Raw genomic sequence first — 57,671 nt, 5'->3', positions numbered from 1 at the left:
CAACCCAACCCTTTATGGTTAAAGCTGCGCCTTTGGTTATTTTACCCTGGCCATTGTTGCCGCTATTATCCGGCAGCGCGGCTGCGGCTTCTGCCAGTTCTGTTTGAAGAAAAGTAAAAGTTTCATCAAAAGTTGCCCGTGGGTGAAAGATGGCATCTCCATCCGTGTTTTTATTATCGGGCTTTGTGATAATGGGAACACCGCCATATAAAGTCCACAACTGCTGGTAGAAAAAGGCACGCAAAGTTCTTGCTTCAGCAATTTTTCTGCCTTTGTAAGTATCGGGCAGGGCAGAGTTTTCCACGCCCTGTATAAATACGTTGCACTTCCGCACTTTTTTGTACAACGTACCCCATTCCAGCCACATAGAGGCGCCGGACCAGGTATACCAAAGTTCTGAATTAGAGTTGATATTGGCCTTGCTCCTGGCTACCTGGGAGCTGATGTTCCAGTTAAAACCAGTCATCAGATCGTCCGTCCAGCTATCGAAAGGTTCGAAGATAAAGTTGTTGAGGTCTGGCAGGTTGCTGTACACATCGTTTAGCACAAGGTCTGCCGCGGCCTCGGTGGCAAATGCAGTTTCGCTGCTTACTGCGCCGGTATTGGGCACTTCCAGGAAATCGTCTTTTTTACAGCCCGCCAGTAAAAACACACATACCACGGCCTGTATTAAAAGCCTTCTGTTATTTATTATAGATTTCATACAGATAACAATTGAAGTTTAAGATTAGAATTGAACCCTTAAGCCAGCGGTAACCGCCTTTTGCGTGGGAAAATACCAGCCCCTGCCGTTGCTTATTTCAGGGTCAAAGTTTTCGATGGGTGTCCACGTTACCAGGTTTTGGCCTGACAAATACACTGATACCATGCTCATGCCCAGTTTGCTGGTTACACGGCCTGGCAAAGTATAACTTAACATACCCGTTCTTAACCTTAGATAAGAAACACTTCTTTGCCAGAAAGTGGACGCCTGCGTATTATTAGGCGTTGGCGTGGTAGTCATCCTGGGGTAAGAAGCATTGGGGTTTTCCGGCGTCCAGTAATCAAGCGTGGTAATGGGCGCATTTTTGTTGTTATCGAATGCCCATGCGGCGGAATTGGCTATTTGTATTTCTCTTTGGCCAACGCCCTGGAATAACAACGACAATTCAAATCCCTTATAGCTGATGCTGGGTGTAAAACCGTAAACAATAGCTGGATAGCCGGGGTACTTCATGGCTATCTGGTCGTTAAAGTCAATCAATCCGTCGGGCTTACCATCAGGCCCGCTCAGGTCGGCATAACGGATGTCTCCAGGAAACAGCTTATCGTTCCATGTTTGCCGGGCGATGCCCTCCTTAAGGTCGCCTGTACTGGTAAAATCATCCTGGGTAAAATAACCAAGTGCTTGGTAACCAAAACCAATATCCAGCGGCCGGCCTGTTTTCCTTAGGTTGGGGTTATTATAAGTGGCCGGGTTTTCGAATATTTCCACCATCCTGTTTTTGGCGTAGGTAAAGTTTCCGCTAAACCCAATCTTCAGGTCTTTACTGATATTGTAGTCGCTGGAAATGGTGAATTCAAACCCGCGGTTTACCATAACACCGGCATTTACCTGTGAAAGGTCAACGCCGTATTCAATAGGCACCGTTACGCTTGGGGCCAGCAACATATTGTCCCTTTTCTCGTGAAAATAATCCGCTTCAATATTCAGGAGCCCTTTAAACAGCCTGGCTTCAATACCAATGTCTGTTTTAATTGCTTTTTCCCAGGTAATGTTGGGGTTTGCCTCGGCACGTTCGTATAATCCCTGTGTTTGCGTTCCGTTAAGAATAGCTGAGTTGCCGTAGAGCTGGAACCCTGTCTGGTACTGGTAAGGGCTACCCGCAAGATTGGCTGACTGGCCCCATGAGCCCCTGAATTTTAATTCATCTATCCATTTAACATTCTGCATAAACTTTTCCTGTGAAATACGCCATGCGGCAGAGAAGGCGGGGAAAAAACCGAACCTGCGGCCGGGTGCGAAATAGTAATGCCCGTCATAACGGCCCGAGGCCTCCAGCAAATACTTGTTGGCGTAGCCATACGTAACCCTGTACACCAGTGAACGTTGTTTAGTGCCGCCAGAGTTACCATCATTGGTGATGTCTGATTCACCACCACCACCGGCAAACAGTTCCGGTATAGGCAGGTTGTAATTGTTTCTGCCTGCACCGAACCTCATTGACTTTGTATTCCTTGATTCCAGTACCAAAAGACCAGTTACTGCGCTATTGCCAAAATTGCCGGCATAGTTAATATAGCCCTGGTAAGTAAATGCCTGTGTTTGGTGATACTCCTCGCTAAACGAAGGAAGTGTAGCGGGCGGTATCATAGGATAAGTGTAGGGATTGGTGGTTGTGTCTATCGTATAGTACGGGAAAGACTGATACCACCTGCGGGTTACGCTTGCTATGCCAGAGTTATCGGTGTTGTAAGGATCGAAAGGATTAAAATCATACGAGCCCACAAATTTTACACTCAAGCCCTTTACAGGCAGCTTCTGCTCAATAGAAAACTGGCTGAGCAGGGTGTTACCTGTAATATCCTGGTAGCTGGGATTATCATAAAAGTTTGCATAGAGATAAGGGTGAAGGCCGTTACTATATACCAGTGGCGTACTGTTGGCAACAGTATTGATCAGGTTTTCAAAAATACTCTGGTTATTGTAGCCTGCGCCGGAAAGGTTCCTCTTTTCTACACGCCCATTAAAAGATATGCTTACCAGTGTACTCTTGGTGGCCTGTGCCTGTAAACCGGCAGATACATTGTATCGCTGGAATTTGATGCCGGGGAACATGCCTTCCTGGGTTAAATAACCCAGCCCCATGTTATACTTTATGGTTTCGTTGCCGCCGGTGAGCGACAAGCTGTGACTGGAGATAATGGTATTCCGTTGAATCATATCATCAATCGGGTTGATGTTGGGATACTTATCGGGATCGGAACCATCGCGGTATTTCTGAAGAACCTCGTCGCTAAACGGCATTACCGTAGAACCTGCATTACGTGCCCCCTCGTTTTTCATCAGGCCAAACTGGTAAGAGTCTACAAATTTGGTAATAACGGTAGGGTTCTGCAGCCCTATATAACCATCATAACTAAGTGTTGGCCTGCCGGTTTTACCCTTTTTGGTAGTAACCAGGATAACACCGTTGGCCCCGCCAAGACCATAGGGTGCAACGGCAGCAGCATCTTTTAACACGCTGATGGTTTCAACATCGGCGGGATTTAGCTGGCTGAAATTCCTCGGCACGCCATCAACTATCAGCAAAGGCGCGGAATTACCGTTGGTGCCAATGCCACGGATCATGATGCGGGAAGCATCGTTGCCCGCCTGGCCGCTTGCCTGGGTAAACAGTACGCCGGATGCCCGGCCGCCAAGTGCGTTGGTGAGGTCGCCCACCGGTTGGCGCTGCACATCGCTGCCTTTTACTGTGGCAACGGAAGCGGTAAGGGATGTTTTCTTTTGGGTGCCATAACCTACTACAACTACTTCCTCCAGCTTGTCTTCGCTGGTTTCCAGTTCAAAATTCAGTGTACCTGCGCCGTTAACTACCTTTTCCAGGGTAGCCATGCCGGTATAAGTAACAACCAGCACGCTCCCGCTTTGAGGAACGGAAATCCTGAAATTTCCATCCATACCGGTAATGGTGGTGGTATTACTTCCTTTAATACTGATGGTGGCGCCTGGTAACGCCTCTCCGGTAGATCTACTGGTTACCTTGCCTGTAACCTGCAGCGCCTGGGAAAAAACCTGGGAATAAAAGCCCGGCACGAGAATGACTGTGCTGAGCAATAGTGCACTTTTCATTTTCATAAGCAATCTTTAAATAAACAGTTTTGAGAATTGGTGTTTAGTTGGGGAGCGTAAAACTATTTGGAAAAACGGCAAAAAGGATTGTTTTGCACTACATCAAAACTACATCAAGCCTCTTCAGTCGCCTAAAATCGGTACTACATTCACACAACTTACCCCTTTTACCCTACATTTGTCAGCGGTTAACCATATGAAGAAATTGATTTTTTTTATCGCCCTGCTACTCCCTGCTTTACAGGCATTCTGCCAGAATACCATTGGGTTACCGGAAATTGTTAACTATCCAAAACAGGTTTTTAAGGCCGGAACCCAGAACTGGGATGCCTGCCAGGATGCCAACGGCCTGCTTTATTTTGCCAACAACGAAGGGTTATTAAGCTTTGATGGTACCCACTGGCGTTTATACCCCCTGCCTAATAAAACCATTGTGCGTTCCCTGGCACTGGGGCAGGATAACAGGATTTATGTGGGCGGGCAGGATGAACTGGGCTATTTTTTACCCGATAACAACGGCCAACTGGCTTATCACTCCCTCACCGCTTTAATACCGGATAACTACCGTTCTTTTTCTGACGTATGGGACATTGTGAGCAGCGGTAAACAGCTATTCTTTCGTTCTAATCAAAAAATATTTGTTTACAGCAATGGAAAAATAACGGTATTCCCCACCCGGGGCGAATGGCTTTTTATGGGGCTGAGCCACCAGGGCGTAGTAGCAGAAGACGAACATTTTAACCTGCTGCTGTTTGAAAAGGGAACCTGGCGTCCTTTGTTGCAAAATCCGTTTCCCCAAAATTGTATTATTACTTCGGCTGTAGTAACGGGCAGGGATTCCACCATGATCACAACCCTTAAAAATGGCATTTACCTGCTAAACGGAAGCAACTGCACAAGAATGTCTTCCCCGGCACTGGAAAATATCTCGTCCGGTATTATTTATTCCGCCACGCTTGCTGATGATAACCACATAGCCCTGGCTACCACCACAAAGGGTTGCTTTATTATAGACAAAAAAGGCAGCCTTGTACAGCATTTTTCCCGCCAGGAGGGGCTGCAGGACAACAATATCCTTAGCGTATTTGCAGACCATTACAACAATTTATGGCTGGGTCTTAATGCCGGAATAGATTATGTAGCTTACAACAGCCCAATAAAGAACATCCGTCCAGACAGCCAGAATGAGGGCTCCGGTTACTCCTGCATCATACATAACAACAGGCTTTATATTGCTACATCCAGCGGCCTTTACTCAGCTTCGCTTGCTGAAGAAGGCGACAAGGACCTAAGCTTTGTAAAGGCCGGCTTTACCGCGGTAAACAGCAGTGCCGGGCAGGTGTGGAATATCTCCGTGGTAAACAACCAGCTATTAATGGGGCATCACGAAGGCGCTTATCTTGTTGAAAACAATAATGCCACCCCCCTTGACAAGTCAAGCGGGTTTTGGACTTTTTTGCCTTTGTCTTCCGTATTGCCTTCCCCAACCATTATTGCGGGCACTTACAAAGGCATTAGCTTTTATAACTATCAAAAGGGCAGCTTTATTCATAATGCGCTGGATGTGCCTTTTGAATCCGCACGTTTTGTTACCATAGATGATGGTACTATCTGGGTATCCCATCCCTACAAAGGTGTTTTTAAAGTATCCCTTTCCGCAAACGATAAACCTTCCGTTCAACTGTATGCGGAAAAACATGGGCTTTCCACCCAAAACAATTACATCTTTAAAATAAAAGACCGGGTTGTTGCCGCCACAGACAAAGGCATTTATGAGTATAATTCCCGCACAGACAAGTTTGAGCCTTCCGCTTTTTTCAAGGATATTTTTGGCAAAACCATTATCCGTTATTTAAAGGAGGATAATTCCGGAAATGTATGGTTTGTGTTCGATAAAAACCTGGGCGTAGTTGATTTTTCAACAGGCAAACCTCAAACAACTTATATAAGCGAGCTGAACAACAAACTTGTAAGCGGCTTTGAGCATGTTTATCCTGTAAACGACAACAATGTTTTTGTGGGTGCGGAAAAAGGCTACTTTCATATCAATTATGCCAAATACAAGCAACACCATTCCGCTGTTAAAGCGCATATACGGGAAGTAAAAATAGCCGGCAAAAAAGACAGTATATTGTATTATGGCTATGCACCAGGCAAAACAGACAGCCAGCCGCAAATACCTGCAGTAACCTACCAATGGAACTCTTTTCATTTTGAATTCTCCTCGCCTGTTTATGAATACCAGGCTAATATTGAATATAGCTGCTACCTGGAGGGGCACGACAGGCGCTGGTCTGACTGGAATTACAAGACGGAAAAAGAATACACTTACCTGCCGGCTGGCACTTATCGTTTTTTTGTAAAGGCAAGAAATAACCTGGGTGTTGAGTCTGTTGCCAGCGGCTATTCTTTTGTCATTCTGCCGCCCTGGTATCAAAGCTGGTGGGCCTATGCCATCTACTTATGCCTGGGCATAACAGCAGCCTGGGTTGCGTACAGGTGGCAAAGAAAAAAGTTCGTACTTCAGCAGATGCAGTATGAGGAAAAACAAAAGCGGCTGAGGGATGTACACCAGTTAGAGCTTGAAAAAAACGAAAAAGAAATAGTAAAACTGCGCAATGAAAAACTGGAAGCAGAGATAAACCATAAAAACAAAGAAATGGCATCTGCAACCATGCACCTGGTAAAAAAAGGAGAGTTGATTACCAACATGAAAGATGAATTGCAAAGGCTTACCAAAAACACTGAAGACCAGGGTACGCTGGACGCGATAAAAAAAATGATAAAAACACTTGACCAGGATGAAAATATGGATGCTGACTGGGAGCATTTTGCCGTACACTTCGATAAAGTGCACAACGATTTTTTCATTGCCCTTAAAAAGCAACACCCCAACCTAACACCCAACGAGCTAAAGCTATGCGCCTACCTGCGCATGAACCTTAGTACAAAGGAAATGGCCAGGCTGATGAACATTTCAGTAAGAGGGGTTGAAATAAGCCGTTACCGCCTGCGCAAAAAATTACAAGTTGCCACCGAAACCAACCTGTTTACCTACCTGCTGGACATACAGGATAAAGGGCAACGTATTTAAACAACCTGCAACGGTAAACATGAATATTTTCCAATAGGATTTTAGGGGGTGCCCCCAAGCTATCGCAAGGGGTCGGGCTTTCCGCTATTACTCCGCCACAAAGCCGGGCTGCGAAGGCTTCAGCGGGGTAGCCGCTTCAATCCCTCACCCGAAAGCCGGTTGCCAGTCTTATCGTAATCGTCTCCCAATAAAAACAACCCAAAAGCCCCGCAAATGCAGGGCTTTGTTTGGTAAAACTGGCTAAGTGTCTCGCTGTATATTATGCTACTGTGCGTAAACATTTTTTGAAGAAACAAATGGAACACGGATGACACGGATAGAATGGATTTTCACTGTTTGTTTTCGCATTTGCGAAAACATCCATTAAAAAATCAAGCCTACCCACCAAAACAAGTATGGATTTGCACGGCTAATGCTGCAAAGCAGCATTAAAAATCCTACGTATCCGTTTTATCCTTGTCATCCGTGTTCTATTTAATATATCTGTACACAAAGCAGGTATATTATGCCGGTAGTGCCGGCTTTCCTTCTTTACAAATTGCGGTAAGGTATGCGCACCCCTGTCACTGCCCTGGCTGCTGCCAGGTAAATCTGCCGGAAACTCTTGGCCTGGTTTTTAAGAAGTTGGTAATATCCGCTTGGCCAACAGCTTCTCCCGGGCTGATTTGCAGTGACGGGGGCACATCCTTTTGTTTGCAACCGGTACTCCAAATAACTGGTATTGGTACGGTTTATTAAACGGGCTTCCTTTATATGCGATAAAAAAGGCGGATACACTGGCATATTATCAATGCATCCCGGAGGCCGGTTGCGTATTGGCAACTCCATTTGCGGCGCACCCATACAACAGTGGGCAACAGCAAATGAAGCGTTTAATTCATGGTTCTGTTGCTATCTGCATACTGCGATAGCATTGATGGTAAAATTTGTTATCGGGGGTATGCCGCCGTAACCTGCCCTTGTAGCCTTTAAAAGGCTTTGTGGCTTATTGTTTTTGATTGGCGCGGAAAATTGACTTGTGTATCCGGTTGGAATTTTGTTGTTGTAAGTATCCTTTTTGCTGTACCGGATTGTTGGAATTGCTTTCTGTTTCACAGGGCGAAAATGCAACTAATTCCAGAAGATTTTTCAGGTGTGTAAAAAGTACATATTACCGCAAACGTTTGATACTGCCATGCAAACGCTTGCGCCAGTTTTTGAAATATTATAAAAAAATACAATGCATACGTTTGCTGCAAACCATGCAAACAGTAAGGATTTTGCGGTTTTACTACCGCCAACGAAAATTTACGAAGGCTTACGCCTTATTTTGCTGCCAGCCAAAAGGCCTGCAGGAAAATGAGTTTGTGGTTATGTGGACAAGCGGAAGCCTGCTCCAATTTTCCCCGGCAGCACTTTGCTGAATGATAGCGTACACAAGGCCAGCATATACAGGCTTGGTGCGACTATATGGAACAGCGCCCTTTGCTGCCAAACCGCAAACTACGTGTAAAGCATTAACATGCTGTACCCGGCTTAATACGCTAAGTTGCAACATAATTGATATCAGCAAAAACAGTTGAGGATCTACACTGGTTACGCAAACGTTTGATAAGCTGTATCAAACGTTTGCGTAAATTTTTGATTAGTGGTGAGAATGGTGAAAGTACAGGTACAAACCTACCCTGCAGGAAAAGCTGAGTAGCGGACCCAAACGTACAAGAATGCGACGCAACGGAAGCCTCATGCTTGCACCTCTGCCCGGCCCATAATAAAAAAGCAGGCTTTGCCTGCTTCAAACACCAATAAGCAACAAACTCAGGTTAGCCGTTCCATCATACGCTTTACCATGTTGAATGTGGCTGGACAGTATTCAATATTTTGCTGGTGTACGTGAATGTATTCCACCATCTTCTTTTTACGCAGGTGTGGAAAGCCGGCACAGTCATCGGGCCTCACTTCGTAAATGGAACACATATTCGTATTCAGGTCAAGAAACTGGCAAGGTTCGGTTTTATTTACCCAGTCTTTGTCTTTATCCTGCTTCAGCCACTTATCTGTAAACGCCGGCTTGGTCATGCCCAGGTGGGCAGCTATGCGTTTTATATCCTTATTGGTAAAAGTAGGCGTCATGTTTTTGCAGCAGTTGGCGCAGGTAAGGCAATCCGTTTCGCCCCATACTTCCTTATCAACTTCAACAGCAAGCTTATCAAGGTTGCGTGGCGGGTTCTTTTCCAGCTTGCCTAAAAAACGCTTGAAATTCTTTTTATGGTAGCGCACTTTTTGTTTAAAGGAGCGCATGTTAACAGGCTGCATGCAATGGGTAAATTATATGTTTATTTGCATTCAAAGGAATTTCAATTAACCGCAACAGCCAAATAATGTAATCCACAAAAATTACCGGCTTTGTTATTTTGCAAAACAGCATGCACCATGTGGAACGCTTACAAGAAAGGCTTTAAAGCTTACCTGCAACTGGAAAAATCGTTAAGCGATAACTCCGTAGAAGCATACCTGCATGATGTTGACAAGCTTACAGAATACCTGCTGGCAACAGGTAATGCCAAAGCGCCGGATGAAATAGAGTTGAAAGACCTGCAACATTTTGTACAGTGGGTGGCAGAGCTTGGCATGACGCCTGCATCGCAGGCACGCATTATCTCCGGCATACGTGGGTTTTACAAGTATTGCCTTAGCGAAGACATTACCAAGGTAGACCCTTCTACCCTGTTGGAAGCGCCGAGGCTTAAACGGGCCCTGCCGGATGTGCTGAGCTTTGAAGAAATTGAAAACATGATTGCCGAAATTGACCTTAGCAAACCCGATGGCGGCCGCAACAAAGCCATACTGGAAACCATGTACAGTTGTGGTTTGCGGGTTAGCGAAGTTGTGAACCTGCAAATAAGCAGCCTTTACCTGGATGTTGGCTTTGTACGGGTTATTGGCAAAGGCGATAAGGAAAGGCTGGTACCTATCGGCCGGGATGCGGTTAAATACATACGCCTTTACAAAGACCATATACGCATTCATCAACCGGTAAAAAAGGGTTTTGAAGATCATTTATTCCTTAGTAAACATGGCGCTGCGCTAAGCCGTGTTATGATATTTTACATTATTAAAGACCTGGCAAAAAAGGCAGGAATTACCAAAAACATTTCACCACACACACTGCGCCATTCTTTTGCCACACACCTTGTGGAAGGCGGGGCCGACCTGCGTGCCGTACAGGAAATGCTGGGCCACGAAAGCATTACCACAACCGAAATATACACTCACCTCGACAGGGATTACCTGCGTGCCACTTTGCAGGAATACCACCCTGCGTACAAAAATAAAGCCCCCGGAAAGTAATGCTCCCCGGAAGCTTTGGCTAAGAAGACTTAGGATTGACACGGCTGTAAGCCGACAGTTTGAGTTATAGGATAATAAGAAAATATTTTATGGCGCCCCCGCCAAAATACAGGGCGGGCCGGGCTTTCCATTACTACTCCGCCACATAGCCATGCTGCGATGGCTTCAGCGGGGTATCCATTTCAATCCCTGGCGCAAAGTGTAACAGCAAACGTGCTTCGTAAAACTTATCACCGGCAAGTACCTACTCTGCCTGGGCCGTTTCTTTATTGCCCTGCAATAAAGCAGCATTCTCTACCATTTGTAAAAATTCACGACGGTAACCTTGCGCATCGTCACCTATCGCATTTTTAGCCAGCGAGGTTACCAGTTTAAAACTGCCGTCGCCTTTGTATTTAGAGTTGCGTAACAGCATACCAAATTCAGCAACCGCTGCCGCAAACCTAAAGTTGCTGGTGGTGCTCATAAAATCCTGCAGGTTATCCATCAACGGGTGCTCAAGAAGTTTGCTTACCTCCCCATCCGGTTTTTTGTAGCGCAGTTTTATATTCATTATTTCGTTGCCATAATTGGCAGCAACCTGCTTACTGGGTGTTTTTTGATAACGCAATGCATCCACACTGTCCAGCGCTTCATCCTTTACGCCTACCGGTATTACTTCGTACAATGCTGTTACCGTGTGGCCGCTGCCCATATCGCCTGCATCTTTTTTATCATTGTTAAAATCTTCTTTGGCCAGCATCCTGTTTTCGTAACCTATTAAACGATAAGCCTGCACTTTTGTGGGGTTGAATTCTACCTGCAGTTTTACATCTTTGGCTATAGTGAATAGTGTACCGCCAAACTCATTCACCAATACTTTTTTTGCTTCATTCAAACCGTCAATATAAGCATGGTTGCCATTGCCTTTATCGGCCAGCTTCTGCATTTTGCTATCCTGGTAATTACCCATACCATAGCCGAGTACCGTTAAAAAAATACCGCTTTTACGCTCTTCTTCTATCAGCCTTTCCAAAGCGTCGTCGCTGCTAATGCCCACGTTAAAATCGCCGTCTGTACAAAGTATTACGCGGTTGTTGCCGCCTTTGGCAAAGTTTTGCTTAGCTACTTTGTAAGCCAGTTTAATACCTTCCCCGCCTGCTGTAGAGCCACCTGCTTCTAATTTATCAACCGCGTCTTTAATAGCAGTTTTATTGGCGCCGCTGGTAGCCGGTAATACCAACCCGGCGTTGCCTGCATAAACAACAATTGATACTTTATCCTGTGGCCTAAGCTGATCTGCCAGAAGCTTTAAAGAAGCCTGCACCAACGGCAACTTGCGGTCGTCCTGCATACTGCCGCTCACATCCACTAAAAACACCAGGTTGGATGCAGGCAAGTTATCATAAGGAATCTTTTTGCCCTGTAACCCGATTAACACCAGCTTGTGTTTGGCATTCCAGGGTGCAGTAGATATTTCTGTATTTACACTAAAGGGTTCTTCATCTTTGGGCTGAGGATACTCGTAGGAGAAATAATTGATCATTTCTTCTATACGCACAGCACCGGCAGGTGGTAACTGGCCCTCATTAATGAACCGGCGCACATTGCTGTAAGAGGCGGCATCCACGTCAATAGAAAAAGTGGACAGCGGGTTATCGTTTACTTTCAGGTATGGGTTCTCGGTAATATGGTCGTAAGATTCTGTATTGAAGTTGTTGCTGTAGCGCCAGGAGACATCTTCATCGTATGCTCCATCATAATCTTTTTTCTCTACTGGAGCATACTGCCCCTTTCGTTTTGCAAACGTTGTTCTAGCGCCTCTTATCGTAACGCCTGCTACTTTACCTTGTAAACTTTGTGAATAACCAGTTATCACAACTTCCTCCAGCAGTGCTGTAGCCGGCTGCATAACAGCAGTAATGTTTGTTTTGCCTGCAATTGCTATTTCCTGTACATTGAAAGAAAGCGCACTAATAATAAGAATTGCATTTTCATCAGGCACTGTAATACTAAAAAAGCCGGCTGTATCTGTAATTGTTCCATTACGGGTACCTTTTATTTGTATAGATGCCCCGGTAACAGGCTTACCAAAAGCATCTGTCACTATACCGTTTATGGTTCTTGGTTCTTTATAAATAACCGTAAAAGCAAGTAAACAAAGTGAAAGGCTTAAAAACAAAAGGCGTTTCATAACACAAGTTTTATGTTAGATGATAGGACGAAATTAATTACACAATTATTGAATCATTATTTTTTCAGTATAGTGTTTGATTTGTTTTTTATCCACTACACGCAGGTAATAAATACCGGCTGACGCAGATGAAGGAATCGCAAGGAAAGAAGTTGAAGCCCCTTTAATAATGCTAACGTCTTTTACCGTTAACAACGATCCATTGTTTGCAATCAATTGAATAGAGTAGTCACCTTCTTTCTTAAAATTCAGGTTTATAACGGAACCCCTTACAGCAGGATTAGGATAAAAATCAAATGCCCGTTTTCCTTTTATTTTTCTCCATGAGGTATCCATCTTATCCTGCCGTGTCACTGTTATTATGGAAACAAGACCAGTAATCCTCCCACAAGAGTTTAAACCTCCAGATGATACAATTACTGGTTCTAATTCCTTTACTTCTTTCCTCAGGATAAAAGTCTCAGAGGTATCTGTATTTTGGACAGTACATACTTTTCTTTGATACCCAATAAAGGAAATCTCAAGTTCTAACCTGCCTATGTATTTTTGAACAACCAAATTAAAGTTGCCATACATATCAGTAACAGTTAATTGCCCAGTGCCTGTGTGACATATATTGGCTGATGATAGCGGCAGTCCTTCTTCATCAGTGACCTTGCCGTTAACTACCACAGGGACAGCCACACTATCTATCTTTTGGACATCACCTATCATCGCTGTTTCCGTTAAAGCTTTTATTTTACCCTGCATTTGCCTTTTCTGGGCACCGGCTTTTTCAAACAGCAATAAAACAGGCATCATCAATGCTATCCACCAGCTTTTTTTGCTTTCAATGGCTGTTGGCTGCAGGGGCCGCTGCAACTGGTCGGTCATAAAACGGCCGCAGGTATTGCCGGTGTTATTCTTAAAGTAATTAAGTACTTGCTGGTCGGTCATCAGGCTAAAATCAACTACCTGTTTAGCGCAACTACTGCAGAACCGGCCCTGTTGGGTGGGTGTCATACTATCCCAGTTTTCGTGGCATGGGGTAGGTATATATAGAGAGATTTTTTCGCTCATGGCAAGATGCTTTAAGGATGAGAGGGTATTATTCAATAATTATTTTATCTGAGTAGCGCTTCTTTTTCTTTTCATCTGTTACAAGAATATGATACATGCCGCTTGTTAACTGCGCCGGAATAGTAACCGGAACAACTGTAGCCCCTTTTACAACAGTTATCTTTTTTACTAAATGCGGTACCCCCTTGTTATCATTTAACTGGATGGTATAATCGCCTTCTTTTTTCAGGTCAATATTTATGTTTGTGCCCGTTATTGCCGGGTTTGGATAAACCCTGAACGCGGTATTCCTGAACCACTCTTTAAAAGGTAGCAGCTTTGGAAAAATACTTGCTATACCCTGGCGTTTTTTAGTAAACCCACCTACCACTACAACCTCGCCAGACAAAGCTTCGTCGCATTGCATTGGCGCAACTTCTAAACTTATTGTGTCGCTTTTTGCAAATGTTGCAGCGTTTACTTCAACCGGCCATTCACGAACCTGAAAACCTATACTTGAAACCACTAATACCAAAGTACCAGGCTTTTCAACCGGTACACCCAGCTTGAAATTTCCATCCATGCCTGCAGCAGTACCGATTTTTGTGCCTTTTACTACTATGCTTGTACCGGGAATTGGATCCATCTTCCTATCCACAACAATGCCACTTAGAGTAAGTATTTTAGAACCTTCAATCAATGTATCCCTGAGCGTAGATAAATCCCGTTTAAGGCTTTGCTCCAGCTTACTGCTAACCATACCTGTAAAAAGTATTTCTTCTTCGAGAACAGTGCGGGTGGGTATTTTGGTGGGAGGCAGGACATCCTTATCCGGAGGATTATTTTTTAAAGCAGCAATATTCAACAAAGGTTGCTTCTTGTTTTTCTGCGCATCCGCCTTATCAAACAGCAGCAAAACAGGCATCATCAAGGCTATCCACCAGCTTTTTTTGCTTTCAATGGCTGTTGGCTGCAGGGGCCGCTGCAACTGGCTGCCCATAAATCGGCCGCAGGTATTGCCGGTATTACTCCTAAAATAATTAAGTACTTGCTGGTCGGTCATCAGGCTAAAATCAACTACCTGTTTAGCGCAACTACCACAAAAGCGGCCTTGTTGGGTGGGTGTCATCTTATTCCAGTCTTCGTGGCAGGGGGTAGGTACGTGCAGGCTGATTTTTTCTTTCATGGCAGTTGATTTGTTAGACGGATGCAGCAGTGTTGCGGATTGCATAAAGCTTAATGAAAAAATTCGCTAACTTGTATATTTGGGCCGGGGCGGTAATAATACCATGCGGGAAAAGCCGCCATGAAATGCAGGACGTACCCCGCAATCCTGCGGGATACTGTATTTTTTGTTCAATAAAGATATAGAGTACAAGTGAGTGACACAACGAAGTCGCCATGAAATACTTCAGTCCGGACAATAATTTCCAAACAACCCAAAAAATGCCCATGAAAAAAAGGTAACGCTTATATTGCTCAATAAATAATTACAACTACTGGTACCGGTAAGACAAATAGAGAAAATACCACAAACCGATGAGGAGCTGCTGTTGGCTTACACAGAAAGCCGGGAACAGGATGTATTGGCCCGCCTTTACCTGCGCTATACCGACCTTGTGTATGGTACCTGCCTGAAATACCTGAAAGATGCCGAGGCCGCCAAAGACGCGGTGATGAATATTTACCAGGAACTGGTGGCTAAATTGCATGCGCATAAAGTGGATAATTTTAAAAGCTGGCTGTACGTAGTAGCTAAAAATCACTGCCTGATGCAGTTGCGCAGCGCCAAAAAAATGGTTACAGTAGAGTTTCAGCCGGGCGTTATGCAATCGGAAGACTATTCGCATCTGGATACTGTACTGGAAAAAGAGCAGGACTTCAGGAAACTGGAAGAGTGCCTGAAACATTTACCGGCAGAACAAAAACAAAGCATTGAATTGTTTTACCTTCAAAATAAATGTTACAACGAAATTGTTGAGCAAACAGGGCTCGACTGGAACAAAGTGAGGAGCCTGATACAAAATGGCAGGCGCAACCTTAAAATTTGCATGGAAAAAAATGGCTGAGCATAACGCACATATCAACTATACACTGGCGGATATTGAACGATACCTGCAGGGTCGCATGAATGCACGGGAAATGCATGACATGGAAAAAGCCGCCCTGCAAGACCCGTTTCTGGCGGATGCCATTGAAGGCTACAGCGATGCGGACAATGCTGTTTCTGAACAGCACCTGAACGAAATAACCGCATTGCTGCAACAGCCCAAAAAAAACGCCAAAGTGGTAACGATGGCAGGCCGCAGGTTTCAATGGTTAAGGGCAGCAGCGGTTGTAGTGGTGATACTGGGGGCCGCGTTTATAAGTTACTCTATTTTGAACAACAATAACGCTTCAGATGAAAATGCAAACCTTGCACAAGAGAAAGTAAAACTTCCGCTTGAAGCTGATACTATTAGTGCCGAGGACGATGCAAAGAAAAAGGCAACAACAACTTTACTAAATGATTCTCTAAAGGAAAAAGCAATGCCACTTGCAAAGGATTACAGAGCATCAGACAAAAGTTCTCCGAAAAAACAAAAAACAGAAACGCTGAGTACACAGCAGTTAGAATATTCCCCTGCCTTACCAGAAAAAAATCAAGAGCCAATTGCAAAAGCCGAATTAAATAATGGGTATGTAGCAAAAAAACAGGCAGACGATAGCTTCCTGGCAACCACAAAAAGTTTAAAAGATAGTTTATCAGTTCCAGCATCGCCCGTTGCCGGTACGTTAGATGAGATGAAAGTTAAAAAGCAACCTGTTGAACAACAGTTACAGGGCAGAGTTGCAGGAGTACAGGTGAATAAATCTAACAGAACTAATCAAGGCTTTGCCAACGTACAGTCAAACCAATCACAACTCACCAACACGTTTCAAGGCAAAATTTTAGACAACAACAACCTGCCCGTAGCAAACGCTTTTGTAAGAATCAACAACAGCAACAGCAATATCGGCACTGTAACAGACCAGAAAGGCAATTTTAAAATAAGCTTTGCTGACAGCGTATTAAATATTACGGTTTCCGCACTTAATTATCAGCCGGAAACCACCACGCTTAAAAACAACGCCTCAGCAAGTATTGTGTTGAATGAAGTTGACAATTCTTTGTCTGAAGTTGTGGTAACAGGTTTCGGTACTAAAAGAAAGGACAGTAATACCCATTCTGATACCCTTGCTACCCCTGCCAATGGCTGGGACTCTTTTGAAGAATATGTTTATAAAAAGCTGGATAAAAGCTACGATTCCACCGCCAACTACGCCGACTTGAAAGGGGATGTGGAACTTGAATTTTTAGTTGACAGGCAAGGCAAACCCTACAACTTTAAGGTACTTCAGTCTTTAAACGATTCTGCCGACAACAAGGCCATCGAAATTGTAAAAGAAGGCCCTAAATGGATTTCCGGTAAAAAGAAAAAGAAGGGAAAAGTGCTTATCCACTTTTAACCAGCGGGCTATTCGAAATCGCACACCATACCAAGTGTATTAGCCTTTTCGCAAACCCCAGCCCCATTTTAAAAATGAAGGAAAAGCCCTGGCCCAGGTAGGCACATCGTGGCGGCCATCCTTTAATTCCAGGTAACGTATATGCTCATCTGTGTAGCCCTTTGCTTTTAGCTCAATCACCAGGTCAAGCGCATCATCAATGGAGTCTATAACACCGTTGTTGTTACGGTCGTCTGTTTCATCCAGGGCGCCGCATTCAATAAAAAATTTAAGCCAGGGGTTAAAAGCTCCTTTGCGCACCTGCAGATGCATCAGGCGGTCCTGTTCATCGTTATAACCGTCCTCATAAGCCTTCCGCCGCCACCATAAAGAGCCGCTGAAAATACCCACTTTCGTAAACTCGCTGGCGTGGTTCCAAACGGTATCAAGGGCGCTAAGGCCACCCAGCGAAAAACCGGCAAACGATTTTTCCTTAAAAGAAGGCGCATTGTATGTTTTACGGATGAATGGCAGCAACTCATCAAAAATAAACTTGTTGTATAAACCCGCTTTTGAGCCACGGCCATTGTAATCGGCGCTGTAGGCTGTACCATATTCCAGTTTTCTGTCGGCGCCGCAATGTATGCCCACGCAAACCAAAGGTTCTATAATTTCCTCTGAAATCAGGCGGTCAAGAATGTCTTCGAAAGGCATGTGGGGCAGGTCCTGTCCGTCGTTTATTAACAACAGGCTTAAATTTTCGGGGTGTTCAATACCATCCGGCAGGTAAGCGTCTATTACCACTTCCCTTTCCAGGTAATTTGATTGAACTGTTGTTTGCTCTACCAGCAGGCTGTTTAGGGTATTGATTTTCTCGATTGCCATATCGTTCAAAAATACGGAAAGAAGCTGAATGCCGTAACAGCCACGGGTTGTATGCGTATCCGCAATGGCTTGCGAACTTCATAAACAAAGCTTTTAAAAATCGTTGAAGAAATTTTTCAGGGGGTGTCCCTCGTACCTCGGGCCGGGCTTTCCGCTACTACTCCGGCACAAAAGCCCTGCTGCTATGGCTTCACCGGGGTATCCGCTTCAATCCCTCACCCTAAGGTGTAACAGGCTGCCTCTTTTGCAGGCAGGTCTAATTCTTAAGGCGGCAGGTAATTAATATTCGCTTAAATATCATTTCTAAGTAAGTAACAATGGCCGGAAATGTAAAACCGGTAATTAAAAGGAATTTGCAACTACATGTTTATGTAGTTCATCAGCAGGTTATAGTTCTCTTTCAGTTCATTCTCATACTGCTCTTCGCCAAAGTAGTATTTTATGCTGTAGTCGTAACGTTGAAAGGTGGCAACTATGTCAGATATCTCGTATTTGTTTACCTTAATACTAACGGTAAAAAGCCCTGTATCAGGGTCTGTATAACTGTTTAGCTGGGTTATGTGTGCATCATTGGTTTCTACCAGGCGGTTTATTTCGCCAAAAGCGTAGCTGCGTTTTTCCATCTCCAGTACAATAAGGCCGCCTATTTCATCAACGCTGTTGTAAAGTGCTGTAGCTTTAAGCAGGTCATGCTGCGTTAAAAGCCCTTCCAGTTGCTGTTGCTCGTTAATAACCGGCATAACAGAAAGGCTGTTCTCGCTGCAAAGCTGAAGCGCCCTGAAAAAATGTTCTTTTGCAGCAACACTAACTTTTGCAAAATTGGTATGATTGGCAGAAACGGATGCTTTGTCACTCATATCCAGCAAATCGTCTTTACTTACAAGCCCTATATATTTTTCATCGCTTACAACGGGCAGGTGCTGCACATCGTAGTCTTCCATTAACTGTATTGCAAAACCGGCGCTGTCTTCAATATCAATTGAAGGATAGGTTGACTGTATGAGTTTTAATGCTAACATGCTCTACAAACTTAGTTACTTTTATGAGACAAAAAAACTAAGCAATAGTTGCAGCGGGTTGCTTTAATTTGGATAAAAATTTCTCAAGCAGCACATTAAATTCGGCAGGAACTTCCATCATGGGTGCGTGGCCGCATTTATCAATAAAGTATAACTCGCTGTTGGGTATTAGTTTATTGAACTCTTTGGCAACAAATGGAGGGGTAATAGTGTCGTTGTTGCCCCATATAAGCAATGTGGGCTGCTTTATCTGCTGCAACTCTTCGCCAAGGTTATTTCGTATGGCACTTTTAGCAAGGGATATTATTTTAATTACTTTCAGCCTGTTGTTGGTTATTTCAAACACCTCATCCACAAGCTCCTTTGTGGCCTGGGCAGGATCGTAAAAGGTAAGCTGGGTTTTCTTTTTAATGTACTCATAATCACCACGTTTGGGGTAGGTATCCCCCATTCCATTCTCAAAAAGGCCGGAACTGCCGGTAAGTATGAGCGATTTTATTCTTTCAGGATGTTTAAGCACATGCACCAGGGCCACATGGCCACCCAGTGAATTGCCCAGCAGGTGGATATTGTTGTAGTTACGGGCCTCTATAAACTTGTACACATGCTTTTCAAGGCCGCCAACGGTGGTATGAAATATATCCAGCTCAAACAAAGGCAGTATAGGAACCACTACTTTGTACTGCGTTTTAAAGTGTTCAACCAGGTCTTTGAAGTTACTCAAAGCGCCAAACAATCCGTGAAGCAGTAACAATGGCTCGCCCTCGCCTTCTTCAATAAACTTAAACTTATCGTATTGTTTAATCTGGTAATTCATCAGCTAACTCTCTTATTGGCATTCGCCCTTCAGTGGGTACAAATAAACAGAATTCAATTGAAAAAACCTTATCAATCATTCATTAACAATTTGTGTAAGGTTCCGCATGCTAAAATACCTGATTTTGTTGAATTTAACTATATGAAGAGGCTGGGCAGGTTTATACCTGTCATTTACTTAAGCAATTGAGTGGCAGCATTACTTTACTCCTGTATAAAAGGCAACCTTATATTGGCATAAGCAGGCTTCTTTAACTGCTGCTTTAAATTTCTAAAAGTTTCAAAAGGGCCTTTTGCGGCAAAAAGGTTTACAACCCAGGCCGGGATGGAACCACCGGGGTCTACTTCCAGCACATACTCCACTTTTATCATTGCTTTTTGAAGAGGGGTTATCGTCCACTTGCCGGATGAGTTGGGCACACGCACTATGCCTTTTTTAACAGGAATATACCCCGGAACCGTAGGGCCGTTAATGGTAACTATTTTGGTGGCAGAATCCTGAACGGCTATAAGGTGGGCTACAAAATCTCTGTTGCTGGCTGGCCACGGCAGGCTTACTTCTGAATAATAATACAAATCTCCGGGACTAACCTGCTTAAGCAATACGCTTGATTTTGTGCTGTACACCCATTCGGCGCCGGTGTTTACATCCATTACTACTGCAACCAGTTGAGAGAGGCTGGCCGGCAGTGTACACTCTACTTTTATAGCTTTTAAGCCACTGTTTTCAAGGGATCTGCTATACACTGCAATACCCTCTTTATTCAGCTTTAGTTTCCAGTGCGGCTGGGCAAAAACATGAATAAAATTAAGTGTTGCCACCAGCAACAATACAGCATACTTAGCCTTCATATCCCGGTCAAAATTTTTTCGGGATGCAATTTACTATCTAATCAGCAAGAATAACAGTGCAACAGCAAGAGAGGGATGAACGGTAAATTAAGTTTATTTACCCTTAAAAATAACGAGCTATTTGACAGGAAAAATTACCGGCAAAAGATTAAGACGAGACTTTAACCTTATCCGCAGCATAATGAATAACAGAATCAACGGCCTGGTGGCGCGGGGTTTTTAGTTTGCAGCGGTCCATACGCTGGGTAGCTTCTCTAAGTACCTGGAGTTTTTCGCGGAGGGCCCAGTTCTGGCGCAGCGCATCTTCCATTTCCTGCCTCTCCTTACCAGGAAGTTCGTTGTACAAATACATCAGTAAATCCTCTGTAGTAAAATTCGGCATAGCTCATCAGTGTTTGGATAAGTGTATCAATGCGATTTCCCTAAAAACGGCATTATTCAGAGGATATTGTGCAAAACGCTATTTTTTAACAGGTTGGGCAGGTTGCTCTACAATAAACACATCTTCATTGTCTCTTTTCATGTATAAGTTTTCCCTGGCATATTTTTCCAGTGCGGCGGAGTTGTGTTGCAGGTCGTCTAACTGTTTTTTGGTCTTTTCTATTTCCCTGTGGTAAAAATCCCGGCTTTCGGTAAGGTCTTTTAGCTGCTGCTTGCGGTCAAGCTGCACAAAAATGTCGTTACGGTCTATAAAAACAATCATTACCGCAAACGCCCCAAGCGATAAAAGATACTTGTTGCGAAGAATATTTAATATGGTTTTTACGGCTTTCATTATTTCATTTGTCTAAAGATAGATAAAGGTACATTTAAATGTATTTGAATTTATACCCGCTGTTTTTAGTTTTTAAGCTTGATGCAGCAAAAAATATGTTTCTAAATTTGTAAACTTTCTTTCAACTTTGCGTAAATATTTATTGTGAAATATTTTGAAATCCGTTTCCTTGAAGAAGCTGAAAGGTTTATTGCAACACTTGATGCAAAAGCTGTAAGGAAAGTTTTATATAACATGGACCTTGCAGAACAAACCAACGATCCGAAACTATTTAAAAAGCTGCAAAACGAAATTTGGGAATTTCGGACAAGACATGCCGGGCTACAGATAAGGTTACTGGCTTTTTGGGATAAAACTGAACCAAGGCATACCCTTGTATTTGCAACGCATGGGTTTATCAAGAAGGTAAGCAAGGTTCCTGCCAACGAAATTTCCAAAGCAGAAACCATCAGAAAAAGATATTTTGAACTGAAGCAGAAAAAATAACATCATGGCAAAAGCACAAATAAAAACCTATACACTTGCCGAGATGAAAGATAAGTATATTGGCAAAGTGGGCACTAAGGAGAGAGAGGAATACGAGTATGAACTACGCATGGATGTTCTGGGCAGGATGATTAAAACTGCCAGGGAACAACAAAATCTTACACAGGAACAATTAGGTGAGCTTGTCGGTGTTCAAAAAGCTCAAATATCTAAATTAGAAAATAGCGTTAATAGCGCAACAATAGACACCATATTGAAAGTGTTTAAAGCCTTAAAGGCAGACATCCGTTTTAATGTTACCATTGAAAGTCAAAAGCTGCAACTTGCTTAGCGTTTCCCCTGCCTCATAGAAATTCTACCGCCCAATGGCTGCGGGATTGAAGTGGAAAGCCCGCAACCACGAGGTACGAGTGGCGAGGACTTGGAACGGAAAGCCCGGACTACAGCTCCATTTCTGCACAGCAGTACAAAGCCCCAAATGGTTCTAAAAACAATAGCCGCAAAAGCGGCTATTGATGTACTTAAGGCATGAATAATTTATTTACCGAAACGGATTTTTCCTTTTGGATAAATACCGGTATCGCCCAGCGCTTCTTCAATGCGGATAAGCTGGTTGTACTTGGCCATACGGTCTGTACGGCTGGCAGAACCTGTTTTAATTTGCCCGCAATTTAAAGCAACCGCCAGGTCTGCAATGGTAGTGTCTTCCGTCTCGCCGCTGCGGTGGCTCATGATAGTGGTATAACCGTTGCTTTGCGCTAATTGAACCGCGTTGATGGTTTCGGTAATAGTACCAATCTGGTTTACTTTAATAAGTATGCTGTTGGCTGTTTTGCTGTCAATACCGCGTTGCAGTATTTTGGTGTTGGTTACAAACAGGTCATCGCCCACCAACTGCACTTTGGAGCCGATGGCATCGGTCAATTTTTTCCAGCCGTCCCAGTCTTCCTCAGCCATACCGTCTTCAATTGACACGATAGGATATTTGTTTACCCACTCCGTCCAGTAAGCTACCATTTCATCGCTGCTTATTTCTTTACCGCTGCTTTTGTAAAATTTGTACTTCCCGTCTTTAAACATTTCGCTGCTGGCGGCATCAAGTGCAATAGATATCTCTGTACCTACTTTATAACCTGCAGCTTCAATAGCCTGCAGAACGGTTTCAATAGCTTCTTCATTGCTTTGAATATCAGGGGCAAAACCGCCTTCATCCCCCACGTTGGTGCTGTAACCCTTCTTTTTCAGTACGCTTTTTAACTGGTGAAACACTTCAACACCCCAGCGCAGGCCTTCGCTAAACGTATCAGCGCCAACCGGAACAATCATGTATTCCTGGTAGTCAATCTTGTTGTCAGCATGCACCCCACCGTTAAGAATGTTCATCAACGGCATAGGCAATACTGTTCCGTTTACACCACCCAGGTAGCGGTACAGGGGCAACTGGCTTTCCAGCGCGGCGGCTTTGGCAACTGCCATAGATACAGCCAGGGTAGCATTAGCACCCAGTTTGGCTTTGTTGTGGGTGCCATCCATTTCAATCAGTTTCTTATCAATACCGGCCTGGTCGTTAACGGGATAACCTATCAACTGGTCGGCAATTATATCATTTACGTTATCAACTGCTTTTAAAACGCCTTTACCCAGGTATTTGCTTTTGTCACCGTCACGCAGCTCAACAGCTTCGTGAATGCCGGTACTGGCGCCGCTTGGCACGGCTGCACGGCCCATGTGGCCGTTTTCGGTAGTAACATCTACTTCAACAGTGGGGTTGCCGCGGCTGTCTAATATCTGGCGGGCATGAATGTCGGCAATGTAACTAATCATCGGTTTGTTGTTTATTGGTTAATAGTTTTATGTGTTAAGCGGGCAGGTTGCGGTGTTGGTTCTGCTGAACCTTACAGTTAATTTCCGTGCAAAGAAACAATCTTCTGCGGAACATAAAAGCCTTTGTTTTGAATAATGGAAAATTTTGAATACAGCGGTACCTTACGCCTGTTAGCTGCCGGGTAAAAAAGTTGCCGGTTACAGCTTAGTGGCAGCGGGTATTGATAACCTGCCATCCTGCAATTTGTAACCAGTAATTTGTTTTGGGCGCCTGCCGAAGGCACCGGGCTTTCCGTTACTACTCCGGCACAAAGCCATGCTGCGAGGGCCGCACCGGGGGAACTGCGTTCGCAACCTTCGCAAAAGCAACATTTAGTTGCTTTTCCTCGGTTGTACTGCAATCCCTGGCGCGGGTGCAACACCAAAAGGGCAGGTAATACGCAGCAAGTGCCACAGCAGCCCCTCCGGTATCAAATGCATGCCTTTCAACTACAGCCACGCAAGTTATCAGCCTCTTTTTTCTATGCGGTCGTAAAAGCCTCCAAAGTTGTTCATTTTAACGGCATCTTCTTTAAAGAATTTGCCGGGAAAACCCAGGTCTATTTCGCTGGCTTTATCCAACCGGTCCATATCTTCCTGGGGAATAACAAGGCTAACCGTTTCCAGGTTTTCCTGTAATTGTGCCGGCTTTGTGGCGCCCACAACAGGAATGCTGGAAAAGCCCTGCTGCATCGTCCATTTAAGCGCCACCTGCGATGGCTGTGCCCCCAGCTTTTCCGCTATAGAAACTACTTCCTTGGTTATCCTGGTACTGTTATCGTTAAGGCGGTTGCTTTCGGGTTTAAGCCTGCCGGCATCGCCCTTCAGGTATTTTCCTGTAAGCACACCCCCGGCCAGTGGCGCCCAGGGTGTAACCGTCATCCCAAAATGTTTTGCAGCAGGTATCAGTTCCCGTTCGGGTGTGCGTTGCAGCAGGCTGTATTCCACCTGCAGGGCTACAAACTGGCTCCAGCCCAGCAGTTCTGCTATAGTGTTGCCCTTAGCCACTACCCATGCAGGCGTATCACTTATAGCTGCATAATTTATTTTCCCTTGCCGTACCAGGTCATCAAGCCCACGCAACACTTCATCAATGGGGGTAAGGTCATCCCAAATATGCAGGTAGAGTACATCAATCAATTCTGTTTGCAGGCGTTTAAGGCTGGCTTCCACGCTCCGCATCATGTTTTTGCGGTTGTTGCCGGAAGCGTTGGGGTTGGTTTCATTGTCTTTTAAAGAGTATTTGGTGGCCACTACCCAATAATCCCTGTCGCGGCTGCTGATGAATTCGCCAATAATTTTTTCGCTTGTGCCCTGCTTATACAGGTTGGCGGTATCCAGGAAATTTCCCCCGGCATTGCCAAAGGCTTCCATAATCTTAAAACTCGTTTCTTTATCCGCACCCCATCCGGCTTCTGTTCCAAAACCCATGGTACCCAAACACAACTCTGAAACTTTTAAACCCGAGCGGCCTAATAATTTGTATTTCATCTGATTAGCTATTTTATTGTCTTACATCACGCTATAGTAAATAACGCTCCCGGCTCCAAAATTAGGTTTTTAATTTGCCTGGCAGCAGCGTTAAGCAGTTAGAAGGTAATTCAGAGACAACACTAAAACAGGATTTACCTGCCTTTGTGCAGGTTTTTCTGCGCCCTGGCATGGCTTAAACTGAGAATTCTGTCAAAGTAGGCCTGGATGGTTTCGCCCGGTTTCATAGGGTGTTTGCGCAAGGCATTTCCTGTAAGCTTTAATAATTCATTGTATTGGGCAAAGGTTTCCTGCAAAAGTTTTTCATCGCCGCTATCCCAATAATAGCCTTCATCAATAACTTTAAAGTTTTTAAAGTACCTGCTTTCCAGGTACTTTAGCAAGTGTACGAGCAGCATATGCGTATCACAGCCCGCATACTGGGTTTTTACAGAAAGCATGTACAGGTATTCCCGGTACTTTTTAACAGCGGTATTGCCATATAACTCAAGGTTCATGACACTGCTCATACGGCCATTGGATAAAAAACAAATGTCCACCGTTTCGCAACCGGCCGGCGTAAAACAAATGCCGTAAATGCTATTGTTAACCCTGTCTGCATTAAAACCAACAGTAGGAAAAGTTGTTTCAAATACGTAGTATGGCCAGCCATATATTTCGGCGATATCTGTTACCTCTGCCACCAGGTGTGCTAATGAAGCCTGCTCATTAAACCTGCCGCTATAGTGTAAGGTTATTCCCATAGGGTATATTTGCAGCAAAAGTTACAACATTTTTATTTTATTAAAAGCAGTTAACAATATGCTAACCCAACAACAGGTAAAACAAAAGGCGGCCGAATACGCTGCCCGTTATGTGCAACCGGGCATGACCATTGGGCTTGGAACAGGCTCTACCGTATTTTTCCTGATACATAAGCTGGCAGAGCTGGCAAAATCCGGCTTGAATTTCAGGGCCGTACCAACCTCTAACCAAACAAAAAAAATGGCGGAAGAACTGGGCATACCACTTACCACATTGGATGATGTTGACGTACTTGACCTTACCATTGACGGCGCTGATGAAGTGGATCCCGATATGCAATTGATAAAAGGTGGCGGCGCAGCCCTGCTGCAGGAAAAAATTGTTGCGGCGGCCGGCAGCCAGCTTATTATAATTGCAGATGAAACCAAGATGGTAACACAGTTGGGCGCTTTTCCGCTGCCGGTAGAAGTGATTACTTTCGGCTGGAAGCAGGTGCAGCGCAAAGTACTACAGGCCGGGTGCAAGGAAGTTAACTTGAGAGTGAAAGATGGACAGCCCCTTGTTACAGACCACCAGCATTACATACTGGATTGCCACTACGGCGTAATTGAAAATCCTGCCGCATTAAACACCGGGCTGCACGCTATACCCGGTGTTGTAGAAACAGGCTTGTTTATAAACATGGCCACAAAAATTATTACTGCCAACACGGATGGCACCATAAAAGAGCGCTGAAAACTTGACAAAAGCATTTTAATATCGCGGCCTGTTCATGGCTCTGCGCCCGGCTGGCCGGCTTCATCTTCAGCAAGCGCCTGCTCCACCAAAAATGATGGAAGCTCCCTTACAGGTTTGGTATGGTGCAGCTTCTGCTTCATTTGAGAAGCCTGGCTTATAACATTGCCACGGCCGGTATTTAGTTTTTTCTGCGCATCTTTAAAGCTGGCTGAAGCTTTATCAAGCTGCTGCCCTACTTTTTCAAAATCTTCCACAAAGGCAGCCAGCTTCTCATAAATTTTTACTGCCTTTTGTGCTACTTCATGTGCGTTTTGGTTAATGCCCTCACGTTTCCATAAGTCGTACACCAGCTTCATGGCCGCTATCAGGTTGGTTGGGCTTATCAGCAATACACGTTTTTTGTATGCATACTGCCAAAGCTGCCTGTCTGCCTGCATAATAGTAATGTAAGCACCTTCCACGGGCACAAAAAGCATCACAAAATCAAGGGCGCTAACAGCATCCTGGTAGTTTTTACCGCTAAGGCCATCAATATGGCGGTAAACAGATTGCAGCAAGAGGTTTAATGCCTGCTGCTGTTCCCCCTCACCGGTTGCCGCGCTATATTGTTCGTAATGCAGTAGCGATACTTTAGCGTCTATTACAATGCTGCGTTCGTCAGGGTAACGCACAATAACATCCGGCTGAAGGGCCTGCCCTTCTTCACCTTCGGCACGTTGCTGTACAAAGTAATGAATGCCCTTTTGCAGGTCTGCATATTCCAGTATGCTTTCCAGTATCATTTCGCCCCAGTTACCCTGCTGCTTTACCTGCCCACGCAGGGCATTTGTTAAATTATTGGCCTGGGCAGAGAGTGTGTTGTTCAGCTCTATCATGTGCTTCACCTGTTCCCGCAGCGATATGCGTTCATCAGATTCCGCTTTGTACTTGGCCTCAAATTCTGTTTTAAACTGTTGTATATTTTCTTTCAGCGGATTTAGCAAACTGTTTAAGCTTGTTTCCTGCTGCTGGTTAAAGGTTTTTGTTTTTTCTTCCAGTATATTTTGTGCCAGCAGCTTAAACTGGTTTTCAAACTTATGCCCCAGTGCTTCAAACTGCTGCTGCTGTGTGGCCAGTTGCTCTTCTTTAAAGCGGATCTCCGCTTTCATGCGATGTACATCGTTCTGTGCAGCAATAAGTTCTTTTTTGCTTTGCCAATGCAGCTCTTTTTCTTTGGCTGTTTCTTCTTTTAAAACGGTAACTGTTTCTGATGATGCCTGCAGGCGGGTAATATATTCTGCCAGCCGCTGCCCGTGCTCGTTAAGTTCCTTTAATGCCTGTGTAAGCTGGCTGGTTTTATGATTCTTTTCTTCTTCCAGGTATTTTTTTTCGGTCTCGAGGGAGGCTGTTTGTGTTTTCAGATTATCCAGTTCGGCAGCAAGCTCCGGGCTAATGGGCGGGGCACTTTTTTTAATAAGCCAGGCCAGCAAAAATCCTGATAAAAACGCCGCAATACAATACGCTATCCATTCCATATCATGCAGATTTTAAGGCCGCAATTTAGGGGTATCCATCAAATACCGAAGGCAATTGGCTGGCTATCTGCTGTTGGTGACTAAATTTTAACGTAAGCCGGTTTGGACAAATTGATTTCGCTAATCCGGTGCGTGGGGACACGCACGAGGGCGCTTTATCTACCAGGGCTGAAAAGCCGCCCAATGAACCAACCGATGAAGTGATTGCGACGCAACGAAGATGCCATGAAACTATATCGCCGGTACCATAAACCGTATGCCGTGCAATCGCAAACGGCTGCTATTGTGTTATTGGTAAATGCGCTCAATGGCGTCTTTATATTTTTCCATTACTATTTTTCGTTTCAGGCTCATTTTAGGTGTCATCTCTCCTGTTTCAATACTCCATTCACGGGGCAATAGTTCAAACTTTTTTATCTGTTCCACGTGGTTGAAATACTTGTTGAAGTTTTCCACCAGGTCGCGGTACATTTCCAATACCTTGGGGTGTTGCACCGCATCTTCACTGCTGATAAAAGGAAGGTTGTTTTCTGCCATCCACTGTTTTAACATAGCCATGGAGGGAACAATTAACGCACCCACAAATTTTTTTTCGGCGCCCAGTACAATCACCTGCTCTACATAAGGGCTTTCCTTCAGTTTATTTTCTATTGGTTGTGGCGCCACATATTTGCCGCCACTGGTTTTAAACAGCTCTTTTTTGCGGTCGGTTATTTTCAAAAATTTCTTATCCACCCACACACCAATATCGCCGGTATGCAACCAGCCGTTAATAATGGTTTCATCTGTCAGGTCGGGGCGCTTGTAGTAGCCCCGCATAACGGTGGGGCCCTTTACACATATTTCGCCATCTTCGGCCAGTTTTACTTCTAATCCGTTTATAACAGGGCCGGTTGTACCAAACACGGTATTGCCTGCGGGCAGCTTTCTGTTAACGCTTATTACCGGGCTGTTTTCTGTAGGGCCATAGCCTTCATACACCGGAATTTGCGCTGCGTTAAAGATGCGCAGCAACTTTTCCTGGCAGGCCGCACCGCCTGTTATGATAAACTTAATATTGCCCCCCAACGCATCCCGCCATTTACTAAAGATTAACTTGTTGGCCAGCTTTAACTGCATGTTGTACCAGGGCCCGCCGCTTATATTATTGTCATACTTTTCGCCCAGGGCTACTGCCCAAAAAAACAATTTTCGTTTTATGCCGGTAAGCTCATTGCCCTTGGTCATTATTTTTTCAAACACTTTTTCCAGCAGCCGCGGCACAGTGGTAAAACCATCCGGACAAATTTCTTTCAGGTTGTCGCCAATTTTATCAAGACTTTCCGCATAGTAAATACTTATACCGCTGTAGAGGTATATGTAAGTAACCATCTTTTCAAAAATATGGTTCAGGGGCAGAAAGCTTAGCACTTTTTGGTGCGGGGCATCTTCAAACGGAAAACTTTCTTTGGAATAAAAAAGGTTGGTAACAATGTTCCTGTGTTCCAGCATTACGCCTTTGGGCGTGCCGGTGGTGCCGGATGTATAAATAATGGTGGCAATATGCTCCCAGTTTATGGAGGCTTTTATCTGCTGCACTTTTTGCAGGCTGGCCTCATCGGCCAGGCCGGGTACTTTGGTCCAGTGGTCGGCATCAGGCAGTTCATCAAAAGTATAAATGTTGCGCAGGGTTGGCACTTCGTTGGTTATGCTGCGCACTTTTTGAAGCATCTCTGCATTGCTGACAAAAATGTACTTAACAGCAGCATCGTTAAGAATAAATTTTAGCTCGTTAGGGTTGGTAGTGGGGTACACAGGCACCAGTATGGCGCCGGTTTGCTGCACCGCAATATCTGTTATTATCCATTCAGGCCGGTTATTGCTGATGATGGCTATTTTATCGGCGCCTTCTGCGGTAAAATCGTTACCGCTAATATCTAACTGCAGCAGGCCCGCGCTAAATTTATCTGTTGTTTCTTTTACCAGTTTTGTACTCCAGGGTTTCCATTCATTGTTTTCTTTGGCAACCAACATGTTTTCTTTAGGAAACTTGTCTAACTGGTACTGCACCGCGTCAAATAATCTATATGGCTTTGTCATAAACAATCGAAGTTAACGGATAAGAACATGCTGTAAAATACGAAGCAGTACTTTAGTAAGTAGATATAATTTTTAATAATTAACGTTTACAGGATGCAATTTTTTTGTTTCAGGGCGCCCCCGCCAACATACAGGGCGGGCCGGGCAGAACTGCGTTCGCAACCTTCGTCAAAGCAACATTTAGTTGCTTTTTCTCGCTTGTGCTATTACTCCGCCACAGCCCCCTGCCGCAAAGCATTTACGGCTACTGTTGTTCCCTCTTCAGTTTTTCGTATTCCTGCTCTGCCATATCCTGCCTGGTTCCGTTATAAGCCGCAAAATACTGAAAGCCCAGTGCAATGCCCCAGCCCAGCATTATCCAAACCGGCCAGGGATAAGCCTGCGATGCGCCATGCCTGCCTGTGGTAATCCACCAGATAGCCCAGAAAAAAGAACAGATAACAATGTAAGAGAACAGTGATTTTCTAAAAGAGGCCCGCTTTTTTGCCAGGCGCCAAAGCCTTTCATCATGCTGTTGCTGCATAAGGTTATTTTTTACAGCCTTAAGTTATAAAAAAAGCGGCTGAGTGGCTGACTTTATGCGAGGATAATTGTTTTGCTATAGAACAATATTACCGGGTGCAGCACCAATATACGCTTACAGAAAGGGCGTAAATAAAAATGTGAAAGATTCATAAACTGAACTTTCACATTTTGCGGAGACGGCGAGATTCGAACTCGCGATACAGTTTCCCGTATACACACTTTCCAGGCGTGCTCCTTCAACCACTCGGACACGTCTCCATTTTTTTGGGATTGCAAAAATAGTGGGTTCAGGCTCAGTTTCCGAATATTTTTTCAGCGTTGGCTGTAGTAATGGCTGCTACTTCCTCTTTCGTGGTTCCGGTTACTTCTGCAAGGCGGGCAACTATGTATGGCAGGTAGCTGCTCTCATTGCGTTTACCGCGAAAGGGAACCGGCGTAAGATAGGGTGCATCTGTTTCCAATACCATGTGCTGCAGGCTTATGTTTTGCAGCGCTTCTGCTACACCGGCATTTTTATAAGTTACTACACCGCCAATGCCCAGGTAAAAGCCCATATCCGTAATTTCCCTGGCCTGCGCCCCAGTGCCGCTGAAACAGTGAAATATGCCCCGCAACCCTTTGGCGGCAAACGGTCTTACTGCATCAATGGTTTCAGGCATGGCATTGCGGGTATGTATGGCTATAGGCATTCCGCGTTGCAGGGCCCAACCCATTTGCAGGTTAAATGCTTCGTATTGCTGTTGGGTAAATGTTTTGTCCCAGTAAAAGTCAAGCCCTATTTCTCCAATAGCTACAAATGGCCTTTTGTTCAGCCAGTCTTCCATAACCTCTAATTCCTGCCGGTAATTCTCCTTTACATAACAGGGATGCAGGCCTATCATACAATAAAATTTTTCCGGCCATCGTTTTTCCAATTGTAACATGTCACCTACCGATTGGCTGTCAATAGCCGGCAGATAAAAGCGTTGAACGCCTGCATTTTCTGCCCGCTTTACTACGTCAGCTATGTTATGCTTAAACTCTTCCAGGTACAGGTGGCAATGTGTATCTACTAAAATCATGCTGCAAATTGAACAATTTTTCTCACTTGTGCTTTGCACAGGTTGGTAATCTTATACCCTTAAGCTGCTGATAAACACAATGTTCATTCAAAAAACAAAACCATCTGTATGAAAAGAAAAGAAAAGTTCATTGCATTTCTTCCTGCCCTGTTGCTGGCCAGTTGTTTTACCGTATCCTGCAACAAACAAAATTCCGGCCCTGCCGCAACCGAAGAGCAAGCCGCCAACACAAATAATGCGGCTATTGCTGAAAGTGAAGCTAACGCCACTTTTAATGCGGAACTGGAAAACGTAATAGGGTTTAGCAGCGATATTGGCGCCGGCAGTGGTGCAGGCATTATGTACAACGGAAATGAAAGGGGCGATAGTGCCAGCCACTGCTTTACGGTGTCTGTTACACCCCTTACCCCCGGCGTATTTCCTAAAACAGTAGTGATAGATTTTGGCAAGGGCTGCACAGGCCGGGGAGGCGTTACCCGCAGCGGCAAGGTTACCACTGTTTACTCCGGGCACCTGGCCATTGCAGGCAGCAGCGCCGTAACCACTTTCCAGGATTATTATGTTGACAGCACGCAGGTAGAAGGTGCGTTAACCGTTACCAATAAAAGCACCGCCTCCGGATTTGCTTTTAACGTGCAGGTAAAAGATGGTAAGCTGTCGCGACCTTCCGGTAACTACATTCACTGGAGCAGCAACCGTAACTGGGTGCAGTTTGCGGGCCAGGAAACACCGTTTAAACTGAACGATGATAGTTACCATATAACCGGCGATGCATCAGGAACTGTTAAAAAAGATACAAATTTAGTAGACTACTCAGCACTAATAACGGACGCATTGGTACGCAAAGCAAGCTGCCGGTGGATAACTGCGGGCACCCTAAAATTCACGATTGGCGCAACAGAAGGGCTGTTGAACTTTGGAGACGGCGAGTGTGATAACGACGCTAAATTAATTGTTGGTGGTACAACTATAAATATTAGTTTAAGATAGACTTTGTTTTAATTGATTTACTCCTTAATTTTGAAAAGTTTTCATAGGGTACGGATTAAAAACGGGCTAAGGTTTCTACCTTGGCCTTTCTTTTTTTAGCATGGGCCTGTAAATACTGCATAGTTTAACCGATTCATTTACAATATTTTATTTTTAGAAAATTCAGAAACTTAACAGTGTGGCAGCAATATGCGCAGGTTATACGGCAAGGATTTAGCTACCAGGTGGGAAAAGCTGCGTAAGGTACAGAACGTACAAGAGTGCGACGCAACAGCAGCCAAATTATGGCTACTTATGCCGGGTACATAAAAAAATTCTTCGCAAGACTATAGGGGGCAGGAAAAAAAGATTGTCAGGAAAGTTACCTTTTTGCTTTAACAGAAAGCTGCTGCCTACGATAAAAGCTTATCAATTTTTGCTGCCAGCTTATGGTCTTTTTCTGTAACTACATCCCCGGCATCGTGGGTGTTTAGCCATATCTCAACTTTATTGTACACATTGCTCCAGTTAGGATGATGGTTCATTTTCTCTGCCTCAATCGCCACCCTGGTCATGAAAGCAAATGCCTCGGAAAAATTACCGAACTCAAATTTTTTATACAGCTTGTTATCCGTTTCGTTCCACATAAAAATATTTTGTTTTAGTGCTGCACTAAACGTGCCTAAAAAACCAGGTGCCCTTTGTTCTTAATTTTTTCATTGGTAAGTTCTGTTACCAACTGCACACCGTTAATGCTTTTTATGGCCTGTATTACCTCTGTGCAGGTTTTATCTTCCGTGCAGTCGCCCTTCATCAGCCATAAAAAATCTATGTGTTTAAATTCCGGCAGCAGGTATTCGCCATCGCAGGCGTTGTGATAAACATAGTGCTGCAAAAAATTGTTGCGTACAGCGTGGTGGTAAACCGGGAAGAAATAACTGCGGTCTCTTTTTCGCAAGTGGATTTCAATATCACGGTTAAGCCGGAAGCTGTAACCGAGGAAGCTGTTTAGCTGCCAGCAGAAGCGATAATTTTTTGCCGCGGACATTATGCCCAGCAATCTTGTATCGCTGAAGAAGTCGTCGGTTACATCGTCTATGCTAAGCGTAAATTTCATTTCTGCTTTACCTTCCACTGTTTTTTGCAGCATGGCCATGGCGCATTCAAATTTAACCTTTTAAAACTCTACATCAAAAAGCTCCTCTTTGTTATCGCGGATAACGTGCAGCTTACTTTTATCTCCCTTCTTAAAATGTTGCAGCGCCTTCATATAACTAACCACATCCACAAATTTGTACTCCCCTAACTGCACCAGCACATCCCCCGCCTTAAGGCCAATACGCTCCGCCAGCTTGCCTTTGCTAACGCCATCTATGCGCATGCCGGTACCGGTAAAACCATAATCAGGCATAACGCCGAGTGTTACGGGCAGCGACACAGCACCTACCTGCTGCTCACGTGTTTGCAGAAACGCCAACTTGCCTTTGTCATCGGCCGCACGAATAATTTTTTGTATGTAACGTATAATGGCCACTTCGCCGGCATAATTTATTTTGTCCCAATCGTCGGTGGCTTTGTGATAATCACTGTGGCTATTGGTAAAAAAGAACAGCACAGGAATGTTTTTTCTGTAGAAAGAAGAATGGTCGCTGGGGCCGGTGCCGCTGCTGTCAAAATGTATGGCCAGGCCTGTACTTGTTGTAGCGGTAAACAAAGGCCCCCACAAAGGCGATGTACCATACCCGCCAATGGTTAATTTTTTAGCGGTATCGTAGCGGCCTACCATGTCCAGGTTAATCATGTAGTTAGGCTTAGCCTCAAACGTAGGATGATCGAGCCAGTATTTGGAACCAAACAAGCCCAATTCTTCACCGGAAAAGGCAATGAACAGGTAGTTATTGTTTTTAGCAGTTTCCCTGCTTAAAAGACCGGCCAGCTCAATCAACGCGGCAGAGCCGCTGGCATTATCGTCTGCACCATTGTGCACCTGCCCCTGTACATCCAGGGCATTGCCATCCTCGCCAAACCCGAGATGATCGTAATGGGCGCCAATAATAACGGTGGCAGCAGCATTGTTATTGATAAAGCCCACTACATTACGGCCCTTACGCTGCTTTGCCACCAGTGCAACGGCAAGATTGATGTCGTAAATGGCAGTAGCATCCGCGATGTATTTTTTGGCTGCGGCTTTACTGATGTACAATACGGGCAATGCTAATGGGGCAGTACTGTCAAACCGGTTGTATTGAATGTTATCTTCTGTTGCGGAGCTGTTAAATACAAGCAATGCTTTACCACCTTTTGCAGCTATGCTAAGGGCTTCTTTTTTAAGGGCATCACTTATGTCGAAGTGCGGGTTAGCCTTGTTATCTTCCAGTAACTCTTTTACATCCCAAAACCAGGGCTCTCCTTTTTCACGCAGGCTTAAGGATGCGGTTCCTTCCACGCGGCCATCTGCTGAATATGGCAGGGGGAAAAAATCTTCCTTCACCTTCAACTTAGCGCCGTTTATGGATAGCCATGTGGTAGCGGCTTCGTATTGCTTGCCTTCGTTAATGTCAAATTCCTGCACATACCCGGCCGTTCCCTTCGGCTCAAGGCCTGCGCTGCTAAACTGCCTGCTCATGTATTCCATAGCCATCAGTTCCCCTTCTGTGCCGGTTCTTCGGCCCTGCAATTTGTCATCCGCCAGGTATTTTACATGTGCCTGCAGGTTAGTCAGGATAATCTTATTCTCCTTCTCCTCCGCCCTGCGTTGTTTCCTGCTTTGGCAAACAGCCAACAGCGGCAACAAAGCAAGCACGAGCAACATTTTTTTCATATACAGGTATTGGTTTGGTTTGCAAAAGTAATATCGCGGCATACACAAAAGAACGAACTTAATGCATGCATATTTTATTGTTAAGCTGGGCAAATAAAATTTTGTATTGTAGCCGAAACCTAAGGATAACGGCGTATGTGTATTATGTTACTACCAATATTTTTTCTTCATCCAGCAACGGTTGATTTTTAAAGCGCAGCATAATATTGGCAACGGCCACCACATCCCGCTGGCAGTATTCTACAATACGCGGCAGGTTGTTGTCTTTGTAATACACATATTGTACCATGCTGCCGTCTATATCAGTTTTAGAGGTAGGAACATTTAAAACATGCGCCAGCAGGTTAAGAGAAATGTAATTTTTGTAATCGCCGAATTTCCACCACTGCAAAGTATCTACCATATTCACTTCCCAGGGCTTGGCGCCATGTATGTTTAAATAAGCAGGCAATGGCATTTGCTGTATTACCATGCGGCGGCATATATAGGGTATATCGAACTCTTTTATATTGTGCCCGCAAAACTTAAATTGTTTTTTACCGCTGTATAACCGGCTGCAGGCCTGTATGAAAGATTCTAACAGTTCCTTTTCATTGTGGCCGTAAAAACTCTTTATCTTTAGGCACAACTCTTTGTATTCGTTTTCGTAGAAATATGCCGTTGAGATACAGATGATTTTTCCGAACTCTGCAAGTATCCCGGCCCGTGCAGTATAGCTCTCAGCAGGGCCTAGGTTTTCTGGCACGGTTTTGGAAATTTTGTCAATCCAGAGAGATTGCCAGCCAATATCCATCTGGTTAAACTGTTCGTACTGCGGTACGGTTTCAATATCCAGCAGTAGTAAATCCGCTAATGAAAAATCGTTATTCAACTTTTTAAAAACTTTTGTAAAACTTTAAAATCAAGCTTATATGGCATATTCAAATTATCCTTCCGCCGACAATCCACAACCTGACAAAGCTAAGGATAACCGCAAAGTTATTTACGGCATTCTTGTAGCGGCTTTATTGGGTACGTGGGGTTACATCATTTATGATAAAAACAAATCAGGAGAAAAAATTGAGCAACTGCAAACCCAGTTTGCCAATGTTGACAGTGCCAGGAATTCTGTACAGGAAGAGTACAACCTCGCATTGGCCAGGATGGACTCCTTAACCGGTACCAACACACAATTACAGGGTCAGCTTGCAGAGCGTAAAGCAGATATTGACAAGCTGAAACAAAACATCAAAGATGAGCTGCGCAAAAAGAACTCCGACCTTGGCAAGGCACGGTCTATGATTGCTGAACTTAATGGCAAGATCAATGATTTGCTGGCCCAGGTAGAGCAACTGAAAGCAGAAAATCAAAAGCTTACGGCAAGTAACCAGCAGCTTACTACCGAAAGGGATACACTGGCATCTCAAAAAACAGTGGTTGAGCAAAGCCTGGCAACAACACAGCAGGAAAAAGCCCGTGTTGAAGACGTAGGCTCTACCCTGCATGCTTCTAACATCAACATTGCCGCAATTAACGTAAAAGGCAATGGCAAGGAAGTATCTACCACTAAAGCAAAAAGGGCTGACCTATTAAGGGTATCTTTTGACCTGGATGAAAACCGCATCTCACCCAGCGGCAGCAAAGACCTTTATGTAGTGGTTACAGCGCCTGATGGTAAAGCAATCTCTGTTCCTGCTTCTAGCGGTACGTTTACTACCCGCGAAGAAGGTGAAAAAATCTATACCAGCAAGGTTACAGTTAACTACGAACAAGGTAAGCGTATACCCGTAAGCTTCGACTGGAAGCAAGACAATAAATACCAGACCGGCGATTATAAAATCGAAATATACCAGAACGGTTATAAAATTGGCCAGGGTGTAAAAACCTTAAAGAAAGCCGGTTTATTCGGTTAGTATTTAACCAACAAATACATTTAAGTTTTGATACAGCAGGAGCCGCTTAACAGCGGCTCTTTTTTTGTTAACAGGCCTTCCAAAATTTTAGGTTTACAGAATTTTTATTGGTGGCCGGCGCCAGGAACTTGGTGGAGGCATCGTTGCGTCGCACTACGTTTATCGTCCGGTTTTTCATGGCAACAGGCTGTTTAGGTACAGGCATGCTTTTATTACACCAGCTACGGCCGGGTAACCATCATTATCAGCTTCTACCTTATGAACAACTGGGTAAAACTGAACCTTTGCATTTTTAGCATATTCATGTAGGTTTGTGCGTTATCACTAAACAATGGCAAACAGGTTAAAATCGAAAAAAGCTTCTGCACCAAACCCAGACCAGTTAAAGCCTGAAAAGGAAGAACAGGTTACGGTAAAAGAAGTTGTGAAGGACGAGCGTACACGCAAAATAGCCGGGGCCGTAAGCCTGCTGCTGGCCATATTTTTATTCATCGCATTCTCCTCCTACCTCTTTACCTGGCAGGAGGACCAGGATAAGGTTTTCCGCTTTGGTATTAAGATATTCAGCACAGAAGATGTACAGATAAGCAACCTGCTGGGTGTGCTGGGCGCTTACACCGCACATACTTTTATTTACAAAGGCTTCGGCGTGGCCTCCTTCCTTTTCTGCACCTTCTTTTTTGTGCTTGGTATAAACCTGCTATTTGGCAGAAAGGTATTCAGCCTGGCCCGCAACCTTAAATACATGATTACCGGTTTGCTGGTGTTAAGCGTAGCCTTTTCTTTCTTTTTTGGGCGTATTGAATTTCCGGCCGGTGGGGCAGTTGGAGAACTGATGGAAACCTGGCTGGTTAAGTGGATTGGAAAAGTAGGTACCGGCTTCGTACTAGTGCTGGCGGTGGCCAGCTATGTTATCTGGCGGTTTAACCCATCATTTAAATGGCCAGAGAAAAAGGCAAAACCTGTAGAAGAAAAAAGCGAGCCTGTAATACCTGTAAAAAATACCAAGCCTATTGTTGTACCCGTAACGGTTACCGAACCGGAGCAAGATCCGCAGCTTAAAGAAAAAGATTACAGCAGCAATAACAAGCTTAAAAAAGACAGCAAAGGCATAGTTGTTATTTTACCTAAGCAGGAAGAAGACCCCGCGAACCCCATGAACGATTTTGACCTTGTTGAAAAAGACCTGGCTAAAGCTGTAAAGGAAGCTCCCGAAGAATTAAAGCTGGAGATAAAAGAAGAAGTGGAAGAAGATGAGGTACCATTTGAAACAACACCGGAAAACGGGACTGTAGAAGATGAGCCGGTTAAAGAAGCAACCCCTGCCAAAAGGCCGGAGCTGAAGATAAAGTTTGATGATAAGATTGATATGGAGCTGGAAATTCAAAACCTGCCGCAGGACGACGAGGAAGAAGAATTACCCTTACCATCAAACATTAGCCATAAAACATTGGACGAAGCTTACGACCCAACCCTGGAGTTGAGCGATTACCAGTTTCCATCCCTGGAAATACTGGAAACACATGGCAGTGAAAAAATAGTGCACGACCCCACCGAACTGGAGGCCAACAAAAACCAGATTATTGCCACGCTTAAGAATTACGATATAGCCATACAACGCATAGCAGCTACCGTAGGGCCTACCGTTACGCTCTACGAAATAGTGCCTGCCCCCGGTGTACGCATAAGCCGCATTAAAAACCTGGAGGATGATATTGCGCTTAGTCTTGCTGCTTTGGGTATACGTATTATAGCGCCAATACCCGGTAAAGGCACTATTGGTATCGAAGTGCCCAACGTTCGTAAAACGGTGGTAAGCATGAAAACGTTGCTGGCCAGCGATAAATTCCAGAACAATAACTTCTCCCTGCCGATAGCCATCGGCAAGAAAATTGACAACGAAAACTTTATTGTTGACCTTGCCAGCATGCCGCACCTGTTGATGGCTGGTGCAACCGGCCAGGGTAAATCAGTGGGCATTAATACGCTGCTGGTTTCGTTGCTGTACAAAAAGCATCCATCCCAGTTAAAGTTTGTGTTGGTAGACCCCAAAAAGGTTGAACTTAGCCTTTACCGCGTTATAGAAAAGCACTTCCTGGCTAAGTTGCCCGGTGAGGAAGAATCTATTATTACCGACACCAAAAAAGTTATCTATACGCTCAACGCCCTTTGTATAGAGATGGATAACCGGTACGACCTGCTGAAGGAAGCCGGTTGCCGCAACATAAAAGAGTACAATGAAAAATTCAGCAAGCGTAAGCTAAACCCTCAAAAAGGGCACCAGTACCTTCCGTTTATAGTGTTGGTGGTAGATGAGTTTGCGGACCTGATAATGACAGCCGGCAAGGAGGTGGAAATGCCTATTGCCCGCCTTGCCCAGTTGGCACGTGCCGTAGGTATTCACCTGATTATTGCTACCCAAAGACCTTCTGTTAACATTATTACAGGTACCATTAAAGCTAACTTCCCGGCACGTATCGCCTTTAAAGTTTCCTCTAAAATAGACAGCCGCACCATCCTGGATGCCGGCGGCGCTGAGCAGTTAATTGGCAAGGGCGATATGCTTATCAGCTACAATGGCGAAATTACCCGCCTGCAATGCGCTTTTGTGGATACACCTGAAGTTGAGCATGTTTGCGAGTTCATCGGCGACCAGCGAGGTTACCCGCAGGCCTTTATGCTGCCGGAATACGTTGACGAAAAAGAAATGGATGGCAAAGATTTTGACCTTGCCGACCGTGACCCGCTGTTTGAAGATGCCGCCAGGCTGATAGTGATTAACCAGATGGGCAGCACATCGCTTATACAACGTAAAATGAAGCTTGGTTATAACCGTGCAGGCCGGTTGATGGACCAACTGGAGGCTGCTGGCATTGTAGGCCAAAACCAGGGCAGCAAAGCAAGGGAAGTGCTGGTAAAAACAGAAGGAGAGTTACAGGAGATACTGGATATGATTGTTTAAGGCTGGGAGTTGTGAGCTGTGAGTTTTGAGCTGCGAGCTATGAGTTTTGAGCAGCGAGCTATGAGCTATGAGTTTTTGAGCCGCAGGTTTAAGCATCTAATTTATATAACATTCTGCTGGCTTTGTTTGCCCGTTGTTCAATGGTGCATAATGCCCTGCCGGGCAGGATTATCTTAGCTGATTGGCTGCCGGATAGAAGTGGAAACCCCGCTGAAGCCTTTGTGCGGCTGGTGTTGTGGCGGAGTTGTAACGGATAGCCGGAACCAAAGCCAAATCAATGCTTTCAAAGCTGAAAGCCCCGAATTTTCTTCAAATTTTTTAATTCTCCACATTCATCCAGTACCAGGTTTCCAACGGTACAATAAACCCACCTGTTTAAAAAACCGTTATTGAACGGTTTAAAAAGGGTGTTTTTCACGTTTTTTAAGAGAGCCGCACATACGATATTCGGTACATAAATGGTGATATATACTAAGGTGCGGCCCTTAACCCCTAAGATACCCAGGATATTTTGCGGACAGAAACGGTAGCTATCATTGGGGATGTTATATGTTTCTGTCCGTTATTCTGCAATACCGCCCGTTTTATTCTTAGCCCTTCATTGTTTGCCTGCCTCTTTTTCAACCACTCAAACATTAAGACTGTTTAACCATTGCCATTACGTTGTAATGGCATTTGGCGCAGAATCATTAGATTTGCCGCCGCTAAAACTGAAGTATATGCAGGAAGAACTGGAACTTATTCTGGATGACGTTAACACATCTATGAAGAAAGCCATTGACCATCTTGAAGTGGAACTTACCAAGATAAGGGCCGGCAAAGCGTCTCCGGCAATGCTTAACGGTATTAATGTTGATTATTACGGCTCCCCTACGCCTATATCAAACGTAGCCAATATTACCGTGCTGGATGCCAAAACCATCAGCATACAGCCCTGGGAAAAGAATATGCTGGCGGCTATTGAAAGGTCTATTATGCAGGCTAACATTGGTATTACGCCGCAAAATGATGGTGTGCAAATACGCCTGTTTTTACCACCGCTTACCGAGGAAAGGAGGAAAGAGCTTTTTAAGAAAGCCAGTAATGAAGGAGAACACAGCAAGGTGGCCATACGTAACATACGCAGGGATGCGATGGAAATGATTAAGAAACTGCAAAAAGACGGCCTTAGCGAGGATGTTGCCAAAGATGCGGAGAAAGACGTTCAGGACATAACAGATAAACATATTGTGCTGGTTGATAAACACCTGGCCGCAAAGGAAAAAGAAATGATGTCTGTATAAAAAAAGCTTAACCATATTGCATAAAAAACTCCCGCCAGGCGGGAGTTTTTTTATGCAATAACGCTGTTATTCATTTTTTCGCTCATGCTTATTTATCAGCGATTCTATAAGGTAGGTTACCAGCGACAACAGTATGCTGAACCAGAAAGCACTCCACCAGTTATCTACCCTAAAGCCCGGCACAATTAAAGATGACCATTTTATAATCAGCATATTAATTATCAGCAGAAAAAGGCCAAGTGTAAAAATAGTGATGGGTATGGTAAGTACAATAAGCACCGGCCTTACAAAACCGTTTAGCAATGCCAGCACAAGCGCCAGCATTACAGCTGATGTGCCATTTTTTATGCTAACCCCACGCAGCAGGTACGAAACAATAATAGCCGCCAGCGCTGTTACCAATATTTTACCAATGAATTTGCCCATAACTTATTTTATAGCCAGGCCGCTGATGCCCGGTTTGGAAAAAGCCAGCCGCACTACACCACAACCAGCTCAAAGTAATCATCCGGCACAAGGTATTTATTGGCCAGTTCCCTCAACTCTTCAGCGCTGATTGTTTTAATAGTATTGATGCTGTTATAAAAATAATCTTCTGTAAGGTTATTGAGAATGTAATTTTTCCAGCGTGCAATAATCTGGAAGGGGCCATCAAGGTCGCCGAGTATGGTACCCATCATATAGTTGCGCACCAGGTGCAGTTCTTCCTCATCCACCAGTTCTTCACGCAGCACCTTCATCTCGTTATACACTTCGTTTATGGTGGCAGCGCAAACATCCCGGCCCGCTTCTGTGCTTACCAGCAGCGCCGTATTTTGTATGTGATTCTGAATATGGCTGTGAATGCCGTAAGTGTAACCTTTATCTTCCCTTATATTACTCATCAGCCTGCTGCCAAAGTAGCCACCGAAAATATTGTTAAGTACCTGCACTTTAGGAAAATCCGCGTGGTGCCTGTTAGGAAACGGCCTGGCAAGCCTAACGGCGCCCTGTACGCCGGCTTCATCATTAACAACATTGTATTTCTTTTGTATGGCAAGCACTTGTGCGTGCTGTACAATGGGAAGCGTTTCTTTGTTAAGGGGCAGCTTACCAAAAGCATTGTTCAGTTGCGCCTGTATGTCAGCAGGCAGTTTACCCGCTACAAACAAAATACATTTGCCTTTGCTGTAAAAGCGGTTATAAAACCGGGCTACTTCATCCCGCTGCAAGGCATCATAATCAGCCATTGTAGTGTATTTGCCGTAAGGGTGGCTAAGCCCGTAAACATATTCGTCAATAAGGCGGTTGGCAACAAAGTCGCACTTTTTCAGGTTTACTTTTAGCCTTTGTTTTTGGTTTTGCTGATAAATGGCCAGCTCTTCTTCAGGAAAAACCGAGTCAGAAATTATCTCTGCCACCACCGGTAACAGCTCCGGCAAATGCCTTGTTAGCGCATGCAGGGTAATGTTGGCCGTTTCGTTATAGCAGTTGCGGTTAAGATAAGCCCCATAAAACTCAAAATGCTCATTAATGGCAAACGCGTTTTTGCCAACAGTTCCATTTTTAAGCAAATGGTTGGCTGTAGCGGCCACAATATTCTTTTCCTCGTACCAGTTACCGGCGTAAAACACCCACTCAGCCAGCACTACCTCCTGTGCCCCGGCATTAATGGCATATACCGGCACGCCATTGTCCAGTTCAAAGTATTCAAAGTTCTTAAGATGTAAATTAAAGTCAACCGCGTCTTTAATAGCGGGTTCCGTTTTCCTGTTTATCATACACTCGGCTTAAGTGAGCAAATGTAAAAGAAAGAACGTTAAGATAATTTGGGTAATTGGCTGGGAGTTTTTGGTGACGGGCGGCAGTATTTCATGGCGGCATCGTTGCGTCGCACTACGTTTATCGTTCTGTTCTTTGGGCGGCTTTTCAGCCCCAAGGTTGAAAAGCCGACATTTTGAAGGGTTATAAAACCTATGCCTTGTTGGCAACAGATTCAAAAAAAGCCTGTAACTGCTCAAACATATCCCTGAACAGGGGTATCACCTTGCCAAAAGCGTTAATAACCCAGGGGCCAACAGGCTCAACTACCGGGTACACTACCGAGGCCTGTATTGTTTCCTGCTTAATAATATGCATTTGGGTAAGGTAAAAGAGTGCAACGCTAAAAATGGCCGCATAGAGTAAAGCGTAGAGCAACATGCCGCCAATTCTGTTAAGCCAGCCGAGCATTAAGGTTTCGGCGCTGGCTTGTATAAGAGCGGCTATCCAGCGTATTACAAAAATTACGGCGAGCATTACAATAGCAAACGATAAAAGCGGCAGCCAGCTTTTACCTATATGGGTATTGTGCATCAGCCATTCGCTTACCACCACAGAAAGCTTCATAGCGGCTGCAAGCCCTATTATAACAGCTAATAATGACAACACGGCCACAATAAGGCCCTTGCTGTACCCTTTAAAAATGGCCATTACCATCAGTACCGCGAAAATGATATCAATCAGCATAAGGCAATAAAAAACCGAATATCGTTAATACATGGCGTAAAAACGATACGCGGCTATAAATATTGCAGTAATTAAACGTTACTAACGCCAGCTTATTTGGCCAGCAACTCCTTCACCAATGTGGAAATTGCTTTGCCTTCTGCTTTGCCCGCCAGTTGTTTGGTGGCAACTCCCATTACCTTGCCCATATCGGCGGGTGAGCTGGCGCCTGTTTGTGCTATAATAGCAGCAATGGCATCTTTTAGCTCGGCTTCACTTAAGGGTTGGGGTAAAAATTTTTCTATCACGGCTATTTCTTCCTGCTCTTTTTGTGCCAGGTCTGGCCGGTTTTGTTGCTGGAAAATTTCCAGTGAATCTTTACGTTGCTTTACCAGCTTTTGCAGCAGCTTTAATTCTCCATCTTCGGTAACCTGGCCATTAGCGCCAGGCTCAGTTTTGGCTTTGATAATTTCAGCTTTAATAGCACGCAGGCCACGCAGGCCAGCTTCGTCTTTGGCTTTCATGGCCTCTTTCATGTCGGCCATAATTTTAGCTTCCAGGCTCATATTATAAGTTTATTAGTTTGATACTATTTGGTTTCCTTAGCCTGCAATTCCCTGAACTTGTTGAAAAAGTCTTTGGCAAACTTTTTCATGTCGGCAACCAGTTCCGGCTGCTGGGTAGCGCGGTTATAAGTGTCTGCCATGGTCATGATGGTTTGGTAGAAAAAGTCAGCCATTTCATCCACCATCATATCTTTTGTCCAAAGGTCTATGCGCAGGGCGCTTTTATCGGCCGCGTCCCAAAAGGCCAGCAGCATGGCTTTTGCCTGCTGGGCATTATCCGCACTACTGTCTGTAGCATTCCAGTATATTTTTTCAGGCACTTTGTCCTTTCCTAATTCAACGTCTATTGTTATGGTAGATGTGGGCATTGTTAATTTATTAAGGCTGCAAATGTAACGACTAAACGTTTCGCAGGCGCATTTAAGGATTTTGCCCATACCACCCATTATACAGTACTTGTAACAGATGGCTTATAACAACCCGCAGCGTGTTTCACTATCGGGTGAGGGATTGAAGCGGTTACCCCGGTGAAGCCATCGCAGCCAGGCTTATGTGCCGGAGTAATAGCGGAAAGCCCGACCCCTTGCGATAGCTTGGGGGCACCCCATGATAATGGCAGATGTATGATGTGGGATGTACAATTTATTCGCCTCCCCTCTCGGTATTAACCTCTCACCCACTCGCCCTGATGAGGTTAGCTATAAACTTGCAAAGCGTGTATTAAATGGCCGCAATTATCAAATTCCGTAGCTGCTGCTGTATTTGCTGATAGTTAAAGCTTTCTGTACGTTGCAACCCGTTGCGTATAAGCAGGTTGCGCATTTGTTCGTTTTTATATATACGCACCAGGTTTTCCCCAAGCTGTAGGGGTTCGGTACTGCTAATGTAAAGGGCCGCATCTCCGCAGGTTTCTTTATAACTGCTTTTTTCGATAGTAATTATACCGGTAGCTGCCCGCATAGCTCGTAGTAAAGGTTGCGTATCGCTTTCCTCCTGCCCCAGGTGAATAAACGCATATGCCGAGGCCGTTAATTCTGCCAATTCTTCCAGGCTGGCTTCAGGTATAAGTTTTACCTCATCCCTGAATTTATAGGCGCCAAATTTTTCCGGCCAATTCTTTTGATCAAACAGCAACCTGCCGGTAAGCGCCAGTTTCATATTGCTTTGCTGCCATTTTTTGAAAATTGAAAAAGCCTTTAGCAGGTTCAAGACCATCTCCTGGCTCGTAAAGTCTGCACACACCAAAAAAAACTCGTTGCCATCTGTAAATCTTACCCTTACTTCTTCTTTTTGTTCCCATTCCAGCGACAGGAACCTGTCTTCAGCCGCCGGGCAAATTGTAGTAACATTAGCCGCAGGTTGTAACTGTCTCAACTCATTAGCTACCTTTTCTGAAAAGCTGATAACAGCGGCCGCATGGCTGGTAAACGATGACAGTTTTTTTCGGCTGTAAGCTTGCGGCAAAGATGGGTTATGGCTACCCTTTTCAGTTTCGGGATCGTAATCCACTGCCAATAGCTGTGGTTGCTTTGCCCGCACAGAAAGACAGCCATCCAGGTGTATTACAGCATCTGTTTTCAGTTTTTTTAGCATAGCGGGCAACTGCATTTCATAAAACCATTTTAACTGAAACTGGCCACCAGCCCTTATAACAATTATGTCAAGCGTATTTTCAAAGGTTTCCGTCAGATAGGGCTGGCCGCTATTGTTGATGTGCCAACCTTCGGAGGCAGCCATGCCCATTAATAAATCAAAAAGGTATTGCTGGTAGCCTGAAATGTTTTTTTGCCTTGTAACCGCTATGCGCATAATGGGCAAAGATATCCGGGAGAAAATTAGTGAGCAATGTTAAAAAAAGCGAGGGAGTCCAGCTTGTCTTTGTGCAGTTGAGCAGTAAGTTCCCCCAGGCTGTTGAACTTCAACTCTTCCCGCAGGTATTTCTTTACATACACCCGCAGGGTTTGTCCGTATATGTTTGAGTTAAAATCAAAAAGATTAACTTCTATTACCCTGTTTTTGCCGTTAATGGTGGGGCGTATGCCAATGCTCATCATCCCCTTAAGAAGCGAGTGGGGAGTGGCGAGTGGTGGGTAGGATTCGTTACCATCATCCTTTGGCAAACCAGAACTTACAATTTCTGCTTCTACCACATAAATACCGTTGCCGGGCACCAGTTTTTCATTGTCCTGAATATGCAAATTGGCTGTGGGGTAACCAAGCGTACGGCCAAGTTTATTGCCATCCACCACCAGACCTTCAAAAAAATAATCGTAGCCCAGGTAATTGTTGGCCGTAGCCAGATCGCTCTTAAGCAAGGCCTCCCGTATGCGGGTGGAGCTGATGGTTACATTGTTCAGTACATGCTCAGGTATTTCTTTCACTTCAAAACCCAGTTGGGCGCCATACTCTTCCAGCAAATGATAATCCCCACGGCGGTTTTTACCAAATTTATGGTCGTACCCGATAATTACCGTATGTGGGTGAAACTTCTCAAACAGAAAATGGCGGATGTAGGCTTCCGCGGTTTGGTCTGCAAATGTCTCATTAAAGGGTATAACAACCAGGTGGTCAATGCCTTTTGCCTGTAGCAATGCTATTTTTTCCTGTAATACAGAAAGTATGTGAATGGAGGGTCTGTCGTGTACAATTTTGCGGGGATGCGGGTGAAAAGTGATGATCACTGTTTCTCCGTTAATCCTTGCCGCTTCTTCTTTTAATTGTGTAATAATTTGTTGATGGCCAAGGTGCACACCATCAAAAGTGCCGATGGTTACAACAGCATTTTTAAACAACGGTAAAAGCTCCAAATCACGGTGTACCTGCATAATGTGGCGCAAAACTAAGGGAGCATTTGAAAATTGTGGAGATTTTTTGGGGCCCGGCGGCAGTGCAGGAATGAGGCTTTACTTGCGTCGCACTCTTGTACGCCTTGTTCTTTACCCGGCAATGTGCGCCAGGTTTTGGTTGTTTAATGCTTCTTTTCTTGAAAGTTTAATGCCGCCCTGCGAAGCCCTGAAGACTTCGCGGCTCCTACCCGGTTCTGAAAAGCCGCCCAATGAACCGAACGATGAAAGGATTGATTATTACTTGTTCTTTCACTGAAAGACCAAATAATAACAAAACCATGTTTACAACGAAGCTGCCATGATAACCACAGCCTGTACCATTAAATACCATCTTTACACTTCGGCTGTTAGCACGTACATTTGCGGCTGCTCATGAAAAATTTTAACCTGCAATATTCACCAGCTAATGATGGTGGCGGACTGTATGCCCGGCGTGGCGTTAGCGCCCAGAAAGAAGAAGTGCATGCGGCCATACAAAAGCTTGACCAGGGCCTGTATGATTATGCTTTTTGTAAAATGTACCCTGACTTTATTGGCGGCGATGAGAATTTCATCAACATTATGCACGCTGATGGCGCCGGCACCAAAAGCATTTTAGCTTATCTGTACTGGAAAGAAACCGGCGATGCAACCGTATGGAAGGGTATTGCACAGGATGCCGTTGCTATGAACCTTGACGACCTGTTATGCGTGGGTGTTTGTGACAACCTGCTTTTTTCTTCAACCATAGACCGTAATAAATCCGTTATTCCCGGCGAAGTGCTGGAACAGGTAATCAACGGCACACAGGAATTTTTTGACGAACTGAAAAAATTTGGTGTGAATATTCAATACCTCGGCGGCGAAACTGCCGATGTAGGCGACGTGGTAAGGACCATTGCCGTAAATGGTACTATGATGGCAAGATGGCCAAAGAACAAAATTATTACCAACAACAAAATAAAGCCGGGGAATGTAATTGTCGGCTTTGCCGGCAATGGGCAGGCAACTTACGAAACGGAATACAACAGCGGCCTGGGCAGCAATGGGTTAACCAGCGCAAGGCATGATGTATTGGCCAAATACTATGCGGAAAAGTACCCTGAGACTTTTGAGCCCAGCCTGCCGGATGATGTGGTGTATATTGGCAAAAACCGCCTGGTTGACGAAACTTCGCTTATTGTAAACAACATACCACTTACTATCGGGAAATTATTACTAAGCCCTACCCGTACTTACGCGCCGTTAATGAAAGTTTTGCTGGAAGAATATTTTGATGATATTGACGGGGTTATACACTGCAGTGGCGGCGGCCAGACCAAGTGTATGAAATACCTGCCGCAGCCTTTGAAAGTAGTTAAGGACAACCTTTTTGAAGCGCCTTTTATTTTTAAACTGATACAGGAAAATTCCGGCGCTGATGATAAGGAAATGTACCAGGTGTTTAACATGGGCCACCGCCTGGAAATTTTTACCGGCGAAACCAGTGCTGCAAAAATGATAGAAGCGGCAAAACAATTTAACATTGATGCTAAGGTTGTAGGCCGGGTTGAAGCCGCGGACAAAAAAGAATTGCACCTGAAAGTAAAAGACGGGTGGATTGTTTATTAAGCATCGTAACGTTAAGCATGCTGATTTTTTAATAACAACAAGCTTAAGGAAAACTGTAGCCACAAAGACTTAAACGATATAGAAAATCTTCCAACGAATTATGATACTTATAAACAAACAGGGACTTGTAAAAACAAGCCCCTTTTTGTTATATATCTGCACTAAAACTATTTGCTTACTTTAAAAGTAATAACCTGTTTTTGCCGTATGTTAACGAGTTTGCCGTTTAAAGTGGCAGGTTGCCAGGCAGGCCCGTTTTTCATTACACGTATCGCTTCTTCAACGGTGCCATAGCCAGGGTTGTTTAGGGCTGCTATATCAGAAAGCTTGCCATCTGTGTCAACGGTAAAAGCCAGGGATACGCTGTAAGTACCGGGTGGCGCTCCATTTTTTACCGGCGTTTCCGTTTTTACATTCTTTTGCAGGTAAGCAAGCCATGCATTTTGTCCGCCAGGAAATTTAGCCTGGGCCCGGGAACCGGTATAAACGTCTTTAACATTTACACCCGCAACACTCGTTACACGGGCTGGTTTAATTGAAATTGTAATATAAGCTGGCTGTACTGAAATACCATTATCACTGGCTGTAACAAACACTGCTTTCCCTTCACTTTGCAAATCCCTTATACTATAAGATTTGTTTACAACAGCCTTTTGAGATTTTAGTACAATTTTTAGTAAATCTCCCTTATTAATTATGCTCAGTTCATAACCATTATCAGCAAATTCCCTGCTGACCTTTTCAATATCAGTTTCGTTGATATTTTTAGGGTCTACACAGTAACTATGTATGGCCGTACCAGTATAAGTCACGGAAGGTATTTCTTTAGCTGTAACGTCTGGCTTTTCATAATATCCAGTACCTGTATATTGCTTTGCTTTACTACTACCCTCTTTGGTAGTAATTTCCAGTACGCCAAATTCTGCCTTGTCACCATATTTCACAACAGCCATATCACCTTTCAACACATTAATCGCGGCTATGTCATCGGGCTTTATCTCCGCAATTTGCTGTTCTGTTACTTCTCCGTCAACCACCAGCAAAGGTTGCCGCCTGGTTATATTTTCAGCGCTATTTATACGAATGGTGTCTGCCATAATTTTAAATACATTTCCATCCCCTGGCACTATTACAGTTCCTGCCTGTAGCAGTTTTATACCCTGCTTCTTCGCCTCTTCAAAGCTTACCTGGCGGGTGCTGTTATCATCTAACGTAAGTATTACTTTCGTCCTTTGGCCGTTTACAAAAACGTCGGTTATTTTTTTACCATCGTATGTTCCGTAATCATGGCTTTCTTCCAAAGGTACCTCTGCCATTCTCACTTCAATTACAGAATCCTGGCTACCCAACGATTTAAAACTCAAAGTATCAGTTTTTGCCTTGTTTTTTGTGGTATCGGCAATTGCATAAAAATCAAAGCCTTCTTTTAGCTCAAGTGTTTCTTTCTTGTGCAAGCGAAAGGCAAACAGAAAAACAACCAATCCCAACAGTGGCAACGCCATCAGCCTGCGGGCATAGCTGTAACGCGGTTCTTTTGATGTGGTAAGCATTTGCAATCTTCGTTTTATAGGTGAATAATTGAATGCCTGCGCCGGCGAGAAAATAGCGCTTCCATATTGCTGCTGCAGCAGCATGGCGGCAAAGGCGGCGGCATCCTTATCTTTTACGGATTCTTCATCGGCAATAAACTCATGTATCATCCAGAGCTCTTTACGCATCAGCCAGAAAAAGGGGTTCATCCAGCATACGCCCAGAACAATTTCCATAAAAAGCTTATCCCAGGTATGTTTTTGTTTAATATGGGTTATTTCATGCTGCATAATTTGCTGGCAGGTGCTGTCTTCAAGGGTAAGGTCGTTGCGCCAGAACAGGTTGTTGAGAAATGAGAAAGGCGCCTGTTGCAAATCTGTTTGTACAAAATCAAACTCGTTCATCTTTGTGCAGGGATATTTGCTTTTTAGCCTGTATATGCGTGCAATACGTACGCCAAGCAACAGCAGCATCCCTGCGCCTATGGCAACAATAGCAGTTAGCGCAACATCCTGCCAGGCAAAGCCGCTGCCGCTTTTTATCACTACTTCCGGCATACCGGCCTGCATGTATAAAACATTCATCAGGGCTACTGCGCTGTCGCTGTCACTTTCAAAAGAAAACCAGTTAATATCCAGCGCCGGCACCGTTAAACTTATCATCAGCGCACAAAGCAGGTAAAACCGGTTATAGTAATGAAACTGTTTATTGCGCAATGCCAGCCAGTAATAGGTAAGCATGATGCCGCAACAAATAACAGATTTAAGCAGGTAGAGTAAAAAGGCTTGCATCGTTATTTCTTTTTAAGTTGCTGTAATAATAGTTCCAGCTCATCTACACTTAACTTATTCTCTTCTACAAGAAAGGAAACGGCTTTACTGAAAGAGCCGCCAAAATAATTTTTCACCACCCCCGTAAGCGTGTTTTTTGAATAGGCGTCTTTGCTTACCAGCGGCTGGTATTGGTGCATGCGGCCAAAGGTTTCCGTATCTACAAATTTTTTATCTACCAATATCTTAAGAATAGTAGCCACGGTATTGGAATGCGGCTTTGGTTCCGGCATTTCCTCTATTATATCCTTTAAAAACCCTTTCTCTATTTTCCATAAGGCATGCATAACCTGCTCCTCTGCCTTGGTAAGGGGCTTTACCTGTTCTTTACTTTTCATGATACACTTTTTAGTGGGATTACTTTTCAAACATACAACTAAATATTTAGTTATAAAACTATTTTTTTAGTTAATTGAATGTGAACATGTTTTGCATTTTTATGGGCACAGGGGGTTAACTTTGACTTTTACTATTTGAACCGAATTTATCAAGTGTTATGTCTGAAACAGTAGTATCCGTTCGTAATGTAAATATTTACCAGGGCAACAACCTTATTCTGCAGGACGTGAATTTTACCATAAACCGTGGCGAATTTGTTTACCTGGTGGGCAAAACCGGTACCGGAAAAAGCAGCCTTTTAAAAACATTATATGGCGAACTACCATTGAAAGAAGGAGAAGCTACCGTGGCCGGTTTTAACCTTAAGGAAATGAACTGGAAAAAAGTGCCTTTTCTCCGCAGGAACCTGGGCGTGGTTTTCCAGGATTTTCAACTGCTTACAGACCGTAATGTGCATGAAAACCTTAAGTTTGTTTTAAGGGCCACCGGCTGGAAAGATGAAAAACTGATTGAAGAAAAGATAAATGACGTACTGGAAAAAGTAGGGCTTAAAAGCAAGGGTTTTAAAATGCCTTTTGAGATGAGCGGTGGCGAACAGCAACGTGTAGATATAGCCCGTGCCTTGCTTAACTCCCCCAAACTGCTGCTGGCCGATGAGCCTACCGGCAACCTTGACCCGGAAACCAGCGACGAAATAATGCAACTGCTGTTTAATATCTGCAAACACTACGGAACCGCCATTGTAATGGCCACACACGATTTTATTGTAATCAACCGTTATCCATCCCGCATGTTGAAAACCGAAAAAAGCAAGGTGATAGACAGTGCAACGGTTGCCGTTTAAAGTTGCCCACAGCAAATTCTTTTCTTCTTTTGCGACAAATTTTTGGGGGTGCCCCCAAGCTATCGCAAGGGGTCGGGCTTTCCGCTCATACTCCGGCACAAAAGCCCTGCTGCGATGGCCTCACCGGGGTATCCGCTGCAATCCCTCACCCGCTGGTGCAACATGCAGCAACTTATGCATTCCGGTTTATGCGCAAACAACAGCCTGCAGCAGTTAACGGCCGTTCCTGTTACCCCCAAATCCATTCTACTATTCTTTTAGCACCGGTATTGTTGCAAAAATGTTGTTGCAGCACAGCCGTACGCACTTCTTTTTCCTGTAGTGTAAAAGGCTGGTGGTATAGCTGCTCAATTCTTTGCCTCATGGCTTCGGCAGTATCGGCAATATGGCAAAGTTGCTGCATGCCAGAGCCTGCGGCCGTGGCGGAATTTACCAAACAATGCCGCCCGTTGTACAGGGCATTTAACAGCTTTATTTTAATACCTGTACTGCTATATGATGGAATGATATTTATATGTGCCTTGCTAATGATATCGGCCATATCCGCTTCGCCGGGATTGGCGATAAGGCAGGTACTGGTTTGCTTTTCCGCCAGCCGTGTAAGGCTTGCCGACGGATTTTTGCCTGCTATTACCAGCGGCAGGTTCAGCCGGTTAAAAACCGAACGCAGCAACCACATTACCATTCTTTCGTTAACGTTAATGCTTAAATCCCCATGATACAGGCAATAGCTGCCCATTCCCTCACCGCTGCTTACCTGCCAGGGCGGTATAAAAAGCGGCAGAAAATGCGCAGCGGAAGCACCGAACTCATCCCGGTACAGGCCTGCATCTTCCTGGGATACGGCCCATAAACCATCGGCCCTTGCAGCTACCTTTTTTTCATACTGCCTTAACAGCCTGCTTTCATTATAAAAAAATAATTTTTTAAAGAAGTTGCCGGTGTGTTTTGCCAGGCTTTGGTAATACCGGTACTCTACATTGTGCAGGCGTATAAACTTTTTACGGGCCGCAAACCTGCTGTCCATAAATGGCCAGGTGCAATGTATGCCTTCCATTAAAACAGGATAATCATCTTTTAACAGGTTGGCCATTAATTGCCCGTTTTGCCTGCTGTGTACAATGTAAGGCCACTTTAACGAAAGGCTGCTTATGCCTGTTTTACGGGGGTAGTACTGTACCGAAGCACAATATTTCTCCAGCTCTGGCTGGGGGCCACGGCCATAGTCAAAACAATGCAGGTGAATTTGCACACCCAATAACTGAAGCGCTGGAAGCTTATAGAAAAGATCGTACACCCCGCCGTAATCAACCGGGTAAGGAACATTGAGCGATATGATGTGCAGATGCTTTTCCAGAAGTGTTGTTTGATTGATTAAGCAAGAGTTACGAAGTACGAAGTACTTTAGTGCAACTGACTGTTGTTAAACAGCTTTCTAAAAAGTTGTAAAAAGAACAGCATACTCCTGCTCCTTTTTTTATTGTACTTCAAACATCTTGCGCCTTTTAAATAAAAGTACTTCGTACTTCGTAAATCGTACTTTTCCTAAAGCCTTTCTACCAAAGAAGCAGCCTGTTACACTTTGCGCCAGGGATTGCGGCGGATACCCCGGTGAAGGCAATGTGCGTTGGCTTCTGTGCCGGAGTATAAGCACAACCGAGAAAAAGCAACTAAATGTTGCTTTGACGAAGGTTGCGAACGCCGTTCTGCCCGGTGCCCATCGCCTTAGCATGGGCAGGCGCCCTAAACATACTGTTCTTTTTTTTCAGCTACCAGTTGATTATAAAATGCCAGCAGCTTTTTTTCTTCTTCTTCCCATCTCAATACTTCCCTCGCCTTTAGGCAATTAGCTTTTAAACTATTATATAGAACAGTATCGGCCAGCATTTTGTTTAAGGCGGCAGCAATAGTCTCCGTATCCGTATCGTCAATCATGTATCCAATGCCGTAAACATCGTTGATTGCCTTGTACTCCGGGTAATTAACGCAAAGCTGCGGAACCGCCGCCATAATATAATCGAAAAAGCGGTTGGCCAGAGAGTAATACTGGTTAAGCCCGGTTTTTTCAAACAGCATAACCGCTATGGCAGCCTGTGCCGTAATTTGTTTTAGCAACGCCGGTTCTACATAGCCTTTAAGGAACACTTTGTACTGCAGTTGGTGCTGTGTTATTAACTGCTGCGCCTGCGTATAAAAATTTCCATGGCCGTAAATATCCAGCCTTGCATTTACGTAGCGCATGGCAGGTATAAGGGTTTCAAAACTGCGGCCATGGTTTACGGCGCCCTGGTAAAGTATAATTGGCGGTTCACTTATTGTAACCTGTGGTAATGCATTATACAACGGCAGGTTGCGCACCATACCATAATTAACAGCGTACCGCCTGTTTAGCTCGCCAGCTATAAAACCGTTAACCGTATAGCCATTCTTAAACCTGGGCACCGCAAATTTTTCTATCGCTTTCCATACCCGGTACACAGTGGGCCTGGTTACAATTTCTTTTTGTTCGGTAAACAGCTCATGGGCATCGTACACCCTTGGCAACCTGCGCATACCGGCAACAAACAGGCAGGGCAAAATGGTATCCAGGTCTATAGCACAAATAATAGCCCGCCGGCAAAACAACAGGTAAAATAAAAGGCGCAGGTTATACTCTGCATAAAAAGCAAAGCCTTTGGTAAAAAAGCAATACAGCCGCTTTTGCCTGTATAGCTGCCGCTGCAAAGGTTTTGATGTACCAAGTTTTCTGCCCACCAGCAATACCTGAAACCCATTGCGGGCAAGGGAAGAGCATATCCTTTGCATACGCTGGTCGTAGGTAAGGTCGTTGGTTACTGTACAGATAACTCTTTTCAAAACATGAAGCGGTTGATGGCGGCAAATATAAGTTTATTGGTGGCGGTTGATTGATATTGTCTATCACACATTCTTTCTTTAGATGCGTTTTATTGGAATGCGTTACCCAATTTTACACCCATTATTAAAATTATAAACCAAAATTATATGGTAGCAGAATTTACAGACAGCAACTTTGCCGGCACAGCCCAGCAAACAGAAAAATTAACCGTTGTGGACTTTTGGGCTGAATGGTGTGGCCCCTGCCGGGCTATTAGTCCGGTGATTGAAGCCTTATCTGTTGAGTATGAAGGGCAGGTAAACGTGGGTAAAGTTAACGTAGATTACAACCCGGAACTATCTGTTAAGTATGGCATTACCAGCATGCCTTCCATCCTTTTTATCAAGAATGGCCAGGTGGTGGATAAGCAGATTGGCGCAGTACCTAAAACCATGCTGGAAAAGAAGATTCAGGCACATTTGCAATAAGTTATGGCTAAGGTATTTCAACAGCGGCACATGCATATGGCCGCTGTTTTTATTTTTGGTTAGCGATTTTGATGATTTTATGCCTGAAGTTCTTAAATTTGCCGCCGCTTTAGCGCATTGCCCGATAGTATAATGGTAGTACTTCAGATTCTGGCTCTGATAGTCTTGGTTCGAATCCAGGTCGGGTAACAAAAAATGGACAAATCGTGGCAATACGGTTTGTCCATTTTTGTTGCAGGCTGTTGCATGTTGGATGATTTGGGACTTTCGGCAATATTATTTTACGTGGGCTGCAGTTCCGGCAGAACTTCGTTCGCAATCTTCGTCAAAGCAACATTCAGTTGCTTTTCCTCAATTGTACTGCAACTCCGCCACAAGAGCAGGCGCACAAGGCTTCAGCGGGGAGAACTGCGTTCGCAACCGTCGTCAAGGCAACTGAATGTTGCTTTGGCTCGGTTGTGCTTCAATCCGGCAGCCCAATGTCATTAAGTTAAGCCCCATCGGGGCTGCCTGTTTGTAGAAACAAGATCATTTTAGATGAACGGATGCCACGTAGTGGCTACCCAATCGTCGCTTCAGGGTAGCCGCTATGCGGCATAATTCCCTTGTTGTATGCTATTTCTACAAACATGTAGCACCTACGGCGCAAGGAACGAAGTCTCTCTTCTTTACTTAATGACATTGTCCGGCAGCCATTCAACAACAGGAATTCTGTTCCAACGGCCCACCGTACATCAGTTAGGCCATGAAAGTATATCACCGCGCCATTTATCTACACGGTAAAAAAAGCTGCATAGCGTATCCAACAGCACAAGAGTGCGACGCAACGGAAGTTTAATGCTTGTTCCTCCTGATGGGCCAATAAAAATTCCGTTGTCAAACAAGGCCCATTAATCATGTTGGCTAACCGCCCAAATATAACAGGCCCCTGCTTGCTGAAAATGTGCGTACCTTTTTTATGATAGCTTGCCCATACCGGAACGATAAATAATATAAGCGATGAAACATTATAAACCGCTTGTACTGCCGGCCATACTTTTCTGCTTTTGTTGCTGCCACTACACAGGAAGCATAACACGATATACCAACAAAAGCAACGCTTTGCCACAACCATATTTTGCAGGTTTTCGCCTGTTAAAAATTCCGACAGACAATATTGCCCTGGGCGCCCAATGGAAAGAGAATATTGAAGCTTCAATACCCTTTGCGGACACAACAGGCATGGCAGAAGTGCAGCAGCTTTCTGACAGGTCTTTTAATGATGCGCAAACTTTTAACAGCAGCCTGAAACTGAATATGCTGGATTTGCTTGGGCTTAACAACAACGGCGATGCTGCCAGGCTTACAATTAACCATGCGGTTATTACAAGGGCTGGCACCGTAAACGACCTGGCCAATTACCAGGGCGGAACATATATATGGGAAGGGCTAATGATAAAATCTTTTTACCTGGTAACATCTACAGCAAAGGTTAATACTGTCCGTAACCGCCTGCAGGCACACAACAGCAATGCCAGCACACTGGTTACAAACGAGAGAACCGGCAACAGCAAAATATTGGTTACCAACTTTAACAGGTACATAGCGTACAAGCTGGTACGTTTTGCCAACCTCACCACTTATTTG

At 44.5% G+C, this 57,671-nt stretch carries 48 protein-coding genes, 2 tRNA genes and 1 pseudogene (2 of these 51 only partly in view); 16 read left to right on the top strand and 35 right to left on the bottom strand.

Annotated features, from left to right (window positions below; translation table 11 throughout):
- Together F0364_RS01340 and F0364_RS01335 are read right to left on the bottom strand one after the other, a co-directional pair.
- A protein-coding gene (locus F0364_RS01340) for a RagB/SusD family nutrient uptake outer membrane protein (protein ID WP_153795938.1) crosses the window boundary here: on the bottom strand, positions 1 to 703 show its beginning. The gene continues 1,010 nt to the left of window position 1, outside the view; only the first 703 of its 1,713 coding nucleotides appear in the window; the start codon lies at positions 701 to 703; its stop codon lies off the left edge, out of view.
- A 24-nt stretch (positions 704 to 727) separates the two neighbouring features.
- Positions 728 to 3,838 (bottom strand): SusC/RagA family TonB-linked outer membrane protein, encoded by a 3,111-nt coding sequence (locus F0364_RS01335; RefSeq protein ID WP_153795937.1) that lies wholly within the window; start codon positions 3,836 to 3,838, stop codon positions 728 to 730.
- 190 nt (positions 3,839 to 4,028) lie between these two features.
- Here F0364_RS01335 and F0364_RS01330 point away from each other — a divergent pair, with 190 nt between their 5' ends.
- Positions 4,029 to 6,926 (top strand): ligand-binding sensor domain-containing protein, encoded by a 2,898-nt coding sequence (locus F0364_RS01330; protein ID WP_153795936.1) that lies wholly within the window; start codon positions 4,029 to 4,031, stop codon positions 6,924 to 6,926.
- A 1,797-nt stretch (positions 6,927 to 8,723) separates the two neighbouring features.
- Here the strand turns inward: F0364_RS01330 and F0364_RS01325 are convergent.
- Positions 8,724 to 9,221: a YkgJ family cysteine cluster protein gene (locus tag F0364_RS01325; RefSeq protein WP_153795935.1), complete on the bottom strand. Its 498-nt coding sequence runs from the start codon at positions 9,219 to 9,221 to the stop codon at positions 8,724 to 8,726.
- A gap of 117 nt (positions 9,222 to 9,338) precedes the next feature.
- Between F0364_RS01325 and xerD the strand changes: the two genes are divergently transcribed.
- On the top strand, positions 9,339 to 10,256 hold the full coding sequence (gene xerD / locus F0364_RS01320) for a site-specific tyrosine recombinase XerD (protein ID WP_153795934.1): 918 nt from the start codon (positions 9,339 to 9,341) through the stop codon (positions 10,254 to 10,256).
- 244 nt (positions 10,257 to 10,500) lie between these two features.
- Here the strand turns inward: xerD and F0364_RS01315 are convergent, their stop codons facing one another.
- The 3 genes from F0364_RS01315 to F0364_RS01305 form a co-directional block, all read right to left on the bottom strand.
- The gene (locus F0364_RS01315; protein ID WP_153795933.1) at positions 10,501 to 12,429 is read right to left on the bottom strand and encodes a vWA domain-containing protein; all 1,929 of its coding nucleotides are present in this window, start codon (positions 12,427 to 12,429) and stop codon (positions 10,501 to 10,503) included.
- A 45-nt stretch (positions 12,430 to 12,474) separates the two neighbouring features.
- Complete coding sequence (locus tag F0364_RS01310; protein ID WP_207632454.1) at positions 12,475 to 13,302, bottom strand: T9SS type A sorting domain-containing protein; 828 nt, start codon at positions 13,300 to 13,302, stop codon at positions 12,475 to 12,477.
- A 214-nt stretch (positions 13,303 to 13,516) separates the two neighbouring features.
- Positions 13,517 to 14,653: a carboxypeptidase-like regulatory domain-containing protein gene (locus F0364_RS01305; RefSeq protein WP_207632453.1), complete on the bottom strand. Its 1,137-nt coding sequence runs from the start codon at positions 14,651 to 14,653 to the stop codon at positions 13,517 to 13,519.
- Between the two features lie 367 nt (positions 14,654 to 15,020).
- Here F0364_RS01305 and F0364_RS01300 point away from each other — a divergent pair, with 367 nt between their 5' ends.
- Both F0364_RS01300 and F0364_RS01295 read left to right on the top strand, forming a co-directional pair.
- Positions 15,021 to 15,536 carry an RNA polymerase sigma factor gene (locus tag F0364_RS01300; RefSeq protein ID WP_235920982.1) on the top strand — a complete coding sequence of 172 codons (516 nt, stop codon included), beginning with the start codon at positions 15,021 to 15,023 and terminating at the stop codon, positions 15,534 to 15,536.
- Positions 15,529 to 16,956: a carboxypeptidase-like regulatory domain-containing protein gene (locus F0364_RS01295; protein WP_207632452.1), complete on the top strand. Its 1,428-nt coding sequence runs from the start codon at positions 15,529 to 15,531 to the stop codon at positions 16,954 to 16,956. The genes F0364_RS01300 and F0364_RS01295 overlap by 8 nt, the downstream gene beginning before the upstream one ends.
- A gap of 39 nt (positions 16,957 to 16,995) precedes the next feature.
- Here the strand turns inward: F0364_RS01295 and F0364_RS01290 are convergent, their stop codons facing one another.
- The 6 genes from F0364_RS01290 to F0364_RS01265 form a co-directional block, all read right to left on the bottom strand.
- Complete coding sequence (locus F0364_RS01290) at positions 16,996 to 17,820, bottom strand: alpha/beta hydrolase (protein WP_153795928.1); 825 nt, start codon at positions 17,818 to 17,820, stop codon at positions 16,996 to 16,998.
- Positions 17,821 to 18,179: 359 nt separating this feature from the next.
- Positions 18,180 to 18,839, bottom strand: a complete 660-nt coding sequence (locus F0364_RS01285; RefSeq protein WP_153795927.1) for a CBS domain-containing protein — start codon at positions 18,837 to 18,839, stop codon at positions 18,180 to 18,182.
- A gap of 37 nt (positions 18,840 to 18,876) precedes the next feature.
- The gene (locus F0364_RS01280) at positions 18,877 to 19,656 is read right to left on the bottom strand and encodes an alpha/beta fold hydrolase (RefSeq protein WP_153795926.1); all 780 of its coding nucleotides are present in this window, start codon (positions 19,654 to 19,656) and stop codon (positions 18,877 to 18,879) included.
- A 203-nt stretch (positions 19,657 to 19,859) separates the two neighbouring features.
- Positions 19,860 to 20,507 carry an START domain-containing protein gene (locus F0364_RS01275; RefSeq protein WP_153795925.1) on the bottom strand — a complete coding sequence of 216 codons (648 nt, stop codon included), beginning with the start codon at positions 20,505 to 20,507 and terminating at the stop codon, positions 19,860 to 19,862.
- 148 nt (positions 20,508 to 20,655) lie between these two features.
- Entirely contained in the window at positions 20,656 to 20,889 is a 234-nt protein-coding gene (locus F0364_RS01270; protein ID WP_153795924.1) for an anti-sigma factor, read from the bottom strand.
- Between the two features lie 78 nt (positions 20,890 to 20,967).
- Positions 20,968 to 21,282: an FtsB family cell division protein gene (locus tag F0364_RS01265; RefSeq protein ID WP_153795923.1), complete on the bottom strand. Its 315-nt coding sequence runs from the start codon at positions 21,280 to 21,282 to the stop codon at positions 20,968 to 20,970.
- 144 nt (positions 21,283 to 21,426) lie between these two features.
- On the opposite strand from F0364_RS01265, the gene F0364_RS01260 reads away from it, so the two are divergent.
- Together F0364_RS01260 and F0364_RS01255 are read left to right on the top strand one after the other, a co-directional pair.
- Entirely contained in the window at positions 21,427 to 21,768 is a 342-nt protein-coding gene (locus tag F0364_RS01260; protein ID WP_153795922.1) for a type II toxin-antitoxin system RelE/ParE family toxin, read from the top strand.
- 4 nt (positions 21,769 to 21,772) lie between these two features.
- Positions 21,773 to 22,099 carry a helix-turn-helix domain-containing protein gene (locus F0364_RS01255; RefSeq protein ID WP_153795921.1) on the top strand — a complete coding sequence of 109 codons (327 nt, stop codon included), beginning with the start codon at positions 21,773 to 21,775 and terminating at the stop codon, positions 22,097 to 22,099.
- 206 nt (positions 22,100 to 22,305) lie between these two features.
- Here the strand turns inward: F0364_RS01255 and eno are convergent, their stop codons facing one another.
- The 3 genes from eno to F0364_RS01240 all read right to left on the bottom strand — a co-directional run bounded on the left by eno (position 22,306) and on the right by F0364_RS01240 (position 25,865).
- Positions 22,306 to 23,592 (bottom strand): phosphopyruvate hydratase, encoded by a 1,287-nt coding sequence (gene eno, locus F0364_RS01250; protein WP_442345984.1) that lies wholly within the window; start codon positions 23,590 to 23,592, stop codon positions 22,306 to 22,308.
- A gap of 507 nt (positions 23,593 to 24,099) precedes the next feature.
- Complete coding sequence (locus tag F0364_RS01245) at positions 24,100 to 25,122, bottom strand: aldo/keto reductase (RefSeq protein ID WP_153795920.1); 1,023 nt, start codon at positions 25,120 to 25,122, stop codon at positions 24,100 to 24,102.
- 134 nt (positions 25,123 to 25,256) lie between these two features.
- Positions 25,257 to 25,865, bottom strand: coding sequence for a hypothetical protein (locus tag F0364_RS01240; protein WP_153795919.1), 609 nt, complete (start codon positions 25,863 to 25,865; stop codon positions 25,257 to 25,259).
- A gap of 58 nt (positions 25,866 to 25,923) precedes the next feature.
- On the opposite strand from F0364_RS01240, the gene rpiA reads away from it, so the two are divergent.
- Complete coding sequence (gene rpiA, locus F0364_RS01235; protein ID WP_153795918.1) at positions 25,924 to 26,601, top strand: ribose-5-phosphate isomerase RpiA; 678 nt, start codon at positions 25,924 to 25,926, stop codon at positions 26,599 to 26,601.
- 35 nt (positions 26,602 to 26,636) lie between these two features.
- Here rpiA and F0364_RS01230 read toward each other — a convergent pair whose 3' ends face one another.
- The 5 genes from F0364_RS01230 to F0364_RS01210 form a co-directional block, all read right to left on the bottom strand.
- On the bottom strand, positions 26,637 to 28,118 hold the full coding sequence (locus tag F0364_RS01230) for a DNA recombination protein RmuC (RefSeq protein WP_153795917.1): 1,482 nt from the start codon (positions 28,116 to 28,118) through the stop codon (positions 26,637 to 26,639).
- 288 nt (positions 28,119 to 28,406) lie between these two features.
- Complete coding sequence (locus F0364_RS01225) at positions 28,407 to 30,197, bottom strand: AMP-dependent synthetase/ligase (protein WP_153795916.1); 1,791 nt, start codon at positions 30,195 to 30,197, stop codon at positions 28,407 to 28,409.
- A 244-nt stretch (positions 30,198 to 30,441) separates the two neighbouring features.
- Positions 30,442 to 30,720: a 2TM domain-containing protein gene (locus F0364_RS01220; RefSeq protein ID WP_153795915.1), complete on the bottom strand. Its 279-nt coding sequence runs from the start codon at positions 30,718 to 30,720 to the stop codon at positions 30,442 to 30,444.
- Positions 30,721 to 30,893: 173 nt separating this feature from the next.
- Positions 30,894 to 30,980, bottom strand: a tRNA-Ser gene (locus tag F0364_RS01215).
- A gap of 35 nt (positions 30,981 to 31,015) precedes the next feature.
- Entirely contained in the window at positions 31,016 to 31,783 is a 768-nt protein-coding gene (locus F0364_RS01210; RefSeq protein WP_153795914.1) for a TatD family hydrolase, read from the bottom strand.
- A gap of 108 nt (positions 31,784 to 31,891) precedes the next feature.
- Between F0364_RS01210 and F0364_RS01205 the strand changes: the two genes are divergently transcribed.
- The gene (locus F0364_RS01205) at positions 31,892 to 32,773 is read left to right on the top strand and encodes a hypothetical protein (protein WP_153795913.1); all 882 of its coding nucleotides are present in this window, start codon (positions 31,892 to 31,894) and stop codon (positions 32,771 to 32,773) included.
- A gap of 392 nt (positions 32,774 to 33,165) precedes the next feature.
- On the opposite strand, the pseudogene F0364_RS01200 reads toward F0364_RS01205, so the two are convergent.
- The 4 genes and pseudogenes from F0364_RS01200 to F0364_RS01185 form a co-directional block, all read right to left on the bottom strand.
- Positions 33,166 to 33,408: pseudogene (locus tag F0364_RS01200) on the bottom strand (4a-hydroxytetrahydrobiopterin dehydratase); the annotation flags it as partial.
- Between the two features lie 26 nt (positions 33,409 to 33,434).
- On the bottom strand, positions 33,435 to 33,908 hold the full coding sequence (locus tag F0364_RS01195; protein WP_235920981.1) for an IPExxxVDY family protein: 474 nt from the start codon (positions 33,906 to 33,908) through the stop codon (positions 33,435 to 33,437).
- A gap of 21 nt (positions 33,909 to 33,929) precedes the next feature.
- Positions 33,930 to 35,573, bottom strand: a complete 1,644-nt coding sequence (locus tag F0364_RS01190) for a M28 family peptidase (protein ID WP_207632451.1) — start codon at positions 35,571 to 35,573, stop codon at positions 33,930 to 33,932.
- 142 nt (positions 35,574 to 35,715) lie between these two features.
- Positions 35,716 to 36,444 carry a ribonuclease H-like domain-containing protein gene (locus tag F0364_RS01185; RefSeq protein WP_153795910.1) on the bottom strand — a complete coding sequence of 243 codons (729 nt, stop codon included), beginning with the start codon at positions 36,442 to 36,444 and terminating at the stop codon, positions 35,716 to 35,718.
- Between the two features lie 40 nt (positions 36,445 to 36,484).
- Here F0364_RS01185 and F0364_RS01180 point away from each other — a divergent pair, with 40 nt between their 5' ends.
- The 3 genes from F0364_RS01180 to frr all read left to right on the top strand — a co-directional run bounded on the left by F0364_RS01180 (position 36,485) and on the right by frr (position 41,710).
- The gene (locus F0364_RS01180; RefSeq protein WP_153795909.1) at positions 36,485 to 37,465 is read left to right on the top strand and encodes a DUF8428 domain-containing protein; all 981 of its coding nucleotides are present in this window, start codon (positions 36,485 to 36,487) and stop codon (positions 37,463 to 37,465) included.
- Positions 37,466 to 37,796: 331 nt separating this feature from the next.
- Positions 37,797 to 40,427 (top strand): DNA translocase FtsK, encoded by a 2,631-nt coding sequence (locus tag F0364_RS01175; RefSeq protein ID WP_153795908.1) that lies wholly within the window; start codon positions 37,797 to 37,799, stop codon positions 40,425 to 40,427.
- Between the two features lie 719 nt (positions 40,428 to 41,146).
- Positions 41,147 to 41,710 carry a ribosome recycling factor gene (gene frr, locus F0364_RS01170; RefSeq protein ID WP_153795907.1) on the top strand — a complete coding sequence of 188 codons (564 nt, stop codon included), beginning with the start codon at positions 41,147 to 41,149 and terminating at the stop codon, positions 41,708 to 41,710.
- Between the two features lie 66 nt (positions 41,711 to 41,776).
- On the opposite strand, the gene F0364_RS01165 is transcribed toward frr, so the two are convergent.
- The 7 genes from F0364_RS01165 to F0364_RS01135 all read right to left on the bottom strand — a co-directional run bounded on the left by F0364_RS01165 (position 41,777) and on the right by F0364_RS01135 (position 47,567).
- Complete coding sequence (locus F0364_RS01165; RefSeq protein WP_153795906.1) at positions 41,777 to 42,136, bottom strand: phage holin family protein; 360 nt, start codon at positions 42,134 to 42,136, stop codon at positions 41,777 to 41,779.
- 53 nt (positions 42,137 to 42,189) lie between these two features.
- Entirely contained in the window at positions 42,190 to 43,470 is a 1,281-nt protein-coding gene (locus tag F0364_RS01160) for a M16 family metallopeptidase (protein WP_153795905.1), read from the bottom strand.
- A gap of 193 nt (positions 43,471 to 43,663) precedes the next feature.
- Positions 43,664 to 44,197: a CvpA family protein gene (locus F0364_RS01155; protein WP_153795904.1), complete on the bottom strand. Its 534-nt coding sequence runs from the start codon at positions 44,195 to 44,197 to the stop codon at positions 43,664 to 43,666.
- A 92-nt stretch (positions 44,198 to 44,289) separates the two neighbouring features.
- Positions 44,290 to 44,742 (bottom strand): GatB/YqeY domain-containing protein, encoded by a 453-nt coding sequence (locus F0364_RS01150; RefSeq protein WP_153795903.1) that lies wholly within the window; start codon positions 44,740 to 44,742, stop codon positions 44,290 to 44,292.
- 23 nt (positions 44,743 to 44,765) lie between these two features.
- On the bottom strand, positions 44,766 to 45,110 hold the full coding sequence (gldC, locus tag F0364_RS01145) for a gliding motility protein GldC (RefSeq protein WP_153795902.1): 345 nt from the start codon (positions 45,108 to 45,110) through the stop codon (positions 44,766 to 44,768).
- Between the two features lie 352 nt (positions 45,111 to 45,462).
- Positions 45,463 to 46,551: a glycosyltransferase gene (locus F0364_RS01140; RefSeq protein WP_153795901.1), complete on the bottom strand. Its 1,089-nt coding sequence runs from the start codon at positions 46,549 to 46,551 to the stop codon at positions 45,463 to 45,465.
- A gap of 26 nt (positions 46,552 to 46,577) precedes the next feature.
- Positions 46,578 to 47,567 (bottom strand): bifunctional riboflavin kinase/FAD synthetase, encoded by a 990-nt coding sequence (locus F0364_RS01135; RefSeq protein ID WP_153795900.1) that lies wholly within the window; start codon positions 47,565 to 47,567, stop codon positions 46,578 to 46,580.
- Between the two features lie 393 nt (positions 47,568 to 47,960).
- On the opposite strand from F0364_RS01135, the gene F0364_RS01130 reads away from it, so the two are divergent.
- Complete coding sequence (locus F0364_RS01130) at positions 47,961 to 49,178, top strand: AIR synthase related protein (protein ID WP_153795899.1); 1,218 nt, start codon at positions 47,961 to 47,963, stop codon at positions 49,176 to 49,178.
- A gap of 167 nt (positions 49,179 to 49,345) precedes the next feature.
- Here the strand turns inward: F0364_RS01130 and F0364_RS01125 are convergent, their stop codons facing one another.
- Both F0364_RS01125 and F0364_RS01120 read right to left on the bottom strand, forming a co-directional pair.
- Entirely contained in the window at positions 49,346 to 51,499 is a 2,154-nt protein-coding gene (locus tag F0364_RS01125) for a M56 family metallopeptidase (protein ID WP_153795898.1), read from the bottom strand.
- 2 nt (positions 51,500 to 51,501) lie between these two features.
- The gene (locus F0364_RS01120; RefSeq protein WP_153795897.1) at positions 51,502 to 51,876 is read right to left on the bottom strand and encodes a BlaI/MecI/CopY family transcriptional regulator; all 375 of its coding nucleotides are present in this window, start codon (positions 51,874 to 51,876) and stop codon (positions 51,502 to 51,504) included.
- A gap of 158 nt (positions 51,877 to 52,034) precedes the next feature.
- Here F0364_RS01120 and F0364_RS01115 point away from each other — a divergent pair, with 158 nt between their 5' ends.
- Positions 52,035 to 52,721: a cell division ATP-binding protein FtsE gene (locus F0364_RS01115; RefSeq protein ID WP_153795896.1), complete on the top strand. Its 687-nt coding sequence runs from the start codon at positions 52,035 to 52,037 to the stop codon at positions 52,719 to 52,721.
- Between the two features lie 229 nt (positions 52,722 to 52,950).
- Here F0364_RS01115 and F0364_RS01110 read toward each other — a convergent pair whose 3' ends face one another.
- Positions 52,951 to 53,973, bottom strand: a complete 1,023-nt coding sequence (locus tag F0364_RS01110; RefSeq protein WP_235920980.1) for a glycosyltransferase family protein — start codon at positions 53,971 to 53,973, stop codon at positions 52,951 to 52,953.
- Between the two features lie 491 nt (positions 53,974 to 54,464).
- Positions 54,465 to 55,577, bottom strand: coding sequence for a glycosyltransferase (locus tag F0364_RS01105; protein ID WP_235920979.1), 1,113 nt, complete (start codon positions 55,575 to 55,577; stop codon positions 54,465 to 54,467).
- A 147-nt stretch (positions 55,578 to 55,724) separates the two neighbouring features.
- On the opposite strand from F0364_RS01105, the gene trxA reads away from it, so the two are divergent.
- The 3 genes from trxA to F0364_RS01090 form a co-directional block, all read left to right on the top strand.
- Positions 55,725 to 56,045 (top strand): thioredoxin, encoded by a 321-nt coding sequence (gene trxA, locus F0364_RS01100; protein ID WP_153795894.1) that lies wholly within the window; start codon positions 55,725 to 55,727, stop codon positions 56,043 to 56,045.
- Positions 56,046 to 56,163: 118 nt separating this feature from the next.
- A tRNA-Gln gene (locus F0364_RS01095) sits at positions 56,164 to 56,234 on the top strand.
- 810 nt (positions 56,235 to 57,044) lie between these two features.
- Positions 57,045 to 57,671, top strand: partial view of a hypothetical protein gene (locus F0364_RS01090; protein ID WP_153795893.1) — the 5' portion only. It continues 510 nt past the right edge of the window; 627 of the gene's 1,137 nt are visible here — the first part of the coding sequence; its start codon is at positions 57,045 to 57,047; the stop codon falls past the right edge of the window.

It is taken from the genome of Foetidibacter luteolus, from assembly GCF_009650435.1.
Lineage (GTDB): Bacteria > Bacteroidota > Bacteroidia > Chitinophagales > Chitinophagaceae > Foetidibacter > Foetidibacter luteolus.
This window is presented reverse-complemented; position numbering and strand designations above follow the sequence as displayed.

Coding starts and splice junctions, on each gene's coding strand:
- F0364_RS01265 (WP_153795923.1), bottom strand. CDS start 21,282: ATGAAAGCCGTAAAAACCATATTAAATATTCTTCGCAACAAGTATCTT.
- F0364_RS01130 (WP_153795899.1), top strand. CDS start 47,961: ATGAAAAATTTTAACCTGCAATATTCACCAGCTAATGATGGTGGCGGA.
- xerD (WP_153795934.1), top strand. CDS start 9,339: ATGTGGAACGCTTACAAGAAAGGCTTTAAAGCTTACCTGCAACTGGAA.
- F0364_RS01230 (WP_153795917.1), bottom strand. CDS start 28,118: ATGGAATGGATAGCGTATTGTATTGCGGCGTTTTTATCAGGATTTTTG.
- F0364_RS01285 (WP_153795927.1), bottom strand. CDS start 18,839: ATGTTAGCATTAAAACTCATACAGTCAACCTATCCTTCAATTGATATT.
- rpiA (WP_153795918.1), top strand. CDS start 25,924: ATGCTAACCCAACAACAGGTAAAACAAAAGGCGGCCGAATACGCTGCC.
- trxA (WP_153795894.1), top strand. CDS start 55,725: ATGGTAGCAGAATTTACAGACAGCAACTTTGCCGGCACAGCCCAGCAA.
- F0364_RS01330 (WP_153795936.1), top strand. CDS start 4,029: ATGAAGAAATTGATTTTTTTTATCGCCCTGCTACTCCCTGCTTTACAG.
- F0364_RS01120 (WP_153795897.1), bottom strand. CDS start 51,876: ATGAAAAGTAAAGAACAGGTAAAGCCCCTTACCAAGGCAGAGGAGCAG.
- F0364_RS01245 (WP_153795920.1), bottom strand. CDS start 25,122: ATGAAATACAAATTATTAGGCCGCTCGGGTTTAAAAGTTTCAGAGTTG.
- F0364_RS01175 (WP_153795908.1), top strand. CDS start 37,797: ATGGCAAACAGGTTAAAATCGAAAAAAGCTTCTGCACCAAACCCAGAC.
- F0364_RS01180 (WP_153795909.1), top strand. CDS start 36,485: ATGGCATATTCAAATTATCCTTCCGCCGACAATCCACAACCTGACAAA.
- frr (WP_153795907.1), top strand. CDS start 41,147: ATGCAGGAAGAACTGGAACTTATTCTGGATGACGTTAACACATCTATG.
- F0364_RS01275 (WP_153795925.1), bottom strand. CDS start 20,507: ATGAAGGCTAAGTATGCTGTATTGTTGCTGGTGGCAACACTTAATTTT.
- F0364_RS01240 (WP_153795919.1), bottom strand. CDS start 25,865: ATGGGAATAACCTTACACTATAGCGGCAGGTTTAATGAGCAGGCTTCA.
- F0364_RS01150 (WP_153795903.1), bottom strand. CDS start 44,742: ATGAGCCTGGAAGCTAAAATTATGGCCGACATGAAAGAGGCCATGAAA.
- F0364_RS01195 (WP_235920981.1), bottom strand. CDS start 33,908: ATGGCCATGCTGCAAAAAACAGTGGAAGGTAAAGCAGAAATGAAATTT.
- F0364_RS01220 (WP_153795915.1), bottom strand. CDS start 30,720: ATGCAGCAACAGCATGATGAAAGGCTTTGGCGCCTGGCAAAAAAGCGG.
- F0364_RS01290 (WP_153795928.1), bottom strand. CDS start 17,820: ATGGCAATCGAGAAAATCAATACCCTAAACAGCCTGCTGGTAGAGCAA.
- F0364_RS01315 (WP_153795933.1), bottom strand. CDS start 12,429: ATGAAACGCCTTTTGTTTTTAAGCCTTTCACTTTGTTTACTTGCTTTT.
- F0364_RS01295 (WP_207632452.1), top strand. CDS start 15,529: ATGGCTGAGCATAACGCACATATCAACTATACACTGGCGGATATTGAA.
- F0364_RS01305 (WP_207632453.1), bottom strand. CDS start 14,653: ATGAAAGAAAAAATCAGCCTGCACGTACCTACCCCCTGCCACGAAGAC.
- F0364_RS01140 (WP_153795901.1), bottom strand. CDS start 46,551: ATGCGCATAGCGGTTACAAGGCAAAAAAACATTTCAGGCTACCAGCAA.
- F0364_RS01225 (WP_153795916.1), bottom strand. CDS start 30,197: ATGACAAAGCCATATAGATTATTTGACGCGGTGCAGTACCAGTTAGAC.
- F0364_RS01135 (WP_153795900.1), bottom strand. CDS start 47,567: ATGCAGGTACACCGTGATTTGGAGCTTTTACCGTTGTTTAAAAATGCT.
- F0364_RS01160 (WP_153795905.1), bottom strand. CDS start 43,470: ATGATAAACAGGAAAACGGAACCCGCTATTAAAGACGCGGTTGACTTT.
- F0364_RS01255 (WP_153795921.1), top strand. CDS start 21,773: ATGGCAAAAGCACAAATAAAAACCTATACACTTGCCGAGATGAAAGAT.
- F0364_RS01325 (WP_153795935.1), bottom strand. CDS start 9,221: ATGCAGCCTGTTAACATGCGCTCCTTTAAACAAAAAGTGCGCTACCAT.
- F0364_RS01125 (WP_153795898.1), bottom strand. CDS start 51,499: ATGCAAGCCTTTTTACTCTACCTGCTTAAATCTGTTATTTGTTGCGGC.
- gldC (WP_153795902.1), bottom strand. CDS start 45,110: ATGCCCACATCTACCATAACAATAGACGTTGAATTAGGAAAGGACAAA.
- F0364_RS01155 (WP_153795904.1), bottom strand. CDS start 44,197: ATGCTGATTGATATCATTTTCGCGGTACTGATGGTAATGGCCATTTTT.
- F0364_RS01210 (WP_153795914.1), bottom strand. CDS start 31,783: ATGATTTTAGTAGATACACATTGCCACCTGTACCTGGAAGAGTTTAAG.
- F0364_RS01165 (WP_153795906.1), bottom strand. CDS start 42,136: ATGGGCAAATTCATTGGTAAAATATTGGTAACAGCGCTGGCGGCTATT.
- F0364_RS01310 (WP_207632454.1), bottom strand. CDS start 13,302: ATGACCGACCAGTTGCAGCGGCCCCTGCAGCCAACAGCCATTGAAAGC.
- F0364_RS01190 (WP_207632451.1), bottom strand. CDS start 35,573: ATGAAAAAAATGTTGCTCGTGCTTGCTTTGTTGCCGCTGTTGGCTGTT.
- F0364_RS01335 (WP_153795937.1), bottom strand. CDS start 3,838: ATGAAAATGAAAAGTGCACTATTGCTCAGCACAGTCATTCTCGTGCCG.
- F0364_RS01115 (WP_153795896.1), top strand. CDS start 52,035: ATGTCTGAAACAGTAGTATCCGTTCGTAATGTAAATATTTACCAGGGC.
- F0364_RS01280 (WP_153795926.1), bottom strand. CDS start 19,656: ATGAATTACCAGATTAAACAATACGATAAGTTTAAGTTTATTGAAGAA.
- F0364_RS01205 (WP_153795913.1), top strand. CDS start 31,892: ATGAAAAGAAAAGAAAAGTTCATTGCATTTCTTCCTGCCCTGTTGCTG.
- eno (WP_442345984.1), bottom strand. CDS start 23,592: ATGATTAGTTACATTGCCGACATTCATGCCCGCCAGATATTAGACAGC.
- F0364_RS01270 (WP_153795924.1), bottom strand. CDS start 20,889: ATGCCGAATTTTACTACAGAGGATTTACTGATGTATTTGTACAACGAA.